The sequence below is a fragment of the Streptomyces sp. NPDC002825 genome (assembly GCF_040295385.1).
Lineage (GTDB): Bacteria > Actinomycetota > Actinomycetes > Streptomycetales > Streptomycetaceae > Streptomyces.
On the sequence record NZ_JBEOVH010000007.1, the window covers coordinates 280,997 to 335,660 of the forward strand.

At 71.4% G+C, this 54,664-nt stretch carries 42 protein-coding genes and 3 tRNA genes; 21 read left to right on the plus strand and 24 right to left on the minus strand.

Annotated features, from left to right (window positions below):
* The first annotated feature begins 46 nt into the window (after positions 1 to 46).
* Positions 47 to 2,758, plus strand: a complete 2,712-nt coding sequence (gene ppdK / locus ABT041_RS12830; RefSeq protein WP_351183286.1) for a pyruvate, phosphate dikinase — start codon at positions 47 to 49, stop codon at positions 2,756 to 2,758.
* A 566-nt stretch (positions 2,759 to 3,324) separates the two neighbouring features.
* Positions 3,325 to 4,359, plus strand: a complete 1,035-nt coding sequence (locus tag ABT041_RS12835; RefSeq protein ID WP_351183175.1) for an ArsR/SmtB family transcription factor — start codon at positions 3,325 to 3,327, stop codon at positions 4,357 to 4,359.
* Between the two features lie 111 nt (positions 4,360 to 4,470).
* Here the strand turns inward: ABT041_RS12835 and ABT041_RS12840 are convergent, their stop codons facing one another.
* Positions 4,471 to 5,628: a PhoX family protein gene (locus ABT041_RS12840; RefSeq protein ID WP_351183177.1), complete on the minus strand. Its 1,158-nt coding sequence runs from the start codon at positions 5,626 to 5,628 to the stop codon at positions 4,471 to 4,473.
* 157 nt (positions 5,629 to 5,785) lie between these two features.
* On the opposite strand from ABT041_RS12840, the gene ABT041_RS12845 reads away from it, so the two are divergent.
* The 3 genes from ABT041_RS12845 to ABT041_RS12855 all read left to right on the plus strand — a co-directional run bounded on the left by ABT041_RS12845 (position 5,786) and on the right by ABT041_RS12855 (position 7,839).
* The gene (locus tag ABT041_RS12845; protein WP_351183179.1) at positions 5,786 to 6,832 is read left to right on the plus strand and encodes a hypothetical protein; all 1,047 of its coding nucleotides are present in this window, start codon (positions 5,786 to 5,788) and stop codon (positions 6,830 to 6,832) included.
* 55 nt (positions 6,833 to 6,887) lie between these two features.
* Positions 6,888 to 7,331, plus strand: coding sequence for a group III truncated hemoglobin (locus tag ABT041_RS12850; RefSeq protein ID WP_351183181.1), 444 nt, complete (start codon positions 6,888 to 6,890; stop codon positions 7,329 to 7,331).
* 88 nt (positions 7,332 to 7,419) lie between these two features.
* Positions 7,420 to 7,839, plus strand: coding sequence for a VOC family protein (locus ABT041_RS12855; RefSeq protein WP_351183183.1), 420 nt, complete (start codon positions 7,420 to 7,422; stop codon positions 7,837 to 7,839).
* A gap of 1 nt (position 7,840) precedes the next feature.
* On the opposite strand, the gene ABT041_RS12860 is transcribed toward ABT041_RS12855, so the two are convergent.
* From ABT041_RS12860 to ABT041_RS12885, 6 genes are all read right to left on the minus strand, one after another.
* A complete protein-coding gene (locus tag ABT041_RS12860; protein WP_351183185.1) occupies positions 7,841 to 8,605 on the minus strand; it encodes an SDR family NAD(P)-dependent oxidoreductase in 765 nt (254 codons plus the stop codon).
* Between the two features lie 5 nt (positions 8,606 to 8,610).
* Complete coding sequence (locus ABT041_RS12865; protein WP_351183187.1) at positions 8,611 to 8,808, minus strand: hypothetical protein; 198 nt, start codon at positions 8,806 to 8,808, stop codon at positions 8,611 to 8,613.
* Positions 8,809 to 8,885: 77 nt separating this feature from the next.
* Positions 8,886 to 9,470 (minus strand): TetR/AcrR family transcriptional regulator, encoded by a 585-nt coding sequence (locus ABT041_RS12870; protein ID WP_351183189.1) that lies wholly within the window; start codon positions 9,468 to 9,470, stop codon positions 8,886 to 8,888.
* Between the two features lie 37 nt (positions 9,471 to 9,507).
* The gene (nirD, locus tag ABT041_RS12875; protein ID WP_351183191.1) at positions 9,508 to 9,840 is read right to left on the minus strand and encodes a nitrite reductase small subunit NirD; all 333 of its coding nucleotides are present in this window, start codon (positions 9,838 to 9,840) and stop codon (positions 9,508 to 9,510) included.
* The gene (gene nirB / locus ABT041_RS12880) at positions 9,837 to 12,368 is read right to left on the minus strand and encodes a nitrite reductase large subunit NirB (RefSeq protein ID WP_351183193.1); all 2,532 of its coding nucleotides are present in this window, start codon (positions 12,366 to 12,368) and stop codon (positions 9,837 to 9,839) included. Before nirB ends, nirD begins: the two co-directional genes overlap by 4 nt.
* Positions 12,365 to 13,846, minus strand: a complete 1,482-nt coding sequence (locus tag ABT041_RS12885; protein WP_351183195.1) for an NAD(P)/FAD-dependent oxidoreductase — start codon at positions 13,844 to 13,846, stop codon at positions 12,365 to 12,367. The genes nirB and ABT041_RS12885 overlap by 4 nt, the downstream gene beginning before the upstream one ends.
* Positions 13,847 to 14,051: 205 nt before the next feature.
* Between ABT041_RS12885 and ABT041_RS12890 the strand changes: the two genes are divergently transcribed.
* The 3 genes from ABT041_RS12890 to ABT041_RS12900 are packed head-to-tail and all read left to right on the plus strand — an operon-like array spanning position 14,052 to position 16,468.
* Entirely contained in the window at positions 14,052 to 15,467 is a 1,416-nt protein-coding gene (locus ABT041_RS12890; RefSeq protein ID WP_351183197.1) for a ferredoxin reductase family protein, read from the plus strand.
* Complete coding sequence (locus ABT041_RS12895; RefSeq protein WP_351183199.1) at positions 15,457 to 15,645, plus strand: hypothetical protein; 189 nt, start codon at positions 15,457 to 15,459, stop codon at positions 15,643 to 15,645. Before ABT041_RS12890 ends, ABT041_RS12895 begins: the two co-directional genes overlap by 11 nt.
* A gap of 37 nt (positions 15,646 to 15,682) precedes the next feature.
* Positions 15,683 to 16,468, plus strand: coding sequence for a sulfite exporter TauE/SafE family protein (locus ABT041_RS12900; protein WP_351183201.1), 786 nt, complete (start codon positions 15,683 to 15,685; stop codon positions 16,466 to 16,468).
* Positions 16,469 to 16,510: 42 nt separating this feature from the next.
* On the opposite strand, the gene ABT041_RS12905 is transcribed toward ABT041_RS12900, so the two are convergent.
* The 5 genes from ABT041_RS12905 to ABT041_RS12925 form a co-directional block, all read right to left on the minus strand.
* The gene (locus tag ABT041_RS12905; RefSeq protein WP_351183203.1) at positions 16,511 to 17,131 is read right to left on the minus strand and encodes a class F sortase; all 621 of its coding nucleotides are present in this window, start codon (positions 17,129 to 17,131) and stop codon (positions 16,511 to 16,513) included.
* 103 nt (positions 17,132 to 17,234) lie between these two features.
* Positions 17,235 to 17,783, minus strand: a complete 549-nt coding sequence (locus ABT041_RS12910) for a GVDTG sorting domain-containing protein (protein ID WP_351183205.1) — start codon at positions 17,781 to 17,783, stop codon at positions 17,235 to 17,237.
* 363 nt (positions 17,784 to 18,146) lie between these two features.
* Positions 18,147 to 18,593: a hypothetical protein gene (locus tag ABT041_RS12915; protein WP_351183207.1), complete on the minus strand. Its 447-nt coding sequence runs from the start codon at positions 18,591 to 18,593 to the stop codon at positions 18,147 to 18,149.
* Positions 18,590 to 20,308, minus strand: a complete 1,719-nt coding sequence (locus ABT041_RS12920) for a right-handed parallel beta-helix repeat-containing protein (protein ID WP_351183209.1) — start codon at positions 20,306 to 20,308, stop codon at positions 18,590 to 18,592. Before ABT041_RS12920 ends, ABT041_RS12915 begins: the two co-directional genes overlap by 4 nt.
* Positions 20,309 to 20,336: 28 nt before the next feature.
* Complete coding sequence (locus tag ABT041_RS12925; protein WP_351183211.1) at positions 20,337 to 21,098, minus strand: aminotransferase class IV; 762 nt, start codon at positions 21,096 to 21,098, stop codon at positions 20,337 to 20,339.
* Positions 21,099 to 21,232: 134 nt separating this feature from the next.
* Between ABT041_RS12925 and cutA the strand changes: the two genes are divergently transcribed.
* Entirely contained in the window at positions 21,233 to 21,952 is a 720-nt protein-coding gene (gene cutA, locus ABT041_RS12930) for a divalent cation tolerance protein CutA (protein ID WP_351183213.1), read from the plus strand.
* Here the strand turns inward: cutA and ABT041_RS12935 are convergent.
* The 3 genes from ABT041_RS12935 to ABT041_RS12945 all read right to left on the minus strand — a co-directional run bounded on the left by ABT041_RS12935 (position 21,939) and on the right by ABT041_RS12945 (position 25,594).
* A complete protein-coding gene (locus ABT041_RS12935) occupies positions 21,939 to 24,044 on the minus strand; it encodes a molybdopterin oxidoreductase family protein (RefSeq protein WP_351183215.1) in 2,106 nt (701 codons plus the stop codon). The two genes, cutA and ABT041_RS12935, sit on opposite strands and share 14 nt — an antisense overlap.
* 101 nt (positions 24,045 to 24,145) lie before the next feature.
* Positions 24,146 to 24,829, minus strand: coding sequence for a SanA/YdcF family protein (locus ABT041_RS12940; RefSeq protein ID WP_351183217.1), 684 nt, complete (start codon positions 24,827 to 24,829; stop codon positions 24,146 to 24,148).
* A gap of 42 nt (positions 24,830 to 24,871) precedes the next feature.
* Entirely contained in the window at positions 24,872 to 25,594 is a 723-nt protein-coding gene (locus ABT041_RS12945; protein ID WP_351183219.1) for an aquaporin, read from the minus strand.
* A gap of 74 nt (positions 25,595 to 25,668) precedes the next feature.
* Between ABT041_RS12945 and ABT041_RS12950 the strand changes: the two genes are divergently transcribed.
* Entirely contained in the window at positions 25,669 to 26,370 is a 702-nt protein-coding gene (locus tag ABT041_RS12950) for a hypothetical protein (protein WP_351183221.1), read from the plus strand.
* A 20-nt stretch (positions 26,371 to 26,390) separates the two neighbouring features.
* Here the strand turns inward: ABT041_RS12950 and ABT041_RS12955 are convergent, their stop codons facing one another.
* Positions 26,391 to 27,224, minus strand: coding sequence for a class II glutamine amidotransferase (locus ABT041_RS12955; protein ID WP_351183223.1), 834 nt, complete (start codon positions 27,222 to 27,224; stop codon positions 26,391 to 26,393).
* A 233-nt stretch (positions 27,225 to 27,457) separates the two neighbouring features.
* Here ABT041_RS12955 and ABT041_RS12960 point away from each other — a divergent pair, with 233 nt between their 5' ends.
* From ABT041_RS12960 to ABT041_RS12980, 5 genes are all read left to right on the plus strand, one after another.
* Entirely contained in the window at positions 27,458 to 28,384 is a 927-nt protein-coding gene (locus ABT041_RS12960) for a sirohydrochlorin chelatase (RefSeq protein WP_351183225.1), read from the plus strand.
* A gap of 35 nt (positions 28,385 to 28,419) precedes the next feature.
* A complete protein-coding gene (locus ABT041_RS12965; protein ID WP_351183227.1) occupies positions 28,420 to 29,712 on the plus strand; it encodes a deoxyguanosinetriphosphate triphosphohydrolase in 1,293 nt (430 codons plus the stop codon).
* 117 nt (positions 29,713 to 29,829) lie between these two features.
* Positions 29,830 to 31,089: an NAD(P)/FAD-dependent oxidoreductase gene (locus tag ABT041_RS12970; RefSeq protein WP_351183229.1), complete on the plus strand. Its 1,260-nt coding sequence runs from the start codon at positions 29,830 to 29,832 to the stop codon at positions 31,087 to 31,089.
* A gap of 66 nt (positions 31,090 to 31,155) precedes the next feature.
* The gene (gene dnaG, locus ABT041_RS12975; protein ID WP_351183231.1) at positions 31,156 to 33,048 is read left to right on the plus strand and encodes a DNA primase; all 1,893 of its coding nucleotides are present in this window, start codon (positions 31,156 to 31,158) and stop codon (positions 33,046 to 33,048) included.
* A gap of 168 nt (positions 33,049 to 33,216) precedes the next feature.
* A complete protein-coding gene (locus ABT041_RS12980) occupies positions 33,217 to 34,167 on the plus strand; it encodes an RNA polymerase sigma factor (protein ID WP_351183288.1) in 951 nt (316 codons plus the stop codon).
* Here ABT041_RS12980 and ABT041_RS12985 read toward each other — a convergent pair.
* The 4 genes from ABT041_RS12985 to ABT041_RS13000 all read right to left on the minus strand — a co-directional run bounded on the left by ABT041_RS12985 (position 34,164) and on the right by ABT041_RS13000 (position 39,687).
* The gene (locus tag ABT041_RS12985; protein WP_351183233.1) at positions 34,164 to 36,089 is read right to left on the minus strand and encodes an ABC transporter ATP-binding protein; all 1,926 of its coding nucleotides are present in this window, start codon (positions 36,087 to 36,089) and stop codon (positions 34,164 to 34,166) included. The two genes, ABT041_RS12980 and ABT041_RS12985, sit on opposite strands and share 4 nt — an antisense overlap.
* Positions 36,089 to 37,822 (minus strand): ABC transporter ATP-binding protein, encoded by a 1,734-nt coding sequence (locus tag ABT041_RS12990; protein ID WP_351183235.1) that lies wholly within the window; start codon positions 37,820 to 37,822, stop codon positions 36,089 to 36,091. Before ABT041_RS12990 ends, ABT041_RS12985 begins: the two co-directional genes overlap by 1 nt.
* 96 nt (positions 37,823 to 37,918) lie before the next feature.
* Entirely contained in the window at positions 37,919 to 39,358 is a 1,440-nt protein-coding gene (locus ABT041_RS12995; RefSeq protein ID WP_351183237.1) for an FGGY family carbohydrate kinase, read from the minus strand.
* A 29-nt stretch (positions 39,359 to 39,387) separates the two neighbouring features.
* Positions 39,388 to 39,687 carry a YtxH domain-containing protein gene (locus ABT041_RS13000; protein WP_351183239.1) on the minus strand — a complete coding sequence of 100 codons (300 nt, stop codon included), beginning with the start codon at positions 39,685 to 39,687 and terminating at the stop codon, positions 39,388 to 39,390.
* 136 nt (positions 39,688 to 39,823) lie between these two features.
* On the opposite strand from ABT041_RS13000, the gene ABT041_RS13005 reads away from it, so the two are divergent.
* The 3 genes from ABT041_RS13005 (at position 39,824) to ABT041_RS13015 (ending at position 40,217) form a co-directional block, all read left to right on the plus strand.
* Positions 39,824 to 39,896, plus strand: a tRNA-Asn gene (locus ABT041_RS13005).
* Positions 39,897 to 39,901: 5 nt separating this feature from the next.
* Positions 39,902 to 39,974: transfer RNA gene (locus ABT041_RS13010), tRNA-Asn, on the plus strand.
* A gap of 166 nt (positions 39,975 to 40,140) precedes the next feature.
* Positions 40,141 to 40,217: transfer RNA gene (locus ABT041_RS13015), tRNA-Ile, on the plus strand.
* Between the two features lie 195 nt (positions 40,218 to 40,412).
* Here the strand turns inward: ABT041_RS13015 and ABT041_RS13020 are convergent.
* Together ABT041_RS13020 and ABT041_RS13025 are read right to left on the minus strand one after the other, a co-directional pair.
* A complete protein-coding gene (locus ABT041_RS13020) occupies positions 40,413 to 41,666 on the minus strand; it encodes an SLC13 family permease (RefSeq protein ID WP_351183241.1) in 1,254 nt (417 codons plus the stop codon).
* Positions 41,667 to 41,773: 107 nt separating this feature from the next.
* Positions 41,774 to 42,883, minus strand: coding sequence for a PrpF domain-containing protein (locus ABT041_RS13025; RefSeq protein WP_351183243.1), 1,110 nt, complete (start codon positions 42,881 to 42,883; stop codon positions 41,774 to 41,776).
* A gap of 172 nt (positions 42,884 to 43,055) precedes the next feature.
* On the opposite strand from ABT041_RS13025, the gene ABT041_RS13030 reads away from it, so the two are divergent.
* Both ABT041_RS13030 and ABT041_RS13035 read left to right on the plus strand, forming a co-directional pair.
* The gene (locus ABT041_RS13030; protein ID WP_351183245.1) at positions 43,056 to 44,009 is read left to right on the plus strand and encodes a LysR family transcriptional regulator; all 954 of its coding nucleotides are present in this window, start codon (positions 43,056 to 43,058) and stop codon (positions 44,007 to 44,009) included.
* A gap of 156 nt (positions 44,010 to 44,165) precedes the next feature.
* Positions 44,166 to 44,630 (plus strand): hypothetical protein, encoded by a 465-nt coding sequence (locus tag ABT041_RS13035; protein WP_351183247.1) that lies wholly within the window; start codon positions 44,166 to 44,168, stop codon positions 44,628 to 44,630.
* A gap of 3 nt (positions 44,631 to 44,633) precedes the next feature.
* On the opposite strand, the gene ABT041_RS13040 is transcribed toward ABT041_RS13035, so the two are convergent.
* Positions 44,634 to 44,942, minus strand: a complete 309-nt coding sequence (locus ABT041_RS13040) for a hypothetical protein (RefSeq protein WP_351183249.1) — start codon at positions 44,940 to 44,942, stop codon at positions 44,634 to 44,636.
* Between the two features lie 196 nt (positions 44,943 to 45,138).
* Positions 45,139 to 45,579 carry a hypothetical protein gene (locus ABT041_RS13045; protein WP_351183250.1) on the minus strand — a complete coding sequence of 147 codons (441 nt, stop codon included), beginning with the start codon at positions 45,577 to 45,579 and terminating at the stop codon, positions 45,139 to 45,141.
* Between the two features lie 331 nt (positions 45,580 to 45,910).
* Here ABT041_RS13045 and ABT041_RS13050 point away from each other — a divergent pair, with 331 nt between their 5' ends.
* Positions 45,911 to 54,583, plus strand: a complete 8,673-nt coding sequence (locus ABT041_RS13050) for a golvesin C-terminal-like domain-containing protein (protein ID WP_351183252.1) — start codon at positions 45,911 to 45,913, stop codon at positions 54,581 to 54,583.
* The last annotated feature ends 81 nt before the right edge of the window (positions 54,584 to 54,664 follow it).

The following is a 54,664-nucleotide window of genomic DNA, read 5'->3' on the forward strand; positions in this document are numbered from 1 at the left end:
CCTCGCCGTCAGGGCAGCCAACCGAGTCATCGAGGAGTCGGGACCCGTGTCGGAAATTAATGATCAGAAGTTCGTCTACGACTTCACCGAGGGCAACAGGGACCTGAAGGACCTGCTCGGTGGCAAGGGCGCGAACCTCGCCGAGATGACCAACCTCGGCCTGCCGGTGCCTCCGGGCTTCACGATCACCACCGAGGCGTGCAAGGTCTACCTCGAGAGCGGCTCGGAGCCGGTCGAGCTCCGCGACGAGGTCACCGCGCACCTCGACGCCCTCGAGCAGCAGATGGGCAAGAAGCTCGGCCAGGCCGACAACCCGCTTCTCGTCTCGGTCCGCTCGGGCGCCAAGTTCTCCATGCCGGGCATGATGGACACCGTCCTCAACATCGGCCTCTCCGACGAGTCGGTGGCCGGCCTCGCCCGCCAGGCCGACAACGAGCGCTTCGCGTGGGACTCGTACCGCCGTCTGATCCAGATGTTCGGCAAGACCGTCCTCGGCGTCGACGGCGAGCTCTTCGAGGAGGCCCTCGACGAGGCCAAGGCCGCGAAGAAGGTCGCCAGCGACACCGACCTGGACGCCGCCGACCTCAAGAAGGTCGTCAAGCACTTCAAGAAGATCGTGAAGGCCCAGACCGGCCGCGACTTCCCGCAGGACCCGCGCGAGCAGATGGACCTCGCCATCGAGGCCGTCTTCAACTCCTGGAACACGGACCGCGCCAAGCTGTACCGCCGCCAGGAGCGCATCCCGGGCGACCTCGGCACCGCCGTCAACGTCTGCTCGATGGTCTTCGGCAACCTCGGCCCCGACTCCGGCACCGGCGTCGCCTTCACCCGCGACCCCGCCTCCGGCCACCAGGGCGTCTACGGCGACTACCTGCAGAACGCGCAGGGCGAGGACGTCGTCGCCGGCATCCGCAACACCGTGCCGCTGGCCGACCTCGAGTCGATCGACAAGAAGTCGTACGACCAGCTCATGCACATCATGGAGACCCTGGAGACCCACTACAAGGATCTCTGCGACATCGAGTTCACCATCGAGCGCGGCCAGCTCTGGATGCTCCAGACCCGCGTCGGCAAGCGCACCGCCGGTGCCGCCTTCCGCATCGCCACGCAGCTCGTGGACCAGGGCCTGATCGACGAGGCCGAGGCGCTCCAGCGCGTCACCGGCGCCCAGCTCGCCCAGCTGATGTTCCCCAAGTTCGACGAGAACGCCAAGGTCGAGCAGATCGGCCGCGGCATCGCCGCCTCCCCGGGCGCCGCCGTCGGCAAGGCCGTCTTCGACTCGTACACGGCCGTCAAGTGGTCCCGCTCCGGCGAGAAGGTCATCCTGATCCGCCGCGAGACCAACCCGGACGACCTGGACGGCATGATCGCCGCCGAGGGCATCCTCACCTCCCGCGGCGGCAAGACCTCGCACGCCGCCGTCGTCGCCCGCGGCATGGGCAAGACCTGTGTCTGCGGCGCCGAGGAGCTCGAGGTCGACACCAAGCGCCGCCGGATGACCACGGCCGACGGCCAGGTCGTCGAGGAGGGCGACGTCGTCTCCATCGACGGCTCCACCGGCAAGGTCTACCTCGGTGAGGTACCCGTCGTACCCTCCCCGGTCGTCGAGTACTTCGAGGGCCGCATGCACGCCGGCGCCGACGACGCCGACGAGCTCGTCGCCGCCGTGCACCGGATCATGGCCTACGCCGACCGCGTCCGCCGCCTGCGCGTCCGCGCCAACGCCGACAACGCCGAGGACGCCTCCCGCGCCCGCCGCTTCGGCGCCCAGGGCATCGGCCTGTGCCGCACCGAGCACATGTTCCTCGGCGAGCGCCGCCAGTACGTCGAGCGCCTCATCCTCGCCGACACGGACGCCGAGCGCGAGGAGTCGCTCAAGGCGCTCCTCCCGCTGCAGAAGCAGGACTTCATCGAGCTCTTCGAGGCCATGGACGGGCTGCCCGTCACGGTCCGGCTGCTCGACCCGCCGCTGCACGAGTTCCTGCCCGACATCACCGAGCTGTCGGTGCGCGTCGCCCTCGCCGAGTCCCGCAAGGAGCCGCACGAGAACGACCTGCGCCTGCTCCAGGCCGTGCACCGGCTGCACGAGCAGAACCCGATGCTGGGTCTGCGCGGCGTCCGCCTCGGCCTGGTCATCCCCGGCCTGTTCACCATGCAGGTCCGGGCGATCGCCGAGGCCGCGGCCCACCGCATCGACGCCAAGGGCGACCCGCGCGCCGAGATCATGATCCCGCTCGTCGGCACCGTCCAGGAGCTGGAGATCGTCCGCGAGGAGGCCGAGCAGGTCATCGCCGAGGTCCAGGCGCAGACCGGCGTCGAGCTGAAGCTCGCGCTCGGCACCATGATCGAGCTGCCGCGCGCCGCCGTGACCGCCGGTCAGATCGCCGAGGCCGCGGAGTTCTTCTCCTTCGGCACCAACGACCTGACGCAGACGGTCTGGGGCTTCTCCCGCGACGACGTGGAGGCCTCGTTCTTCACCGCGTACCTGGAGAAGGGCATCTTCGGCGTCAGCCCCTTCGAGACCATCGACAAGGACGGCGTCGGCGCGCTCGTGCGCAGCGCCGTCCAGGCCGGCCGCGCCACCCGCCCCGACATCAAGCTCGGCGTCTGCGGCGAGCACGGCGGCGACCCGGAGTCGGTGCACTTCTTCCACGAGGTCGGCCTCGACTACGTCTCCTGCTCGCCCTTCCGGATCCCGGTGGCGCGGCTGGAGGCGGGCCGCGCGGCGTCCGGTGCGAAGGGCAGCGACAGCCGCTGAGTCCTGCTGAACCGGGGGTCAGGAGCGGCGGTCGGGCCCTCCTGAACCCCGGTTCAGCAGCGGGACGCAGAGCCCCCGGGGCCGCCGTCGGTCACCTCTTGACCCTCACCGACGGGCGGCGGCTCCGGATTCACAAAGAGACGGGACGGACACCTTTTGTGCGGAGGTGTCCGTCCCGTTGTTTGTTCGTTTGTCTGTCGAGCTGATGTGAGCCAATGTTCAATTGCGGCCGATTGAATTATTGGGCATTGAACTTGTTTGATTCCTCAGCGCAAAGAACGGGGCGGGCGCGACCCCCGGATCCCCACCCGGAGGCCGCGCCCTTTACCGATGTCGGGCAGGTGAGCCGCAACCTCGCCGACCGCCGCCGGACGGGCAAAGCCCCCCACGGTCTTCACCACGTCACCTCGGTCCTGAAGGTTTCCTGCCCGACCCGTACAGCTTTTCGGTTCCCCCCTGATTGCCGCGATGCCTTTCAACTGTGGCTGAAACACCCTGGTAACGTGCAGTGATGCTGTGCATACTCGTCGTCGGGGGTGGTTGCGAGTGCACAGGTGGGGACCTTCATGCTGCGGATTCATTTCACCGGGAACGATTTGGCAGGGGTGCGGACGGCCGCCCGGCCGGACGTTCTGTGGGAAACGATTCTGAGCTTTCACCGTTTAAGGGACCGGCGCGGCCCCGTCGTCTACGGGGAATGGCGCGCGGACGCCCGGACGCGGCTCGGCGGCGAGACCAGGCTGCTCGCCGCGCTCGTGCCCAGCCGTGGCTATTTCCCCGACTTCCTGACGCCCGCCGAGGGCGTCCACGGGCTCGACGAGGGCCTCCAGGCCATCCGCGCCACCGACCACGGCCGGCTCCGCGACGAGCTCTCGCTCCTCGCCGCCGACCGTTCCGGCGGCCGGACCGTGCCCCACTCGCTGCGCGCCCTCGCCGACGGCGGCGCGGAGCCCTTCGACCGGCTCGTGGGGGCCCTGCGCAGCTACCACCGGGCCGCCATCGAGCCGTACTGGCCGCACATCAGGGCCCGCGTCGAGGCCGACCGGGCCCGCCGCGGCCGCGCGCTCCTGGACGGCGGAGCCGAGGAGCTGCTCGCCTCGCTGCCGCCGATGCTGCGCTGGCGCGCGCCCGTCCTGGAGGCGGACTACCCCGTCGACCGGGACGTCCACCTCGACGGGCGGGGGCTGCTGCTCCAGCCCTCGTTCTTCTGCCGGGGGACCCCGGTGGTGCTGCGCGATCCCGCGCTGCCGCCGGTCCTCGTCTACCCCGTCACGCACGGCGAGACGCCGACCGTCCGCGCGCCCGGCGGCTCCTCGCTCGCCAAGCTGGTCGGCCAGACCCGCTCGGCCGTCCTGCACGCCATCGGGGACGGCGGCACGACCAGCGAGCTGGCCCGCAGGGCCGGGGTGTCGCTGGCCTCGGCCAGTCAGCACGCGGGCGTCCTGCGCGAGGCCGGGCTCATCGCGACCCTCCGCCACGGCAACGCCGTCCTGCACACCCTGACGCCGTTGGGCGCCGCCCTCCTCGGCGGCGCCCAACGGCAGGTCGATCTGCGGTGCTACACGGGTAGATACGCGCGGAACGGGACGGCGGGCGCGTGACGATGCCGGCCTGTGCCGACGCGCGGACGGGCCGGCCGGCCCGACCCGTGACCACGCAGAAGGCGGCCGGCCGACTCGTGACGACGCGGAAGGAGGTTGGCCGGCTCGTGGCTACGCGCGGAAGGGGCCCGTCACCTCGTAGGTGATGCCGCCCGAGGAGCTGCCCGTCGTGCCGCGCTGGCTGGAGAAGTACAGCCGCGTGCCGTCGGGGGAGAAGGCCGGTCCGGTGATCTCGGAGCCGGACTGGCCGTTGATCCGCAGGAACTGCGTGACCACGTCGTCCGGGGTGATGATGCAGATCTCCATGTTGCCGCCGTCCTCGGCGACGTACAGGTCACCGGAGGACGAGCCGGTGATGTTGTCCACGCCGGTGAGCGGGGCGCCGCCGCCGACCACCAGCGAGTCGTCGTAGGCCAGTTCGTAGGTCCCGGCGGCCAGGTTGACCTGCCAGACCCGGTTGTCGCCCTTGGTCGTGAACCAGACGGTGTCGTTCGCGTAGTGGCAGCCCTCGCCGCCGTTGAAGTGCTTCGCGCCGGACACCTGGGTGCGGGTGGTGGTCGGGGAGCCGTCCGGGTCCGGCACGTTCTGCCAGGTGAACGACCCCGAGGTGGCGGTGCCGGCCTTGAGGACCTGGAGGGTGCCGGAGGAGAGGTCGCCCCAGGTCGTGGGGACGAACCGGTAGAAGCAGCCGTCCGTCTCGTCCTCGGTCAGGTAGACCACGCGGCGCACCGGGTCGGCGGCCGCCGCCTCGTGCTTGAACCGGCCCATCGCGTCACGGCGGGTGGCGGTGCCGCCCCAGGGGTTCGTCTCGTAGACGTAGCCGAGGGACACCTCCTCGCAGGACAGCCAGGTGTTCCACGGCGTCTTGCCGCCGGCGCAGTTCTGCCGGGTGCCGGACAGGATGCGGTACGCGCCGGTGATCGTGCCGGCCGAGTCGAACCGCACCGCGCTCGCGCCGCCGCTCGGGTTGATCTCCGAGTTCGAGACATAGATCCAGCCCGTGCCGTCGGCGAAGCAGGCGCCGCCGTCGGGGGCGTTGTGCCAGGCGTACGAGGTGCCGGCCACGGTCTGGCCGGACCGGGCGATCACCCGGCTGGTGAACCCGGCCGGCAGCTGGATGCCGTTCGCGTCCGCCGCGCCCAGCGCCCCGTAGGGGCCGGCGCCGGGCTGGGCCGGGGCCGCGACGGCCGCGCTCTGCCACAGGCTGCCGCCGAAGGCGGCGGCCGAGGTGCCGATGACCGCTCCACGCAGGAAACTGCGTCGCTCCACGTCTCACTCCCGAGAAGGATGGTGATCCGCCCCGTCGTCCGGTCGGGGACGGGGTCGCGCGCTTCAGGAACCTAGGAGTACGGAATTGACTGGGCGTCAACGAGCGGTGAAGCGCAGACGGGCGCCCGCTGTCGGTGCGGGGCGCTAGGTTCTCGGCATGGACGTCGACGCACACCTGCTCGATTCGGTCGCGCTGCCCGGAGCACGTGAACTGGTCTACGGCTGCCCCTTCGAGGAGCGGGGGACGGGCCGGCACCGGGCCCTGCTGCTGCACGGGACCGATCTCGAAGTGCACGAACTGGAGGCGCTGTTCGCGGGGGACCGGGCGCCGGCCGCCGTCTTCCCGCTGCCCTGGCCCGGCTGGGGCGGGGGAACCCACTCGGTCCACCCGGACCTGGCCTTCGCCGCCTTCTCCGGACAGCGGTCGGTGCGGGCGGTGCGCGCCGACGGCACGACCCGCTGGGTGTACGAGCACGCCTGCTGGGACCAGGCGGTCGGCCACCCGCACACCGGCGACGAGCGGCAGGTCTGCCCGGGGAGCGAGTCCGGCTCCAGCGGGGTCTCCCACGACGGCCGCTTCGTCTGGGCCCATGTCGTCCTGGAGGCGGGGGACGACCCCGACGACTACCTGGAGGGCTGGGTCGTCCTCGACGCCGAGGACGGCCGCGAGCTGGCCCGGCTCCCACTGCCGGACAGCGTGGCCTCCGGCTCGTGGCACCTCGCCCACCCCGACGGCGTGCACATGGGCCTGTGCGTCGGCATGGGCCAGGACGGCGTCCTCGTGTACTGGGGGCGCTGGGACGGGCAGCGGCTCACCGTCCACGACGGGCTGAACGACGGGCTCGACCGCATCCTGTTCGACGTCCACCCCGAGCACACCGGATTCCTCACGATCGAGCACAACGGCAACGACCTCCAGCTGCACGCCCTCGACGGCACGGTCCTCGCCGAGAACGAGGACGTCCGCTGGGACCACGCCTGCGGCTTCCTCGACGGCGACACCGTCCTCGCCGCCACCCAGGTCCCGTACGACTCCGATCCCGAGGGGCACGGCACCTGGCTCCTCGACGCCCGCACCCTGGAGAGACGCGGACGCGTCCGCTACCCCTCCGGCCCGGCCGACGTCCCGGTCCGTCCCCTCGGCGACGGAACCTGGCTCACGTACGACACCACGACCGACACCGTCCGCCGCTGGACCGCCTGAGGCCGGGGACCTTCGGCACTGGGGCCCGGTCCCGGCGCGGGGGACACTGGGGGGCATGCGTGCCACCCGGGACATCAGCGACCGCCACGACCTCGACGTGCTGCTGCGCCGCTTCTACGGCGCCGCCTTCGCCGACCCGCTGATCGGGCCCTTCTTCACCGAGATCGCCGGGACCGACCTGGAGGTCCACCTGCCGCGCATCGCCGACTTCTGGGAGCGCGCCCTCTTCCGTACGGCCGACTACGGGCGGGACGCCTTCGCCCCGCACGCCGCCCTCCACTCCGCCCGGCCGCTCACCGCCGCGCACTTCGGCCGCTGGGTGCAGCTGTGGCACGCCACCGTCGACGGGCTCCACCAGGGGCCGCGGGCCGAGCGGGCCAAGGCACAGGGCGAGCGGATCGCCCTCGCCATGCTGAAGCGGCTGGGCGACGGGTCGACGGAGGGCACCGGCGGCGGGTTCGTCCCGCTGGCGGCGCTCGAACTGCGTTCCGTGGCCTGAGCGAAAAGAATCCTCGGAGACCGATGAGTTCCGAGGGGCAGGACCGTCTTACCTCTCGACAGCACCGAACGAGAGAGACGAGAGCGCCATGGCCCCGCAGATGATCTTCGTGAACCTGCCCGTCAAGGACGTCGACGCCGGCAAGGCCTTCTTCGAGGAGCTCGGCTTCTCCTCGAACCCGCAGTTCAGCGACGAGACCACCGCCTGTGTGGTCTTCAGCGACACGATCTTCGCGATGCTCCTCGAAGAGCCCAAGTTCCAGTCCTTCATGGCGCCCGGCAAGGAGATCTCCGACGCGACCAAGACCACCGAGGTCCTGGTCACGCTGAGCTGCGAGAGCCGGGAGAAGGTCGACGAGCTGGCCGACCGCGCCCTCGCCGCCGGCGGCGGGCGGGCGAAGGAGCCGATGGAGATGGACTTCATGTACGGCCGCTCCTTCACCGACCTGGACGGCCACCACTGGGAGGTCTTCTGGATGGACCCGGCGGCCGTCCAGGGCCAGGGCTGACTCAGGCCGAGACGCCGCCGTCGATCACCAGGTCCGTGCCGACGGCCGAGCCCGCGTCGTCCGACGCGAGGTACAGCACCGCCGCCGCCACCTCGGCCGCCGAAGAGATACGGCCGAGGGGCGACTGCTCCTTCATCCGGACCTCCCGCTCGGCCTCCGTCTCGCCGGGCCGCAGCGACATCGTGGACTCCGCCGCGCCGGGGCTGACCGCGTTGATCCGGACTCCGTCGCCGATGTGGTCCAGGGCCGCGGCCCGGGTGATCGCCGAGACCGCCGCCTTGGAGACCTGGTAGCCGAAGACCCCGGGGATCCGGACGTGCGGACCCAGGTTGGACGCGATGTTCACGATGGCCCCGCCGCCGTTCGCCCGCATGTGGGCGACCTCGGCCTGGAGGGCGTGCAGCACGCCCGTCACGTTGACGTCGAGCAGCGTCCGCCAGTCCTCCAGGGGGAGGTCGGCGGCGCTGTGGCCGCCGCCCCGGAAGACCCCGGCGTTGTTCACGGCCACGTCCAGGCCGCCGTACAGCTCGACCGCGCGGCGGACCAGCTCCCGGGTGGACTCGGCGCTCGCCACGTCGGCGGTCACCGCGGCGGCCGTGCCCCCGGCGGCCTCGATCAGGGCGACCGTCCCGTCCAGGGGTTCCGCCGTACGGCCGGCGACGACGACCTTCGCGCCCTCGGCGGCGAAGGCGAGCGCGATGGCCCGGCCGAGACCGGAACCGGCGCCGGTGACGAGGACGGTGCGGTCGGTGAAGCGTGCGGACATGAGGGTCAGCCTTTCCGGTGGAGGTGAACGGTCGCGGCGAGGACGGTGAACAGGGCGGCCGCCGCCGGCGGCGACACCGCGTCGCCGCCGGGGGCGAGCAGGGCGGCGAGCGTGGAGATGAGCGTCGTCCGGACGGCCCCGAGGAGCAGGGGGTCGTGGCGGGACACCACGGCCCGGGGCCGCCGCAACCGTGTCGTGCGCATCTTCCCCCCCTACTGAACTTGACCGTACGTTCCAGAATGAGCCCCGGAGAAAGGGCGCCGTCGTGGGCGCCCTTCCCTCAGTCCAACAGCCCCAGTGCCTGCTCCGCCGCGTCCGTGACCCGGCTCGGCTCGCCGGACACCTTGCCGACCACCCGTATCCCCTGGAGCAGCACGAGCAGCATCCGCGACAGGGCCCGCGGATCCCGGTCGGCCGGGAGCTCGCCCCCCGCGCGTGCCCGGGTGAGCGCCCCGTACAGCAGGGTCTCGATCTGCTCCCAGCTCAGCTCGACCCGGCGCGCGACCACCGTGTCGTGCGGGCCCAGCTCCGCGGCCGAGTTGGTGATGAAGCAGCCGTTCAGGCGCTCCCCGTCCGCCGTCGCCTCGGCGGCGAAGCGGCGGACGAGCGCCCGCACGGCCGGCAGGGCCGGGCCCGGCGCGGACAGCTCCTCGACGATCCGCGGGTCGCAGGTCTCCAGGTAGCGGTCCATCGCCTTCAGGTACAGCTCGTGCTTGTTGCCGAAGGTCGCGTAGATGCTGGCGCGGCCGATCCCGAGGCGCTCCACGAGGTCGGACATCGTCGTCGCCTCGTAGCCGCGCGCCCAGAACAGTTCGAGCGCCGCCTGGAGCGCGGCCTCCGGATCGAATTCCTTGGTCCTGGCCACGAGAGGACCGTACGGCTTTCTGGAACGATCGGTCAAGTTACCTGGTGCGCACCGGATACACCGCCACCGCGACCTCCTCGTCGTCCAGGCAGCGCCCCGTCTCCAGGTCGAAACGCTGCTTCAGGAGCGGCGAGGCCACGAACGGCCGCCCGCCCGCCGAGCCGACGAGCCCCCGGGACAGCACCTGCGCGCCCGTGAACGGATCCCGGTTGTCGATCGCGTACGTCCGGCCCGAGCGGTCCCGGAAGACCGCCGCCTGCCGGCCGTCCGGCAGCAGCGCCGCCACACCGCGGCCGGGCGTCAGCCGGGCCTCCTCGCAGACCGCCATCCAGGAGTCGGGGGAGACGGAGAGCTCGAGTGTCGTCGTCATCGGGAGGTGGCCCCTTCCAGGTTTCCGATCGTGAGAATCGTGAGGTCCGGCTTGATCTGGTCGCGCTCCGGCACGAACCGGACCGACGGGTCCGGCGCCCCCGGCGCGTTCACGAAGGAGACGAAGCGCCGCAGCCGCTCCGGGTCGTCCAGGGTCTGGGCCCACTCGTCCCGGTAGTCGGCGACGTGCGCGGCCATCAGTGCCTCCAGCTCGTCGCAGAGCCCGAGCGAGTCGTGCACCACCACGTCCTTGAGGTGGTCGAGCCCGCCCTCCAGGCGCTCCAGCCAGGTCGACGTCCGCTCCAGGCGGTCCGCCGTCCGGATGTAGAACATCAGGAACCGGTCGATGAGCCGCACCAGTTCGGCGTCCGAGAGGTCCTGCGCGAGGAGGTCCGCGTGGCGCGGGGTCGCGCCGCCGTTCCCGCCGACGTACAGGTTCCAGCCGTTCGCCGTCGCGATGATCCCGAAGTCCTTCGACTGGGCCTCCGCGCACTCACGGGCGCACCCCGAGACCGCCGACTTCAGCTTGTGCGGGGCGCGCAGGCCCCGGTAGCGCAGTTCGAGCTGGATCGCCATCTTCACGGAGTCCTGGACGCCGTAGCGGCACCAGGTCTGCCCGACGCAGGACTTCACCGTGCGCAGCGCCTTGCCGTACGCGTGCCCCGACTCGAAGCCCGCGTCGACCAACCGGGTCCAGATCGAGGGCAGTTGGTCCACCCGGGCGCCGAAGAGGTCGATCCGCTGACCGCCGGTGATCTTCGTGTAGAGCCCGAAGTCGCGGGCCACCTCGCCGATCACGATCAGCTTGTCCGGCGTGATCTCGCCGCCGGGGATGCGCGGCACCACCGAATAGGAGCCGTTGCGCTGCAGGTTGGCGAGGAAGTGGTCGTTGGTGTCCTGGAGGGAGGCCTGCTCGCCGTCGAGGATGTAGCCGCCCATGCCGAGTGTCGGGGCGAGGCTCGCGAGGATGGAGCCGACGGTCGGCTTGCAGACCTCGCAGCCCTCGCCGCCCCGCGCCTCCTCACGCCCGTGCGAGTCGAGCAGCGCCGCGAAGGAGGTCAGCCGCAGGGTGCGGGCGATCTCGTACAGCTCGCTGCGGGTGTACGAGAAGCAGCCGCAGAGCCCCTTGTCGGTGGGGGCCGGCAGCAGCTTCTCGATCGTCTTGACGCAACTGCCGCAGCCCGTACCGGCCTTGGTGCACCGCTTCACCTCGGCGAGGCTCGTGCACTGGCCGATCTCGTGCTTGGTCACGTTGTGGCAGGAGCAGATCACCGCGTCGTCCGGCAGCGCGGACGGGCCGAGCGCCACCGGGGCGCCCGCGCCCGCCGGGAGCACCAGCTGCTCGGGCGAGACCGGCGGCACGGAACCCGTGAGCGGGCGCAGCAGCCCGTACTGCTCCGCGTCGCCGACCAGGACACCGCCGAGCAGCACCCCGTCTCCGGAGACCACCAGCTTCTTGTAGACGCCCGAGCGGGAGTCCGAGTACACGACGTCGAGGCAGCCCTCGGCCGTGCCGTGCGCGTCGCCGAACGAGGCCACGTCCACGCCGAGCAGCTTCAGCTTCGTCGACATGTCGGCGCCGGTGAACCCGTCGACCGTCTCCTCGGCGATCGTCGCCGCCGCCGTCTGCGCCATCTCGTAGCCCGGCGCGACCAGGCCGTACACCCGGCCGTCCGAGGCCAGCGCGCACTCGCCGATCGCGAAGACCGCCGGGTCGGAGGTCCGGCACAGCTCGTCCACGGCGATGCCGCCGCGCTCGCCGACGTCCAGGCCGCAGTCGCGGGCCAGCTGGTCCCGGGGGCGCACACCCGCCGAGAACACGACCATGTCCGTGGCCAGTTCGGAACCGTCCGACAGCTTCATGCCCGTCACGGCGCCGTCCGCCGTCACGACCTCCTGCGTGCCCGTCCCCGTGTGGACGGTCAGGCCCATCTTCTCGATCGTGCGGAGCAGGGCCGCGCCGCCGCCCTCGTCGACCTGCACCGGCATCAGGCGCGGCGCGAACTCCACGACGTGCGTGTCCAGACCGAGGCCCTTGAGCGCGCCCGCCGCCTCCAGGCCGAGCAGACCGCCGCCGACGACCGCGCCGGCCTTCGCCGTCTTCGCGTACTCCTCGATCGCGAGGAGGTCCTCGATCGTCCGGTAGACGAAACAGCCCGTGGCGTCCTTGCCGGGGACCGGCGGCACGAAGGGGTACGAGCCGGTGGCCAGGACGAGCGTGTCGTACGCGACGACCCGACCCGAGCGGGCGGTCACCGTCCGGGCCGCGCGGTCGATCGTCTCGGCCGGGTCGTTCGTGTACAGCTCGATGCCGTGCTTCTCCATGAAGCCGTCCTCGACCATCGACAGGTCCTCGGGCGTCTTCCCGGAGAAGTACGAGGTCAGCTGGACGCGGTCGTAGGCCGGGCGCGGCTCCTCGCAGAGGACCACGATCCTGGCCCGCTCGGTGACGCCACGGTCGGCGAGCGCCTCCAGGAACCGCTGGCCGACCATTCCGTGGCCGACCAGGACGATGGTGGGGGTGGTCATGAGGAGCCTCCGTCGTGGGTGAGCAGGTGGAGCAGGGGGGCCTCGTCGGGCAGGGCCTCGTCGCCCTCCCAGGCCCTTGCGAGCGCGCCGACGGCGGCGAGGTCGCCGAGGAGGACTCCGCCGACGAGGCGGTCGCCCCGGACGACGACCTTGCGGTAGGCGCTGCGGGTGGCGTCGGTGAGCTGGACGACGTCGTCGCCGGGCTGGGGGGTCGTCTCGCCGAACGCGGCGAGGTCGAGGGGTTCGGGGCCGGCGAGGGTGAGGCGGGTGAGGGCGCGGGTGCCGGTGTACCGAGCTGTGGGCGTGCGCTCGGCGGGTGTGGCGTCGGCCGTTGTGGGCATACGTTCCGCAGGGGCGGAACGGGTGGGCACAACGGACGGCACCTTTGCGGGTGCCTCCGCCTCCCGCGCCTGGACCCGCACCGGATGCGCGGGGCCGTCGGGGTACGGGTCGGCACGGAACGCGGAGGCGCCGCTGAGGGCGCCGTCCCGTGTGCCCACCCTCCCCCAAGCTCTCGGCTCCGCTCGAGCAGGGGGGACCCCCATCGCCCCAGCGGAACGATTGCCCACAACGGGCGTGGGCGTCGCCCGCTCCGCCAGCAGCACGTCCGCCAGGACATCGGCCTGTTCGAGCGCCGGGCCGGCCAGGCCGTAGACGTGGCCCTCGTGTTCCGCGCAGTCGCCGATCGCGTGGATGTACGGGTCCGACGTCCGCAGCTCGTCGTCGACCACGATGCCCCGCGCGACCGTCAGGCCCGCCTCCCGGGCCAGGGCCACCCGGGGCCGGACCCCGCACGCCAGGACCACGACCTGCGCGTCGAGGACGAAGCCGTCGGCCAGTTCGACCGCCGTCACCGCCCCGTCCCGCTGCCGTAGCCCGCTCACCCGGCACTCCGTGTGCACCTCGACGCCGAGGGACTCGACGTGCTCCCGGAGCAGCGCCGAGGCCTGCGCGTCGAGCTGGTGCTCCATCAGGCGCTCGCCCTGCTGCGCCAGGACGACCTCCGCGCCGAGCGCCGCGAGCGCCCGCGCGGCGGAGACGCCGAGGAGCCCGCCGCCGATGACGACGGCCCGCACCCCGGGCCGTACGACAGCGCGGAGCTCCAGGCAGTCGTCAAGGGTGCGGAAGGGGTGGACGCCGGAGGGCAGCGCCGCTCCCCGCAGGCCCCGCAGCGGCGGAAGCACCGGGTTGGAGCCGGTGGCCAGGACCAGCCGGTCGTACCCGACCAGCGAGCCGTCCGCGCACTCCACCGTCCGCGCCGCCCGGTCGATCCGTACCGCCCGGACCCCGAGCCGTACCGGCTCCCGGGTCCCGGGCAGGGCGATGACCTCGGGGGCGTACCGTCCGGCGAGGACGTCGGCGAGGAGCACCCTGTTGTACGGGGCGTGCGGTTCCTCGCCGAGGAGGGTGACGGGCAGGCGCTGGGCGAGCCGGGCGCCCGCCGTCCCGCCCCCGACCACCACGATCCGTGTACTCATGACGGAAGCGTGCGGGGCCGGTGTTACCCGTCGGCATCCCGACTGTTTCCCGTACGGAACGCTGATCTCCGTCCGCGGCGGGCGGCGCTGTGAGGCCCGCCAGGACCGCTCCGCGGCCCCCGCCGGATTAACGCCCGGTCAGTCTCGGCTCAAGCCCGCCTTAAGGACGCCGTTCCCGTATACGGGCCGCTCTAGGGTGCCGGACGTGACCACCGAGGCCCGCCACCACCCCCTCCACCACCCCCTCTACACCCCTCTGGCCGTCCCGCTGTCCGAGCGGCCCCCGGCCGAGGCGCCGCCCGCGCCCCCGCTGCGGCTCGCCCCCGACCGGCTGCGGAACGCGATCGCCGCCGGCGCCGGGGCCGTCGCCCTGCTGTGGGGCGTGCAGGCCCGGCCCTCCGCCCGCCTCGACGCGTTCTTCGCGACCGGCGCGCACCTCACCGGCCTCCTCGCCGGATACGGCGTCCTCGTCCTGCTCCTCCTCATGGCCCGCGTCCCGGCCGTCGAGCACGGCGTCGGCGCCGACCGGCTCGCCCGCCGGCACGCGCTCGGCGGCCGGTGCGTCCTCGGTCTGATCGGCGCCCACGCCCTCCTCGCCCTCTGCGGTTACGCCGTGCACACCCGTACCGATCTCGTCACCGCCACCGGGGACCTCCTCGCCTACGGGGCGATCGCCGCCGCCACCGCCGGCACCGGCCTCCTCGTCGCCGTCGGCATCACCTCCGCCCGGGCCGTCCGCCGCCGCGTCCGGCACGAGACCTGGCGGGCGGTCCACCTCGGCGCCCTGCTCGCCGCCGCGCTCGGCTTCGTCCACCAGCTCGCCGGACCCGACCTCGCCGGCGGTCTCCTCACCCGCTGGCTCTGGTCGATGGCACACGGCACCGTCGCCGTGCTCCTCGTCTGGTACCGCATCGCCGTCCCCGTCCGCGCCGCCCTCCGCCACGAGCTGCGGGTCGCCGAGGTCCGCGACGAGGGCCCCGGGGTCGTCTCGGTCCTCGTCCGCGGCAGGGGAGTGGCCCTGCTCCGCGCCGAGCCCGGGCAGTTCTTCCGCTGGCGCTTCCTGCGCCGCGGGCTCTGGGCGACCGCCCTGCCGTTCTCGCTCTCCGCGCCCGTCCGCGACGACACCCTGCGGATCACCGTGAAGGCGCTCGGCGACCACACCCGCCGGATCCGCCGGCTGCGCCCCGGCACCCGCGTCCTCGCCTCCGGCCCCTTCGGCGCGCTCACCGCCCACCGCCGCACCCGCCGCAAGGTCCTGCTGCTCGCCGGAGGGGTCGGCATCACCCCGCTGCGCGCCCTCTTCGAGACGCTGCCCGGCGGACCCGGCGACGTGACCCTCCTCTACCGGGCCTCCGACGCGACCGGTCTCGTCCTGCGCGCCGAGCTGGAGACCATCGCCCGCGAACGGCAGGCCGCCCTGCACTTCCTCCTCGGCCCCTCGGACGGGGCCTTCGACCCCCTCGCGCCGCGCGCGCTGCGCCACCTCGTGCCCGAACTCGCCGCCCACGACGTGTACCTGTGCGGACCGCCCGCGATGGCCCGCGCGGCGACCGCCTCCCTGCTCAGGGCCGGGGTGCCGGCCTCCCGCATCCACAGCGAGGACTTCGACCATGCCGCCTAGACACCGGGCCCCGCGCCCCGCGGAGCGCGCCCGCCGGCGGCTCGCCGCCGCGCTCCTCGGCACCGGGGCGCTCGCCGCGACCCTGCTCACCGCCGTCGTCACCCCGGCGGCCCCGCCCGCCCCCGACCGGGAACCGGGCGCCGCAAGCTCAGACGTAGCTCAACGATCAGCGGATTGATGGACGGCGCAACGATCTCCTCCCTAGGCTCACGGCCATGCCCGAGATCTCGCTGACCGCCCTCGTCCTGCTCTGCCTCGCCGCACTCGTGGCCGGCTGGATCGACGCCGTGGTGGGAGGTGGCGGGCTGCTCCTGCTGCCCGCCCTGCTGCTCGGGCTGCCGCACGTCCCGGCCGCGCAGATCCTCGGCACCAACAAGGCCGTCGCCATCGTGGGCACCACCGGGGCCGCCGTCACCTATGTCCGCAAGGCGCCCGTGCAGGTGTGGACGGCGGTACGGATCGGGCTGGCGGCCCTCGCCGGCTCCATGGGCGGCGCGTTCTTCGCGGCCGGGATCAGCAGCGACGTCCTGCGCCCGGTGATCATGGTGGTGCTGCTCGCGGTCGCGGCCTTCGTGATGCTGCGGCCCTCCTTCGGCGCGAAGAACGAGGGGGAGGAGCGGGCGCCGCTGACCCGGGCGCGGATCATGACCGCGATCGTGGTCGTCGGCGGCGGGATCGGCTTCTACGACGGGCTGTTCGGGCCCGGCACCGGCACGTTCCTCGTGCTCGCGCTGACCGCCGTGCTGCACCTCGACCTGGTGACGGCCTCGGCCACCGCGAAGATCGTCAACGTCTGCACCAACGCGGGTGCGCTCGCCATGTTCGCCTACCAGGGCAGCGTGTACTGGCAGCTGGCGGCCGTCATGGCCGTCTTCAACCTGGTCGGCGGGACGGTCGGCGCGCGGATGGCGCTGAGCAAGGGCGCCGAGTTCGTCCGCGGGGTGCTGCTGGTCGTGGTGCTCTCGCTGGTCGCGAAGCTGGCCTTCGACCAGTGGGCGTGAGGCCGCGCCTGGGCCGGGCTTCGTGCGCGTGGGCCCGGGGTCTCACTTCACCCCGATGAGGTGGCCGAAGGCGACCACGTTCCCCTGGTAGCCGTTCTTCTTCGAGAAGCCGCCGCCGCAGGTGATCACCCGGATCTCGGCCCGGTCGGCCTCGGCGTACACCTTGTCGCTGGGGAAGTTCTTGTTGTAGTACACCTCGATCGCGTCGACCGTGAAGACGGCCGTCTTCCCGTCCTCCCGGTCCACCTCGATCCGGTGGCCCTTCTTGAGCGCGCCCAGCGTGTAGAAGACGGCGGGCCCGTCGGCGTTGTCGACATGCCCGGCGACGATCGCGGTGCCCTTGGCGCCGGGCGTGGTGCCGTCCCCGTACCAGCCGGCCATGTTCCGGTTCGAGGCCGGCGGCACGTCGAGCGCGCCGTTCTCCGCGAGGCCGAGCCGCATCATCGGGGTGTCCACGTCGGTCTCGGGGATCCGCAGCCGGACCGGCGGCGAGGGCGGCAGCGGGTCGGCGGCGGCGTCGGTGTGCACGCTCGGCCCGGCGGCGAAGGCCTGCGCGGCCGACGGCACGGGCGGGGTGACGTTCTCCGAGCCGTTCTGCACGAGCCAGAGTCCGGCGCAGACCGCCACGGCTATGCCCCAGCCCTTGGTCCTGTTGCTGCTCACCTGGTTTCCCTCGGTCGCTTCGTGGGTGTTTCCCTGCCGGGTGTGGCCCTGCCCCCGCCGGGCCGTGTGCGGGCGCGCGGCGGGGGCAGGACGGGCGGTGGTCTCAGTGGCCCTGCGCGCCGCTCGCCCGGCGGCGCAGGAGCACGACCCCGCCGACGGCAGCCGCGGCCAGCACCGCCGCGCCTGCCGTGACCTGGGCGGTGTCGGGGCCGACGCTGCCCCCGACACCGGTTTGGACGTGGCCGCTGGGACTCCGGTGCTTGACCCACAGGTCACCCCGGGCGGTCTTGCCGTTGTCGCAGGCCACGCTGATCCCGTAGGAGCCGGCCTTGACGTGCTCCGGCACCCTGAACTGTCCGACCACGACTTCCTTGTGCGTGCTCGGGCTCAGCTGGAACTCGCCCGCGCCGAGCGAGTTCGCGTCCCCGACGCCGTGGCCGTGCTTGCCGCAGGCGAGCGTGTTCACGGTGACGGTCTCGCCCGGGGACGCGGACGAGGGGAAGATCTCCAGCGACTCGTGGTTCCCGCCCGACTCGTGGCTCTCGTTGCTCCACTCCTGGTTGTCGTTCGCGTACGCAGCGGGGGCGCCGAACGCCCCGATCGCGAGGACCGCCAGCGCGGTACCGGTGAACAGGCGGGCAGTGGTGCGCATGGGGGTCCTCCGGGGCGCGCGAGCGGTCATGCCGGCTGGTCCTGCCGGGAGGGACATCCCGGAGCCGGACCTTCTAAGACCGAGATAAGAGCCGCGCCGCGCACCCCGCCTGCTGATGGGGCATCAGGACGGGGCCGTTCGATACGGTGTGTCGGCTGGATTCCGAACGTTTCCGCAGGTCAGGGTCGATATGGGGGGTCATCTGACGGTCCGTGCCGAACGGGTGAGCGCCGGAGTCCGTGGCCGAGGGCTGAGCGCCGGAGCGCAGGCAGGCCGCCGGTGGGTGCCGGCGCCCGCCCCTGGCCGACGGGTGAGTGCCGGCGCGCCCTGGCCGACGGGTCAGCGCCGGAGCACGCCCCCGGGCTATCCGATCCCCGTCAGCCCGCCGATCGCCGCCACCGCCCATTCCTGCGCCCCCGCCGCCGTCCCGGCCGCGACCCCCGTCGCGACCGGCGCGAGGGCGCCCCGCAGGCCGGTGAGCGCGCGGCGCAGCCGGCCCGCCTCGACGGGTTCGGGTCCCGTGATCTCCGCCAGGACCTCCTCGGCCGCCTGCCGGGTGTCCTCGCGGTCCTGCTCGGCGAGGCCGGCCCGGGGGAGCTCCCGGAGGAGTTCGTTCACCCGCTCGGCGAGCGTCTCGTACCCCGGTGCGACCGTGCCGTTGCTCTGCTGGTTCTGCGTGACGGTCTCGTTGTTCCACGCGAACTGGGCGTTCGAGACCTGACCGCCGTGGAAGACGGGGCCCTCGTAGTGGTGCACCTCCTGCGGCTCGTCGGTGTTCTCCGGGTCCTGTGCCTGCTGCGGGTCGCTCATCTGTGGGAACCGTCCCCTTCGGTGTCGGTCTCGGTCTTGTTCTGGACGACGTGGGTGTTGCCCCAGGCCATCTGGACGTCCTGGACCGGGCCGTTGAAGACCGGCCCGTTGAAGATGTTGACGATCCGCGGGGGCGGCCCGGCCGGCTTCTCCGCGTGCCGCAGGATCCTGAGCGAGGTCCGCAGCCCGGCCGTGTCCACCCGGCCGTTGCCCACGAGGGCCGCCCCGCGGGAGCCGTTCACCGCGCAGTCCACCAGCTGTCCGCCGGCCTCCCCGTCGAAGCTCGCTCCCGCGACCGCGCACTCCGTGAACTCGCTCCCGGCGATGTCCACGTGGGCGGACCCCGTGGCGTACACCCCGAGCGCCTCCGAACCGGTCACGGTGAGGTTCCGCGCGAAGAGCAGCCCGCTGTCGAGGGCGGCCGCCCCGCAGCCGCTCACCGCCGTGACGGTGCTGTCGGTGACGCGGATCTGCGACTCCTCGCAGACGCCGAACCCCAGGGCGCCCCGGTCCACCCGCACCTGCGCGAGCGTGACGCGGGACTGGCCGCCCGTGGCCACCGCCGCCAGGGCGACGTCGCGGAAGACCGTGTCGGTGACCTCGGCGGTCGTGCCTCCGTTGCCCCGGACCTCCAGGCCGGCCTGGCAGCGCTCCACCCGCAGGTGCGCGAAGACGGCCCCGGCCTCGTCCAGGACCCGGAGCGCGGCGTTCGGCAGGTCCTCGACCGAGGTGCCGGTGAAGCGGCCCAGGCCGCCCTCGGTCACGGCGATGCCGACGTTGCCTCCCACGACACGGCAGCCGTGCACCTCCGGCGCGCCGCCCTCGGTCGAGAACACCGAGACGTTCCCCGCGTTCAGGACCTCGCAGTCCTCGAAGCGCCCCCTGGCCCCGGACTGGACGTTGATGCCGGTGTCCCGGCAGTCGGTGAGGACGCAGCCGCGCACCAGGGGGTCCGCCCCGCTCGCGGCGGCGATCCCGTGCCGGGCGTCCGTGACGCGCGTGCGGTCGACGGAGCCCCGGGACTGCTCGGTGAACATGATCCCCTCCGCGTGCACGGCGGTGATCGCGCAGTCCGCCACCGTGAGGCGCGCCCGGGCGTCCGCCACGAGCGCCGCCTGACCGGTGCCGGTCAGCTCACAGCCGAGGACCTCGGCCTGGGCGTCGCTGACGCGCACGCCGTGGATCCGGCTGCCCTCGATCCGGCTGCCCCGGACCGAGACGCGGGCCCCGTCGATCACGGCGACCGCGTTGTCCGCGGCATCGGTGAACCGGCACCGCTCGACGAGCCCCGTGCCGCCGGAGAAGAGCGTCCGGCCGTGCGCGACCGCGCTGTCCCGCAGGGTGACGGAGGTGCCCGGCCGGGCGTGCAGCGCGACGCCGCCGTGGGCCCGGATCTCCGTGTGCTCAAGGGTCAGCGTCCCCGTGTGACAGCCGACGACGTCCGCCTCGCGTCCGGCCAGGACGAGCCCGTGGACCTGGACCGGTCCGAAGGCGTCCAGGGCCGCGCCCCGGGCCCGGCCGACCAGGACGGTGCCGGGGCCCTCGGCCGCGACCAGCCGCACCTCGCCGCGGACGGTGAGCGCCTCCTCGTACCGCCCGGGCGCGATCTCGATCAGTGCCGCACGGCCTCGTGCGGCCGCCGCGCGGAGCGCCGACGTGATGTCGGGGTGGGCCCGACGGCCCCCGCGTGGCGAGACGACGTATCTCGCGACCATCTCGTGTATCCCCCCGGTCCCCGTTCGGTCAGAGCCTTTCCCGTTCCACGGACTCGTACGCCGCCCACACCCGCCCCATCAGCTCCTCGTCCACCGCGAACGCCGTCTCGTCGATCGCCGTCACGGGCGCGATCGTCCGGGAGTTCGTCACGAACGCCGCACGGAAGCCCGGGAGGTCGGCCAGGGTCACCGGGCGCCGGACCGAGGGCAGGCGCGGCTCCAGGAGGGCCATGGTGATGCCGGTGAGGCAGGGCGCCGACGGCCAGACCACCGAAGTGCCGTCCCAGAAGGCGATGTTGGTGACCGCGCCCTCGGCGATCTCGCCGTACGGGGAGGTCAGCAGGGCCTCGTCGAAGCCTGCCCGGCGGGCCGCCTCGCCGTGGAAGCGCTGGCCGAAGCCGCCCAGGTGCTTGATGTGCGCGGCCGGCCGCCAGTAGTCGACGACCGTCAGGCGCTGCGGGGCGCCGATGCCGTCGGGGGCCGGGTCGGCGACGGTCACCACGGTACGGACGCCCGGGTACACGTACACCCGGACCGAGGCGTCCCGCCGCCCGGCGTGCGCGAGGGCCCCGGTGACGAGCCCGCGCACCCGCTCGCCGTCCAGCTTCCGGTCGAACAGCTCGCGCGTGGAGCGGTCGAGCCGGTCGAGGTGGAGCGCGAGGCCCTTCACGCCCCCGTCCCGTACCTGCATCGCCGTGAAGTGGCCGTAGCCGCTCATGAGGCTGCCGAGGAGCTCCGGATCGGCCGCCGGGGTCCCGTCGATCTCGATGTGCGCGGGAGGTGTCGTCATGCCCTCACCGTACGGCGCCCGCACGGGACTTGGCCCCGATGGTCGCTCCAGCTGAGGTGCCCCGGTGAACTCCTCGTCACCGAAGGCGCCCACGCCCGGCTGCACGCCGCCCGCTTCGCCCGTACGGTGGAGACGTGATCGTCACCGTCCGCACCACCACCGACGCCCGGGCCAAGGCCGACGCCCTGGCGCGCGGCGCCGTCGAGGCCCGGCTCGTCGCCTGCGCGCAGATCTCGGGGCCCGTCACCTCCGTCTACCACTGGCGCGGCGCGATCGAGACCACCGAGGAGTGGGAGGTGGTGTTCAAGACCACCGAGGCCCGCTACCAGGCCCTGGAGGCGTTCCTCCGCGCCGCCCACGACTACGAGACGCCCGAGATCCTCGCCACCCGGGTGACCCGGGTCGGCGAGGAGTACGCCCGCTGGGTCGAGCGGGAGACCGCGGCCGCCGCGGAGATCGAGGCCCCGGCCCCCGACCGGCGGCCGTTCTTCGTGTACGGGACGCTGCGCCCGGGCGCGTACAACCACGACCGGTTCCTCGCCGGCCGGATCGGCACCGAGGCGGACGCCGTGCTGCACGGGGCGGTCCTGCACGACGGGCCGGGCTATCCGTACGCCGTCCCCGCGGCCGAGGGCCGGGTGGTCGGCACCCTCCTGACGCCCTCGGACGGCGACTACAGCGACCTGTTCGGCCTGCTCGACCGCCTGGAGCTGCCCGTCGGCTACGAGCGGGTGGCGATGGACGTCGTCCGGGTACGGGACGGGGCGCGGGTGTCCGCCTGGGTGTTCCTCGCGGCGCCGGACGCGCCCCTCGGCCCGGTCATCGAGAGCGGCGACTGGTTCACGCGCCCGTAGCCCCCGTCTCGGTGACGGCCTCCAGCCGGACCGCGCACACCTTGAACTCGGGCATCCGGGAGACCGGGTCGAGCGCCGGGTTCACCAGGGTGTTCGCCCGCCCCTCCCCGTACCAGTGGAACGGCATGAAGACGGTGTCCGGCCGGATCGACGCGGTGATACGGGCCGGGGCGACGGCCCGCCCGCGCCGCGAGACCACCGCGATCCGCTCGCCCTCGGCGACCCCGAGCCGCTCGGCGAGCCGGGGGTGGAGCTCCACGAACGGTCCCGGCGCGGCGGCGTTCAGCTCGTCGACCCGCCGGGTCTGCGCCCCCGACTGGTACTGGGACACGACCCGGCCGGTGGTGAGGACCACCGGGTAGTCGGCGTCCGTCTCCTCGGCCGCCGCCCGGTGCACCACCGGCACGAACCGGGCCCGCCCGTCGGCCGTCGCGAACCGTTCGAGGAAGAGCCGGGGCGTCCCCGCGTGGCCGGGCTCGGGGCAGGGCCAGAAGACGCCCTGCTCCTCCTCGATCCGCCGATAGCTGATGCCCGCGTAGTCCGCGGGGCCGCCCGCCGAGGCGCGGCGCAGCTCCTCGAAGACCTCCTCCGCGTCGGTCGGGAAGCCCTTCTCCCGGCCGAGCAGCCCGGCGAGCCCGTGCAGCACCTCCAGATCGCTGCGGACGCCCGCGGGCGGGGTGAGGGCGCGGCGGCGCAGCAGCACCCGCCCCTCCAGGTTGGTCATCGTCCCCGTCTCCTCCGCCCACTGGGTCACGGGCAGGACGACGTCGGCGAGTTCGGCGGTCTCGGAGAGCACCACGTCCGCGACGGCGAGGAAGTCGAGCGAGCGGAGGCGTCCCTCGATGTGCGCGGCGCGCGGCGCGGAGACCACCGGGTTGGAGCCCATGAGCAGCAGTGCCTTCACCTCGCCGCCGAGCGCGTCGAGGAGTTCGTACGCGCTCCGCCCGGGCCCCGGCAGCGACTCCGGTGCGACGCCCCACACGCCGGCGACGTGCGCGCGGGCGGCCGGGTCGTCGAGCTTGCGGTAGCCGGGCAGCTGGTCGGCCTTCTGGCCGTGCTCGCGGCCGCCCTGGCCGTTGCCCTGGCCGGTGAGGCAGCCGTAGCCGCTGAGCGGCCGGCCGGCCCGGCCGGTGGCGAGGCACAGGTTGATCCAGGCGCCGACGGTGTCGGTGCCCTTGGACTGCTGCTCGGGGCCGCGCGCGGTCAGGACCATGGCGCTCTCGGCGTCGCAGAACATCGCGACGGCCGCGCGGAGCTCGGGCACGGACACCCCGGTGATCCGCTCGACCTGCTCGGGCCAGTGGGACATGGCGCCGGCGCGGGCGGCCTCCCAGCCGTCGGTGCGCTCCTCGACGAACGCCTCGTCGACCCGGCCCTCGGCGACCACCAGGTGGAGCATGCCGAGGGCGAGCGCGAGGTCGGTGCCGGGGCGCGGCGCGAGGTGCAGATCGGCCTGCTCGGCGGTGCGGGTGCGGCGAGGGTCGACGACGATCAGCTTCCCGCCGTTCTCCTTCAGCTCCGTGAGGTAGCGCAGGGCGGGCGGCATGGTCTCGGCGAGGTTGGAGCCGACGAGGATGACGCAGCCGGTCTTCGGGATGTCCTCCAGGGGGAAGGGGAGCCCCCGGTCGAGGCCGAAGGCCCGCTGGTGTGCGGCCGCGGCGGAGGACATGCAGAAGCGCCCGTTGTAGTCGATCTGCGAGGTGCCGAGCACGACGCGGGCGAACTTGCCGAGGGTGTACGCCTTCTCGTTGGTGAGGCCGCCGCCGCCGAAGACCCCCACGGCATCGGGACCGTGGTCGGCTCGGGTCCGGCGCAGCCCGTCGGCGACGGCGGCGAGTGCCTCCTCCCAGGACGCGGGCTCGAGCGCCCCCGTGTCAGGGCGTCGGACCAGGGGCTCGGTGAGCCTGACCCGGGAGGAGAGTACGGAGGGGGCGGTGCGGCCCTTGCCGCACAGGGCGCCCCGGTTGACGGGGAAGTCGGTCCGCTCGACCACCTCGGCGGGCAGCTCCGGGGTGCCGGTGGGGCGGAGCGACATGCCGCACTGCAGGGCGCAGTAGGGGCAGTGGGTGGGCACGGTGGCGGCGTCGGACATGCCGCCAGGATGCGTCCGGCGTGTTACGCGGGGCTGCGCGGCGTATTACGGGCGCGGTGCGAGGCGCTCCGCGGGCCGGGCGGGGCCGGGTGAGGGCCGGACTACTTCCGGGCCGAGGCGAGTGCTTCCGTGACGCCCTTCTCCTTCGGGCCGAGGAAGTGGGGGTCGGGGCGGAGGCCGGCGTCGAGGGCGGCCTTGCCGGCCGCGAAGAGCTCGCGGGTGGTGCCGTAGTACCAGGTCTGGTCGTGGGGTTCGGGGACCCCGACGCCGTACGAGTCGACTCCGGCGCGGTCGCACAGCGCGACGGCCCGCTTGACGTGGAAGTCCTGGGTGACGAGGACGGCCCGGTCGACGCCGAAGACCTTCCGGGCGCGGACGCAGGAGTCCCAGGTGTCGAAGCCCGCGTAGTCGCTGACGATCCGGCCGTCCGGCACTCCGCGCGCGGTGAGGTACGCGCGCATGGCGCTGGGTTCGTCGTATGCGGTCCGGCTGTTGTCGCCGGTGACGAGGAGGACCCGGACCTTGCCCGTGCGGTACAGCTCGGCGGCGGTGTCGAGCCGGTGCGCGAGGTACGGGGTGGGGCGCCCCTTCCACAGGCCGGCGCCGAAGACGACGGCGACGTCCCGGGCGGGCACGTCGGCGGTGGTACGGAGCTTCCCGGCGGCGGCGGTCTGCATCCAGGTGGCCGGGGCGAGGGCGAGGACGGCGCCCAGCATCACGGCCTGGACGGTACGGCGGCGGGCCCGGGTGGTGCGGGGGATCAACCGGGTGAGCCGTGCCGGCATGCGGGACCTCCGGGGAAGGGGATCGGTGACGTTGTCGTCCTGTCACCCGGTCCGACGCGCGTCGGAGGCGTTCGGTTCGCCGGAGCCCCGGTCTGTTCCGTACAACACACCCGCGAGGCCCATGCCGATGAGCATGCCGAGCAGCTGCGCGGCGGCGAAGGCGGGTACGGAGGCGGGGGCGATGCCGGTGAAGGAGTCGGAGAAGGCCCGGCCGAGGGTGGCGGCCGGATTGGCGAAGGAGCCGGAGGAGGTGAACCAGATGGCCGCTCCGATGTACCCGGCGACGGCGACCGGGGCGAGGGCCGGGCGGCCGATGCGACCGAGACCCCGCACGACGAGGACGAGACCCGCGGTGGCGACGGCCTCCCCGAGGAGCAGATGCAGTGCCGAGCGCGGCTCGGTGGCCCAGGAGCCGGGCGCCCGCCCGAACATGGCCTCGGCGAGCAGGGCGCCGGAGACGGACCCGGCGAGCTGCGCGCCGATGTAGGCGAGGGCCTCCCGTCCCCTGGTCTCGTGCCGCCGGGACCACCACTCGGAGAGGGTGACGACGGGGTTGAAGTGGGCGCCGGAGAGCGGGCCGATGAGGGCGATGAGCAGGCCGAGGCCGAGGGCGGTGGCGGCGGCGTTGGCGAGCAGCCGGACACCGATGTCCTGGCTGAGGGAGTCGGCACGGATGCCGGAGCCGATGACGACGGCGACGAGGGAGGCGGTGCCGATGAACTCGGCGGCGACGCGCCGGGGGAGCGCGGGCGGGGACATTCTCATAGTGGAAAAGATATTCCGTGATTCGGAACGAAAAAAGGGGGGAGGGGAGGAGCGGGCCCCCGTACGATCCGCACATGATCATCGACGACGTCCTCGGGGACGCGGTCCGCGACAACGCCGACTGGTGCCAGGCCATGTGCCGCGCCCACGGACTCACCGGCACCTTCGGCCCCCGCGCCTGGACCAGCTCCGTCCGCACCCCGCTCTACTACCCGGACGCCGTGACGCTGACGGAGGACGCCACCGTCGAGGACGTCCTGACCGGAATCGACCGCACCGCCCCGGGCGCCTCCGTCAAGGACAGCCACGCCCGCCTCGACCTGACGTCCGAGGGCTTCCGCCTTCTCTTCGAAGCGAGCTGGATCCACCGTCCGGCCGGCCTCCCGGCCCCCGCCGCCACCGGCGACTGGCGCCCGGCCCGCACCCCGGAGGAACTCGCGGCCTGGGCCCATGCCTGGAGCGACGGCGACGCGGACGAGGCGGCGCTCTTCCGCCCGGAACTCCTCGCCGACCCGGCGACGACCGTGATCGCGGGCCACGGCCCGGACGGCCGGATCCTCGGGGGAGCGGTCCTCACCGCGAGCACCCGCGTGACGGGGGTGTCGAACCTCTTCGCCGCGGACGGCACGGACCCGGCGCACGTATGGGCCGGCACCCTGGGCCTGATCCCCGCCGACCGCCCGGTCGTCGGCTACGAATCGGGCGACGCCCTGCCGCCCGCCCTCGCCACGGGCTTCGAGGAACTCGCGCCCCTGCGCGTCTGGCTGGACGGCTAGGGCGTACTCCTTCCCCGTCGTCACACCGCCGCGGGGGCGAAACGGTGCAGCTCGTCGGTGCCGGGCTGGACCACGCCGTAGCTGCTCTCCGGCACCTCGTTCCAGGCACCGGGCAGGTCGCCGAGGGGCTCGGAGACGACGAGGCGGGTCTCGTCGGAGATGTCCCGCAGGAAGGCGACGTCGGGATGCAGCCTGCGCAGGGCGTCCACCCGGCTGCTGTAGAACAGCGAGCGGGAGGCGTGCGCGCTGGAGTAGCGGAAGGCCCAGAGGCGCTCGCCGTCGGTGAGGGCGAGCGTCATCTGGAGCGGGAACTCCACCCCGTGCTCATGGCCGACCCGTTCCACCACGCCCGCCATCCGCGCCACGGCGCCGGGCGGGTCCCGGTCCAGGCCGTAGGTGAGCGCCAGGTAGAACATCACCTCGGAGTCCGTCGTGCCCTCGATGTCGGCGTAGAGCGCGGGATCGACGAGCAGCGTGAGGTCACGGCGCATGAGGGGGAACCCGGCGATGGCGCCGTTGTGCATGAACATCCAGCGGCCGTGCCGGAACGGGTGGCAGTTCGACTGCTGCACGGCCGTCCCGGTCGACGCCCGGATGTGGGCGAAGAACAGCCGGGACCGGACGTGATCCGCCAACTCCCGCAGATTGCGGTTGTTCCAGGCGGGGCCGACGTCCCTCAGCAGCGCCGGAGTGTCGTCGTGCTCCGAGTACCAGCCGACACCGAACCCGTCGCCGTTAGTGGTCTCCACGCCGAGCTTGGAGTGCAGGCTCTGGTCGATCAGGGAGTGGGCCGGCCTGTACAGGATGCTGTCGAGCAGCACCGGCGTGCCCGAATAGGCGAGCCATCGGCACATGCACGATCACCTGACTCCCTGCCGGATTCTGCGGGCGCGTCGCGCACGCCGTCCGGCCCTCCCATTCTCGGCGCCCTCCGCACCGGGTGCCACATCGGCGCAGGCGGGACGACCGGCCCCCGGCGGTCAGGCGGACGGCCTGACCGGAGGGGCCCGGGGCGCGTGAGGAGGGCGCCGAGGACACGTCACGCGACGGAAACGGCGAAGCAACGCGCCCCCGCCAGGATCGGCGCATGACGGAGCCGGACAGCACGCTCGCCAGCACCGCAGGACTGCTCGTGAGGATCGCCGGACAGCTCGGGGCCCAACTGGCCCAGGTGCGTCCGTACGACCGTCGGCAGCGGAAGCACGACGAGGAGGTATGCCCACCGATGAACGTTCCCGCCCTCGCCCCGCGGATCCGCGCCACGCCCGCACCGGCCACGCCCGCTCCGCCCGCCCCCGCCCCCACCCTCCTCGCCGTGGGACACGGCAGCCGGGACCCCCGCGCCCAGGTCACCCTCGCCCGTCTCCTCGACCGCGTCCGCGACCTCCGCCCCGGCCTCGACGTCCGGCTCGCCCACATAGAGCTGAACGCCCCGCTCCTCGACGAGGCCCTCGCCGGCCTGGCCGCCGAAGGCCGGGGCGCCGTCCTCGTCCCCCTCCTCCTCGCCCCCGGCCACCACGTCAGCCACGACCTGCCCGCGGCGGTGGCGGCGAGCGCCGCGACCGCCCGCGTCGCCGAACCCCTCGGCGCCCACCCCCTCCTCGTCGAGGCCCTCGCCGACCGCCTCGCCGAGGCCGGCTGGACCGGCGACCGGAACAACGGCGTCGTCCTCGCCTCCGCCGGCTCCCGCGATCCCCGGTCCCGCGCCGAGATCCGCCGGATCGCCGCCCTGCTCGGCGAGCGCCTCGGCGGCGTACCGGTCGTCCCCGCGTACGCCTCCGCCGCCACCCCCACCGTCCCCGACGCCGTCCGGGCCCTCGAAGCGCGGGGCCGCCGCGTCGCCGTCGCCTCCTGCTTCACCGCCCCGGGCCTCTTCGCGAGCCGCGCCGCCGCCGACGCCCCCAGGCTCGCCGCCCAACCGCTCGGTGCCCACCCGGCCCTCGCCCGCCTGGTCCTGCACCGCTACGACCAGGTTCGTACCACCCTTCCCGTAAGAGAACTCGCCGCCATCTGAGCTCTTCTGTCGGTCCCTCCGGTTACCTTCGAGACATGGAAGGCATCACGGACACCCCCGGGTACGACTCCGCCGCGACCGAGCGCTGGGCCGCCGAGCCCGACAAACGTCCGGGGCGCACCGCCTTCCAGCGGGACCGCGCCCGCGTGCTGCACTCGGCCGCGCTCCGCCGGCTCGCCGGCAAGACGCAGGTCGTCACCCCGGGCACCAGGAGCCACGCCTGGGACGCCAGCCCCCGGACCCGGCTCACGCACTCCCTGGAGTGCGCGCAGGTCGGCCGTGAGCTCGGCGCCGCCCTCGGCTGCGACCCCGACCTCGTCGAGGCGGCCTGTCTCTCCCACGACATGGGCCACCCGCCCTTCGGGCACAACGGCGAGCAGGCGCTCAACGACGTTGCCAAGGACTGCGGCGGCTTCGAGGGGAACGCGCAGTCGCTCCGCCTCCTCACCCGCATCGAGCCCAAGCGCTTCGTCAAGGACGAGGAGGGGGAGCTCGTCAGCGTCGGGCTCAACCTCACCCGCGCCGCCCTCGACGCGGCCACCAAGTACCCGTGGGCGCGCGGCGGTCACCCCGAGGACCCCGGCTCGCCCAAGTTCGGCGTGTACGAGGACGACCTGCCGGTCTTCGAGTGGATCAGGCGGGGCGCCCCCGCCCACCGCAAGTGCTTCGAGGCCCAGGTCATGGACTGGTCCGACGACGTGGCGTACTCGGTCCACGACTTCGAGGACGGGCTGCACGCCGGGCACATCGACCCCAACATGCTGTACGCCGAGCCGGAGCGCGCCGACGTCTTCGCGGTCGCCATCGGCCGCTACGTACCCGAGGACACCGACCCGCAGGAGCTCGCCGAGGCCCTGGACCGGCTCGTCGACCAGGAGTGGTGGCCGCACGGCTACGACGGCTCGGCCGTCGCGCAGGCCCGGCTCAAGGACGCCACCAGCCAGCTCATCGGCCGCTTCTGTCTGGCCGCCGAGGGCGCGACCCGGCAGGCATGGGGTTCGGGGCGGCTCACGCGGTACGCCGCCGAACTCGTCGTCCCCCGCGAGACCCGTAACGAATGCGCCGTTCTCAAGGCCGTCGCCGACCGGTACGTGATGCAGCGCGCCGAGCAGGAGGCCCTCCGCGCCGACCAGCGGATCGTCGTCGCCGAGCTCGCCGAGGCCCTCGTCGCCCGCGCCCCCGACGGCCTCGAACCGCAGTTCCGCGCCGCGTTCGACACCGCCCCCGACGACCGGGCCCGCAAGCGCGTCATCGTCGACCAGATCGCCAACCTCACCGACGCCTCCGCCCGCGCCCTCCACGCCCGCCTCCGCACCCGGCCGATGTAGGGCCTCTTCCGTCACCTCCCTCCGTACGGGACCCTCGCAGGCACGGCCCGGAGAGGTACGACGGGACGAACGCCCGGGGGCGTAGGTTGGAACCGGTCGCAACGAGGAGGAAACGACGTGGTCGACGCAGATCAGACCTTTGTCATCGTCGGCGGGGGGCTGGCAGGGGCCAAAGCGGCGGAGACCCTGCGCGCCGAAGGGTTCAACGGCCGGGTGATCCTCATCGGCGACGAACGCGACCACCCCTACGAGCGTCCGCCGCTCTCCAAGGGCTACCTCACCGGCGCCAAGGAGCGCGACAGCGCCTTCGTCCACGAGGCCGCCTGGTACGCGGCGAACGACGTCGAGCTCCACCTCGGCCAGTCCGTCACCGCCGTCGACCGCGAGGCCCGCACCGTCCGCCTCGGCGACGGCACCGTCATCCGCTTCGACAAGCTGCTCCTCGCCACCGGCGCCGAGCCGCGCCGCCTCGACGTCCCCGGCACCGAGCTCGCCGGCGTCCACCACCTGCGCCGGCTCGCCCACGCCGACCGGCTCCGCCAGGTCCTCGCCGGCCTCGGCCGGGACAACGGCCACCTGGTGATCGCCGGCGGCGGCTGGATCGGCCTGGAGGTCGCCGCCGCCGCCCGCGGCTACGGCGCCGAGGTCACCGTCATCGAGCTCGACCCCACCCCGCTGTACCGGGTCCTCGGCCCCGAGCTCGGCCAGCTCTTCGCCGATCTGCACACCGACCACGGCGTCCGCTTCCACTTCGGCGCCCGGCTCACCGAGATCGTCGGCCAGGACGGCATGGTCCTCGCCGTCCGCACCGACGACGGCGAGGAGCACCCGGCGCACGCCGTCCTCGCCGCGATCGGCGCCGCGCCCCGTACCGTCCTCGCCGAGAACTCCGGGCTCGCCCTCGTCGACCGGGCCGACGGCGGCGGCATCGCCGTCGACGAGTCCCTGCGCACCTCCGACCCCGACATCTACGCCGCCGGCGACGTGGCCGCCTTCCATCACCCGCTGCTGCACACCCGCCTCCGCGTCGAGCACTGGGCCAACGCCCTCAACGGCGGACCGGCCGCCGCCCGCGCCATGCTCGGGCAGCGCGTCTCGTACGACCGGGTGCCGTACTTCTTCACCGACCAGTACGACCTCGGCATGGAGTACTCCGGCTGGGCGCCGCCCGGCTCGTACGACCAGGTCGTGGTCCGCGGCGACACCGGCAAGCGCGAGTTCATCGCCTTCTGGCTCAAGGAGGGCCGGGTCCTCGCCGGCATGAACGTGAATGTGTGGGACGTCACAGACCCCATCCAGGACCTCATCCGTGCCCGTACGGCCGTGGACCCGGAGGCCCTCGCGGACCCCTCCGTACCCCTGGAGAGCCTGATCTGATCGCCCGCGCTCACCCGGCCCCACATCCTCCGGGGGGCGACCCCCGGACCCCCGTACACTTCATGCGTGGCAGGCAGGATCAACGATGACGACGTGAAGGCGGTACGGGACGCGGTCCCGATCGACGCCGTCGTGTCCGAGTACCTCCAGCTGCGCAACGCGGGCGGCGGAAACCTCAAGGGCCTCTGCCCCTTCCACGACGAGAAGTCGCCCTCCTTCCAGGTCAGCCCCAGCAAGGGACTCTTCCACTGCTTCGGCTGCCAGGAAGGCGGCGACACCATCGCCTTCGTGATGAAGATCGACCACCTCTCCTTCTCGGAGACGGTCGAGCGCCTCGCCGCGAAGGCGGGCATCACCCTGCGGTACGAGGAAGGCGGCTACAACCCCGGCCACCAGCGCGGCGAGCGCATCCGCCTGATCGAGGCGCACAAGATCGCCGCCGAGTACTACGCCGGGCAACTCGGCTCCGCCGAGGCCGAGATCGGCCGGAAGTTCCTCGCCGAGCGCGGCTTCGACCAGGCCGCCGCCGAGCACTTCGGCGTCGGCTACTCCCCGGCCGGCTGGGACCACCTCACCCGCTTCCTGCGCGGCAAGGGCTTCTCCGACAAGGAACTGATCCTCTCCGGCCTCTCCCAGGACGGCCGCCGCGGCCCCATCGACCGCTTCCGCGGCCGCCTCATGTGGCCGATCAAGGACGTCGGCGGCGAGATCGTCGGCTTCGGCGCGCGCAAGCTCCGCGACGACGACAACGGCCCCAAGTACCTCAACACCCCCGAGACGCCGATCTACAAGAAGTCCCAGGTGCTCTACGGCATCGACCTGGCCAAGAAGGACATCGCCAAGGTCAGCCGCGCCGTCGTCGTCGAGGGCTACACCGACGTCATGGCCTGCCACCTCGCCGGCGTCACCACCGCCATCGCCACCTGCGGCACCGCCTTCGGCGGCGACCACATCAAGATCCTCCGCCGGCTCCTCATGGACAACGGCTCGGCCCGCGTCATCTTCACCTTCGACGGCGACGCCGCCGGCCAGAAGGCCGCGCTGCGCGCCTTCGAGGACGACCAGAAGTTCGCAGCCGAGACGTACATCGCGATCGCCCCCGACGGCATGGACCCCTGCGAACTCCGCCTCGCCAAGGGCGACGAGGCCGTCGCCGAGCTCGTCCAGCCCCGCACCCCGCTCTTCGAGTTCGCCCTCCGCCAGATCGTCACGCGCTACGACCTGGAGACCCCGGCCGGTCGCGCGGCCGCGCTCGACGAGGCCGCGCCGATCGTCGCGAAGATCAAGAACGTCGCCTCGCAGCACGAGGTCGCCGTCCAGCTCGCCGGCATGCTCGGCATCCTCGACACCCAGTTCGTGGTCCGGCGCGTCGCCCAGATCGCCCGCTGGCAGCGGCAGGGCGGCGAGCGGGGCCCCGGCCGGCAGCAGCAGCCCCAGCGGACGTACGACACCCCCGCCCCGGCCGCCGCCCCCTCCGGCCCCGCGCTCAATCTGCGCAGCCCCGCCCACCGCACCGAGCGGGAGCTCCTCAAGCTCGCCCTCCAGCGTCCCGAGCTGGTCTCCCCGGCCTTCGACGCGTACGGGGTCGACGAGTTCACCGCCCCGCCGTACGCGGCGGTCCGGCAGTGCGTCATGGACGCGGGCGGCGCCACCGGCGCCCCCTCCGACTACCTGGACGCCGTCCGCGAGGCCGCCCCCAACGACTCGGTCCGGGCCCTCGTCACCGAACTCGCCGTCGAGACGATCTTCGCCAAGACCGTCGACGAGGCCTACGCCGGCGACCAGCTCGTCACCGTACGGCTCCGCGCCGTCGACCGCCGCATCCGCGACGTCCAGGGCACCCTGGCCCGGCTCGGCCCGAACGGCGACCCCGAGCAGCTCGCCGCCGTGCAGAACGAGCTGTGGGTGCTCACCCAGTACGGGCAGTCCCTCCGGAACAACGGCGCCGCCGCGCTCTGACCGTCGGTCACGGAACGGACTCAAAAAGTCACCGCACGCCCCTCGTGGCGGCGATGTGTCGTACCCCACACTGGGTGACGGTGCCGTTCCGCCCCACCCTGGAGGTCGCCCGCCGTGCAGACCGAGATCCAGACCACCGAACCGGACGAGCAGACCGAACTCCCCGAGATACCGGTCCAGCGGCGCCGGACCGACCTCGGCGGCAACGGCCCCTCGGCCGACCTCTTCCGCCAGTACCTCCGCGAGATCGGCCGCATCCCGCTGCTCAGCGCGGAGGAGGAGGTCGAACTCGCCCGCCGCGTCGAGGCCGGGCTCTTCGCCGAGGAGAAACTCGCCAACACCCCCGACCTGGACAGCCGGTTGGCCGGCGATCTCGACCGGCTCGTCGTCCTCGGCCGGATCGCCAAGCGCAGGCTCATCGAGGCCAACCTCCGCCTCGTCGTCTCCGTCGCCAAACGGTACGTCGGCCGCGGCCTCACCATGCTCGACCTCGTCCAGGAGGGAAACCTTGGCCTCATCAGGGCCGTCGAGAAGTTCGACTACGCGCGCGGCTACAAGTTCTCCACGTACGCCACCTGGTGGATCCGCCAGGCGATGTCCCGGGCCCTCGCCGACCAGGCCCGGACCATCCGCGTCCCCGTGCACGTCGTCGAACTCATCAACCGGGTCATCCGCGTCCAGCGCCGGATGCTCCAGGAACGCGGCTACGAACCCACCGCCGAAGAGGTCGCCGCCCAGCTGGACCTGGCCCCCGAGCGGGTCGGCGAGGTCCTCCGCCTCGCCCAGGAGCCCGTCTCCCTGCACGCGCCCGTCGGCGAGGAGGAGGACGTCGCCCTCGGCGACCTCATCGAGGACGGCGACGCCGCCTCACCCGTCGAGTCCGCCGCCTTCCTGCTGCTCCGCCGCCACCTGGAGGACGTCCTGTCCACCCTCGGCGAGCGCGAACGGAAGGTCGTCCAGCTCCGCTACGGCCTCGACGACGGAAGGCCCCGCACCCTGGAGGAGATAGGACGCATCTTCGGCGTGACGCGCGAACGCATCCGCCAGATCGAGTCCAAGACCCTCAACAAGCTGCGGGACCACGCCTACGCCGACCAGCTGCGCGGCTACCTCGACTAGTCGACCTCGGCGACCGCCTGCGCGAACTGCGCCGCGTACAGCCGGGCGTAGGCCCCGCCGGACGACAACAGCTCCTCGTGCGTGCCCTGTTCGACGATCGAGCCGTTCTCCATCACCAGGATCACGTCCGCGTCCCGGATCGTGGAGAGCCGGTGCGCGATGACGAAGCTCGTCCGGCCGTGGGCCAGGCGCGCCATCGCCTTCTGGATGAGGACCTCGGTACGGGTGTCGACCGAGCTGGTCGCCTCGTCCAGGACGAGGATCACCGGGTCGGACAGGAAGGCCCGCGCGATGGTGATCAGCTGCTTCTCGCCCGCGCTGACGCCCGCCCCGTCGTCCTCGATGACCGTGTCGTATCCCTCCGGCAGGGTCCGGATGAAGCGGTCGGCGTGCGCGGCGCGCGCCGCCTCCTCGACCTCGGCGCGGGTCACCGTGCGCGTGGCGCCGTACGCGATGTTGTCCGCGATCGTGCCGCCGAAGAGCCAGGTGTCCTGCAGGACCATGCCGATGCCCTTGCGCAGCTCCTCGCGGGACATCTTCGCGACGTCGACCCCGTCCAGGGTGATCCGGCCGCCCGTCACCTCGTAGAACCGCATCAGCAGGTTCACCAGGGTCGTCTTGCCGGCGCCGGTCGGGCCGACGATCGCGACCGTCTGGCCCGGGTCCACCGTGAGGGACAGGTCCTCGATGAGCGGCTTGTCCTCCTCGTAACGGAAGGAGACGCCCTCCAGGGCCACCTTGCCCTTGAGGTCGAGCGGCTTCTCGCCGGTCGGCGAGTCCGGCTCCTGCTCCTCCGCGTCGAGCAGCTCGAAGATCCGCTCCGCCGAGGCGACACCGGACTGCACCAGGTTCGCCATCGACGCGACCTGCGTCAGCGGCATCGAGAACTGGCGCGAGTACTGGATGAAGGCCTGCACGTCACCGATGGACAGGCTGCCGGTCGCCACCCGCAGACCGCCGACGACGGCCACCAGGACGTAGTTGATGTTCGAGACGAAGAACATCACCGGCTGCATCACACCGCTGTTGAACTGCGCCTTGAACCCGGCCTCGTACAGCGCCTCGTTCTGCTCGCGGAAGTCCTGCGCGGACTCCTCCTGCCGGCCGAAGACCTTCACCAGGCCGTGCCCGGTGTACATCTCCTCCACGTGCGCGTTGAGCGCCCCCGTCGACTTCCACTGCTGCACGAAGTGCGGCTGCGAGCGCTTGCCGATCTTCGCCGCGACGAACACCGACACCGGCACCGTCACGAGCGCCACCAGGGCGAGCAGCGGCGAGATCCAGAACATCATCGCGAGCACGCCGACGATCGTGAGCAGCGAGTTGATCAGCTGGCCCATCGACTGCTGGAGGGTCTGCGAGATGTTGTCGATGTCGTTGGTCGCCCGCGACAGCACCTCGCCGCGCTTCGCCTTGTCGAAGTACGACAGGGGGAGCCGCGCCAGCTTCGTCTGGACGTCCTCCCGCATCCGGTAGACGGTCCGGTTGATCACCTTGATCGACATGCGGGTGGAGACCAGCATCAGCAGGCCCGCGCCGACGTAGATCGCGAGGACCCACAGCAGGACCTCGCCGACCGCGCCGAAGTCGATGCCCTGGCCGGGGGTGAAGTCGACCCCGGACAGCATGTCGGCCATGCCGCCGTCGCCGCTCTCCCGGAGCTTCTCCAGGGCCTGCGCCTTGGTGGCGCCCTCGGGCATGTTCCGACCGACGACGCCCGCGAAGATCAGGTCCGTCGCCTTGCCGAGGATCTTCGGCCCGACCACGGAGGCCGCCACCGACAGCACGCCGGCGGCCAGCATCACCCAGAGCGCGCCGCGCTCGGGCGCCAGCTGCCTGAGCAGCCGCTTGCCCGAGCCCTTGAAGTCCATGGACCGCTCACCGGACTGGCCCATCATCATGCGTCCGCCAGGACCGGCCATCAGGCTGCCTCCGCCTCGGTCAGCTGGGAGAGCACGATCTCCCGGTACGTCTCGTTCTCCGCCATCAGCTCCCGGTGCCGTCCGGTGCCCACCACACGGCCCTCGTCGAGGACCACGATCCGGTCGGCCTCGCGGATGGTCGACACGCGCTGGGCGACGATCACCACGGTCGAGTCCGCCGTCTCCTCGGCGAGCGCGGCCCGGAGCAGAGCGTCCGTCTCGTAGTCGAGCGCGGAGAAGGAGTCGTCGAAGAGGTAGATCTCCGGCCGCTGCACGAGCGTCCGCGCGATGGCGAGCCGCTGCCGCTGCCCGCCGGACACATTGGTGCCGCCCTGCGCGATCGGGGCGTTCAGACCGCCCTCCAGCTTGGACACGAAGTCCTTGGCCTGGGCGACCTCCAGGGCGTGCCAGAGCTCCGCGTCGGTCGCGTCCGGCTTCCCGTACCGCAGGTTCGTCGCCACCGTCCCGGAGAACAGGTACGGCTTCTGCGGGACGAGCCCCACGGTCCTCGCCATCAGCTTCGGGTCGAGCTGGCGCACGTCCACGCCGTCGACCAGCACCTCTCCGCCGGTGGCGTCGAAGAGCCGGGGCACGAGACCGAGCAGCGTCGACTTGCCGCTGCCCGTCGAACCGATGATCGCGGTCGTCTCACCGGGCCGGGCCACGAGCGCCACGTCCTTGAGGACCGACTCCTCCGCGCCCGGGTACCGGAAGTCCGCGTTCCTGACCTCCAGGTGCCCGCGCCGCAGCAGCTTGGTCACGGGCTCGGCCGGCGGCACGACGCTCGTCTCGGTCCCGAGGACCTCCTCGATGCGCTCGGCGCAGACCTCGGCGCGCGGCACCATCATGAACATGAAGGTGGCCATCATGACGGCCATCACGATCTGCATCAGATAGGCGAGGAAGGCGGTCAGCGCGCCGATCTCCATCCCGCCGCTGTCGATGCGGTGCGCGCCGAACCAGACCACGGCCACGCTGGACACGTTCACCACGGTCATCACGGTCGGGAACATCAGCGCCATCAGCCGGCCGGTCGCCAGCGACACGTCGGTCAGCTCGCCGTTGGCGCCGCGGAAGCGCTCCTCCTCGTACCCGTCCCTCACGAAGGCGCGGATGACCCGGTTGCCGGTGATCTGCTCGCGCAGCACCCGGTTCACGGTGTCGAGCCGCTCCTGCATGGTCCGGAAGAGCGGCCGCATCTTCCGCACGATCAGCGAGACGGCGACGCCGAGGACCGGCACCACCGCGAGCAGCACGCCCGACAGGGGGACGTCCTGGCCGAGGGCCATCACGATGCCGCCGACACACATGATGGGGGCGGAGACCATCAGGGTGAACGCCATCAGGACCAGCATCTGCACCTGCTGGACGTCATTGGTCGTACGGGTGATCAGCGAGGGCGCGCCGAAGTGGCCGAGCTCCCGCGCGGAGAAGGACTGCACCCGGTCGAAGACCGCGCCGCGCACGTCACGGCCGAGCGCGGAGGCGGTGCGCGCGCCGTAGTACACGGCCCCGATGTTGCAGACGACCTGGACGACGGAGACGCCGACCATCAGGGCGCCGAAGCGCAGGATGTAGCCGGTGTCCCCGTTGACGACACCGTTGTCGATGATGTCGGCGTTCAGGGTGGGCAGGTAGAGGCTCGCGCAGGTCTGCAGGAACTGCAGCAGCACGAGCAGGGCGATGGGTTTTCGATAGGGCCGCAGGTGGGTTCGGAGAAGTCTTATGAGCACGGCTCCTACTATCGCCCGCACCCCCGGAGCGTTACGACTCGGTTTGCGGGCGCGGGCGTAGCCCTGGGCCAGACTTTACGAATTCGGGTGCGACCCTCAGGCGCCGAACGCCCCCGGGTGGATCTGGTCCCGCGTCGCCACGTACTGCTGCCGCACGGCCTGACCGACCGACAGCTCCTCGCCGGGCTCCAGGATCTGCGCGACCGCGCCCTGCCAGGCCGGGGGAGCGGACGGCGAGAGCGTGCCCCGGGCGACCCCGAGCGCCCAGGCGGCCTGCCGGGCCGCGCCGAGCGCCGCGTAGTCGGCCGGCTGGGGGACGACGACCTGGGCGCCGAAGACCGCCGGCGCGAGGGCCTGCACCGCCGGCAGGGCGGCGGCCGCGCCCAGCAGGAAGACCCGCCGTACCTCCACGCCCCGCCCGCGCAGCACGTCCATGGCGTCCGTGAGCCCGCACAGCATGCCCTCGAACGCCGCCCGCGCCAGGTGCTCGGGCTTCATCGATTCGCGCCGCAGCCCGCTGAGCGTGCCGGCGGTGTGCGGCAGGTTCGGGGTCCGCTCGCCCTCCAGATAGGGCAGCAGGACGAGCCCGGAGGCGCCGGGCGTCGACTTCAGCGCGAGGGCCGACAGCTCCTCGAGCGACTCCACGCCGAGCATCTCGGCGGTGCCGCGCAGCGCCCGTACGGCATTGGAGGTGGAGACGACCGGCAGGTACATCCCGGTGGCGTCGGCGAAGGAGGTGATCATGCCGCTCGGGTCGGCGAGGGCCTGGTGGTGGACGGCCATCACGGAGCCGGAGGCGCCGAGCGAGACCACCGCGTCGCCGGGGCCGAGCCCGAGGCCGAGCGCGGCGGCCATCGTCTCGCCGGTGCCGGCGGAGACGAGGAGGCCCTCGGGGGTGATGCCGGCGGCTTCGGAGGGCCCGAGGACCTCGGGCAGCACGGCCTGGTGGCCGAGGGCCAGCTCGACCAGATCGGGCCGGTACGTACCGGACGCGACGGACCAGTAGCCGGTGCCGGAGGCGGCGCCGCGGTCGGTGGTGCGACGGGCGGGCCGGCCGAGCAGCTGCCACACGAGCCAGTCGTGGGGCTGCAGAACCATGGCGACGCGCTGCGCGTTCTCGGGCTCCGTACGGGCCAGCCAGCGCAGCTTGGCGACGGCCTGTCCGGCGCCGGGCACGCTGCCGACGGCCTCGGCCCAGGCCTGCCGGCCGCCCAGGGACTCGACGAGGTCGGCGGCGGCGACCTGCGCCCGCTTGTCGTTGCGGACGAGCGCGGGCCGCACCAGGCCGCCCTGCGCGTCGAGCGGCACGAGTCCGTGCTGCTGTGCGGAGACGCCGATGGCCTCCACGCCTTCCAGGAGCCCGCCGGTGGCGGCCTCCCCGAGCGAGAGCAGCCAGGTCTGCGGATCGACGTCGACGGCCTTGGGTTCGCCGGGATGGGCGGCGTACCCCTGCCGCAGTACGGCACCCGTGTCCGTGTCACAGACGACGATGCGTGTGAACTCCGCAGAGCTGTCCAGTCCGGCGACTATCCCCATGGAACATGATTCTGCCGCACTCGACGGGTTCAGGTGTTGCTGGTGCCCCACTCCTCTTCCTCGACCTTGCCGTTGCCGCGGCTGCGCTCGCGCACGGCGTGGACCCGGTCGGTCACGGAGTGCGGCAGCCTGTCGCCGACGGCGTGCAGGGCCTTGCCCGCGGCCTGGCGCCCGGTCTGGGCGGCCGACTCGGTGGCGTTCCGCACGGCGGGGTTCTGGGCGAAGTCCTTCGCGGACTTCTTCATCTGTTCGTACCGCTCGCGACCGGCCCGCGTGCCGATCACGTAACCGAGGGCGAGTCCCACGACGAACGTCAGCTTGTACCGCACGGCTGCGATCCTTCCCTGGAGGCCCTGGGGATACCGATTGGCGGAGCACCCCCCTGCTTGCGCTAATGTATGTCTCGCAGCGAGCGGCCGCCGCCCGGGAAGGCCCGAGGTGGATCCGATCGGTGCAACGCAGCAATCCCCTGTAGCTCAATTGGCAGAGCAGCCGGCTGTTAACCGGCAGGTTACTGGTTCGAGTCCAGTCGGGGGAGCGCGATCCCCTGTAGCTCAATTGGCAGAGCATTCGGCTGTTAACCGGAGGGTTGCTGGTTCGAGTCCAGCCGGGGGAGCAAGACGGAAGAGGACCCTTCGGGGTCCTTTTTCGTGTCTACGGGAACCATGTGGGGCGCGGTGCGGTCTTCATGGTCGAGCAGAGCCGATCATCCGGAGCAGGAGATCGTATGAGCGGCTATGCTGCGGCAGACGGCGCGCACACATGTACGCGCCTCACCGTACGGGGCGGTAGCTCAGCCGGTTAGAGCAGCGGACTCATAATCCGTCGGCCGTGGGTTCGAGTCCCACCCGCCCCACCACCGCATCGTGGAGGCAGGAAGGTTTCGCCTTCCGCTGACCGCATCCACGGTGCACCCGGGATGACGTACGGCGTGGGAACGACACGCCGAGGTCACCCGGATGCTGCACAGCGTGCGTACGGCTGCGGCCCCTGGACCGGATGGATCGGATCCAGGGGCCGCAGCCGTTTTTCGTGTCCGCCGTCGGTCCTCGCGCTAGGACCAGGGCAGGACCAGGGCGCCCCAGGCGACGGCGGGGCCGAGGGCGACGATTCCGCCCGTGTAGCCGATCACCTGGCGGTAGAAGCGGCGGGAGTCCACCCCACGGGCGTTGCTGAGGACGAGCGCTCCGTTGGTCGAGAAGGGGGAGGTGTCGACGATCGTCGTGGAGACGGCGAGCGCGGCGATCAGCCCGGCGCCGCTGAGGTGGCTGGAGAGCAGCAGCGGTACGGCGATGGGGATGATCGCCGTGAGGATCGCGGTGGAGGAGGCGAAGGCGGAGGTGATGGCCACGGTGAAGCACAGCAGCAGGGCGACGACGAGCGGGGCGCCCAGCTTGGCGGCGTGCTCGGAGATCTTCTCGATGACACCGGCCTTCTCCAGCATCGTGATGTACGTCATCATGCCCGCGACCAGGAGCAGGGTGGACCAGCTGACGCCGTCGACGGCCTTCTCCTGGCGCTTCATGTCCACCAGGGCCAGCAGCGCGCCGGCGGCCAGCGCGAGGAAGCCGATCTCCAGGTGGAAGCCGAGCGCGCCGACGACGAGGGCCACCAGAGAGGCGAGGGTGAGCCACTGCCTCCAGTCGAGCCTGCCGGAGACGGCGAGGTCCTCGTCGGCCGCTGCCTCAGCGGCGCCCTCGACCAGCGGGGCGGGACGCTTGGCGAGCAGGACGTAGGTGAGGATCGAGAGCACCAGGTTGATCAGGAAGCTGGCGCTGAACAGCGCCACCGCGGAGACCTGCACGTCGGTCTTGTCGACGAGGCCGAGGACCAGCGCACCGGAGACGGCCAGCGGGGAGAACGCGCCCGCGTGCCCGCCGCTGATCACCATCATGCCGACGACCAGCGGGTTGAGCTTGTAGCGGTAGGCGAAGTTCATGCCGATCGGCGCGAGGATCGCGACCGCGGCCGGGGTGAACGTGCCGAACGCCGTCAGCAGGGCGGCCACCAGGAACAGCACCCAGGGGATGAGCTGGACCTTGCCGCGTACCAGCCTCACCCCGGCCGCGACGAGCCAGTCGATGGTGCCGTTTCGGCGGGCGACGGAGAACAGATAGGTGACTCCGACGATGGTGACGAAGACCTTGGCCGGGAACCCGTCGAAGATCTCGGCCTCGGTGAGCCCGAGCGAAGCGGTGCCGACGGCGAAGGTGGCGACGAAGGCGAGGATGCCCAGGTTGATCGGCAGCACGGTACCGAGCACGAACATCACCAGCAGGGCGCCTATGGAGATCACTTCAGCAGACATCTTTGTCCTTGGTGCGGTGGGGACGGGGTGGCGCGCCCCGGGGGCGCGAGGGTATCCCGGTGCGGACGGCGGGGAACCGGCGTGACCGAGGTGATGTTCGTCGCGGCTCAGGCGGCTTGCGGGCTGCCTGCTTCCGGTACGTAGATGCGGGCGTCGGCGAGCAGACGGGCCGCGCGCTGCACGGTGACCCGGTGCGGCAGGCCGTTCCTCACGTCGGTGCAGCGGACCGCGACGACGCCGGCGGGCGTGCCGAGGCGCAACCACTCGTCGGCCGGGCCGCCCGTGGCCCGGGAGACCACGGATCCCTCGACGAGTCCGGCCGCCGCGACGGCGACGGCAGAGGTCAGACCGATCGCGGGGTGCGGGGCGTTCATGCTGAGCATGCGCACCGACACGTCGTAGTCCTCGGCACCGATCGGTTCACCGAGGGTGGTGGTGTACGGCACCGGCGGGCCGACCAGGCCCACCTTGGGCACCGCGTCACCCGGTTCCTCGCCCGGCTTGAGCAGCCCCATCAGGGGTGCGGCGGCATGCCGGACCGTGCGCAGCCAGGGGACGTCCGCGCTCATCCGCTCCAGTGACTCGGCACCGGTACGCCCGGCGCCGGCGGCGTCGACGAGGACGACCGGAGCTCCTGCGGTCACCATGCTCACGCGTACCGGCTCGGCGGAGCCGACCCGCAGGTCCTGGACGGCCCGGCCGGTGGGGAGCAGCGAGCCGGCCGGGTCGCGGAACGTGAGGCCGACCGCGACCCCGCCGGCACGGGTGCCGGGCACCGTCTGGCTGCCGAAGTGGTGCACCACGCCGCCGGCGGTGTCGACGATCCCTTCGAGGACCGCGCCGGTGTTGGTGTTGCGCATCACCACGCGCGTCAGGTCGCCGGTGACCGGAACCATTCCTTTGGTCACCGCGTACAGGGCGACGCCGGTGGCGCAGTTGCCGCAGTTGCTCGTCCACTCCACCGAGCCCGTCCCGATGCCGACTTGAGCGAACAGGTAGTCGATGTCGACGCCGGGCTCGGGCGAGGCGCTGACCACGGCCGCTTTCGAGGTGGTGGGAGTCGCCCCGCCCACCCCGTCCAGCTCCACGGGGTCGGTGGCGCCGTATGCGGCGACCAGCAGCCGTTCGAGGTCGCCACGGTCGGCAGGGACTTCGACCTGGTTGAACAGCCAGCACTTGCTTGTGCCGCCACGCACCAGGGTCGCGGGAATGTGCACGTCTGAGGCTCTTCCTGGATCACGAAGGGGAGGGGAAAGGGCCGGGGCAGCGGTTACGGGCGTGTTGCGAGCCGGTGAACCGCTCGGCGATTGCGGAGACCTTCGCAGAGCCATGACTTCGGAACAATCGCGGTTTGCTTCACCTGGGTTTAGCTCAGCTAAAGTCGACGGCATGCTCAACGTGCGCCGTCTGCTGCTGCTCACCGAGGCCACCGAACGCGGTTCACTCACTGCCGCGGCGGAAGCCCTCGGCATGACCACCTCCGCCGCCTCCCAGCAGATGTCCCTGCTGGAGCAGGAGGCCGGGCAGCCCCTCATCGAGAGGCTGCCCCGCGGTATCCGGCCCACCCCGGCGGGTGCCGCGCTGGCCGAACGCGGTCAGGCCATCCGCCGGGAACTCCGTGCCGCCCAGGCCGACCTGGACTCCTTCACCGCCCTCGACCAGGGCACCCTGCGGCTCGGTTCCTTCCCCACGGCGAGCGCGTCCCTGCTTCCGCTGGCGCTCACGCGCTTCCGACGCCGCCACGCCGGCATCCGTATCGAGGTACGCGCCGGTGTCCTCGCGGAGCTCCGGGAGATGCTGCACACCGGCGAGGTGGAGCAGGGGCTGCTCTGGGACTACGAGTGGAACCGCCTCGACGATCCGGCGCTCGCCGTCACCCACCTCCTTGACGACCCCACGGTGCTGGTCGTCCCCGCCGACTCGGCCCTGCGCGCACGTCCCGCCGTGCGCCTCGGCGATCTCGCCGACCAGGAGTGGATCATCCGCGCCGACAACCATCCCGTCGCCGACGTCCTGCGCCGCAGCTGCCGCCAGGCGGGATTCGAGCCGCGCATCGCCTACTCGTCGCACGACTACCAGGAGGCGCAGGCCATGGTCGCCGCCGGTCTCGGCATCGCGCTCGCACCCCGGCTGGCCCTGACCAGCCGACGCAGCGACGTGCGGCTCCTGCCGTTCGCCTCCGACGTCCCGGCTCCCACCCGCCGCATCCTCCTCGCACGCGCAGCGGCACGCCCCGCCACCCCGCCGGCCCAGGCGATGGCCCGCGTCCTGCGCACGGTGGCGCAGCGATTCACCGCCCCGGACCTGCACCGGGCCCAGCTCGGGGCGGTCCGGCGGGGCTGACGGTGCGGTGTCCGAGGTGTTTCACGAGGCCTGCGCGAGGTGTTGACACCCCCGAGGTCGGCGGCGGCGCGGTGACGGTCTTCGACCGGACCCTGACCGTCAGCGGCAACTCGGCCTCGGTGAGCGTGCCGTGGACGGGCCCGGCGCCGGTGGCCGGTGACGAGCCGACGGGGCAGCTTCGGTGGCCGGCACCAGTCGCTGCCGAGCTTCGTGCGCGCCGGCGTTCAGCCCGGGGACCGTGTGTACCCCGTACGGGTCTTCCGCAGGCGGATGTGGGTGCTCGGGTCCATGGAGGTCGCCCGCCTGCTGGAGTACGAGACCGTCGGCGAGCACCTGGAGACGGAGGACCACCTCCGTCTGGTCCACTGGAAGCCGCTCAAGGCGGGCTGCGTCAGCGAGGTCCTGGTCGGGCCGCCCGGGACGCCCCTGGACTTCGGCACGGCCGTCCCCGGCGACGTCCTCTCCACGCTCACGTACCGGTCACGGCGGAGCGAACGCCGGATCAAGCACGTCGTCGACGGTGAGCCGAGGTACGCCGCGAGCGTGCACGGGATCTACCGTCTCGCCCCGGCGAGCGCCGACGCCCTGGAAGCACTCGTCGTGGGCCGGCCCCGGCGGTAGGCGTCAGCCCGAGGCCATGGCCAGGCCCATCAGCACCGCGAGCATCAGCGGCAGCACGGCCACCGCGAGGGCCGTGCCGGCCGCCAGGAGGCGCGGGATCCGCAGGGACATGCGGTGCGGCAGGACCCATGAGAGCGCCAGCAGGACCGCGGCCATGACGAGCATGGTCTCGAAGCCGCTGGTATAGCCCTCGGTCCAGAAGAGGGCGAACTCCCCGACCAGAAGGGGGAGTCCCGGCAGGGTGGCGACGAGGGGCGCCTTCCACCACGTCGGGTGGAAGGCCGGGCGCGGGCTGCTGTCGTCCGTACTCATGCCCCCACCCCATCACCGCCGTCGACCGCGGACATCCGAGGACGTACTCAACCCACATTGATGCCCCTACTCACGTACTCGGCGCGGGCGGGCCGAGTACGTGCAAGAAAGCCAGGAAACGAATTCCGGGGGACGCAAGCCGAAGGGGCCCATCCTCGGGTCGATCGACGCCGGAAATCGGGCTGTGCGCCGAGAATCAGCCCTGCTGTGCCTGGGCCTCTCCCGTGCACGTGGCGCGTCCGAATGCGCCCGTCGCCGTGGCGCGCTGGATGTGCTTCTTGCGGATCGTGAGCGCGCACGACGCCTGCCCGCCCTTGGCGTCCAGGACGATGGCGACGGCCGGCGCCTTGCCGACGGGTGCCTCGACCGACTTGGTCCAGGGAAGCCTGACGTCCTTCTCGACCACCGTCGCACCGCCCTCGCCGCCGGCCAGGTACGAGATCTCGGCCGTCCCCGTGCCCGTGACCTCGTATGTCACCTCGCCCGTCGGCACCGCGCCCGACTTCGACTGCTCCTCGGTGTCGAGGACGCCGTAGCCGACGAGCCCGAGGCAGGCGAGCAGGGCGACGCCCGCGATCAGCAGCCCCCGCCGGCGCGCCGGGCCGCCCGTGCTCTCGGGCTCGTGCTCCTCCCGCACTGCGCTTTCCGCAAGTTCATTGGACGACATGAGAGAGCCGGCTTTCGATCGGTTGGCAGATGAACCGGGTGGTTATACACCACGCCCTGTGTCACGTGCGAGCGAGCGGAAGAATCGGGCGAACCACTCCCCGTTCGGCAGCTTAATGTCCCTTTATGTCGCGGGGGTTGACCGGGCCTCGCAGCAGTGGTTAGAAAGCCCGCTGCAATGCCCGTGACCTCGTGGTTCTCAACTTCCGTGCGTTCACTCCACATTGCGCCAAGCCGGGCGGAAACCTCCGCACCGGCTCGTTCGGCGTACCCATTTCGCGTGGAGTGATGCGGGTGCGCCGATGCCGAAAGGTATTGAGGTGAAAGTTCCCTACAGGAGATACCTCTCCTGTCTTGTCGTGTCGGCGATAGCAGGAACGCTATTGCCGCAGGTCGCCTACGGAGCCCCGCAGTCTCCGGCGGCGAGCGACGACAAGGGCGCCTTCGACACGATCGCCGGCTGGTTCTCGGACGACGAGAACGAGGACGCGGCGCGCGCGTCCGAGGCGTCGGCGACCGCCGGGTCTCCGGTGCGGCGGGAGAAGCTGCCGAAGGGCAAGGCGGCTCCGAAGCCGAAGCGTGTCGCGGAGCTGACCGGGAAGCGGACGGCGAACGCCCGTTACTGGCAGCTGTCCGACGGCCGCGTGCAGGCCGAGGTCTCGGCGGTGCCGACCGGCTACCGGGCGGGGAAGTCCTGGAAGGACATCGACCCGACGGTCGTCCCGTCCGCGGCCAACGGCTTCGCGTTCGCCAACACGACGAACGCGGCGAGCAGTTGGTTCGGTTCGGACGCGGAGCGCCTGCTGCGTTTCCAGGCCGAGGGGCACACGGTGACCCTCGGCCTCAAGGGTGCGGGGAAGCTCGTGCCGGTGGCCAAGGGCGACACGGTCTCGTACAAGGACGCGGTGTCCGGTGCGGATCTGTCGTACGTGGTGGGTCCGGGGCGGGTGAAGGAGAACATCGTTCTGGGCGCGAAGCCGTCCGGTCCGGTGTCCTTCACGTTCACCCTGGACGCGGGTGGTCTGACGCCGAAGGCGAACAAGGACGGCTCGATCTCCTTCTTCGGTGAGGGCGCGGACCCGGTCCTGGTCATCCCGGCGGCGTTCATGACGGATGCGAAGAAGGACGCGAAGGCTGCGTACGGTTCGGCCTACAGCCCGGCCGTGCAGCAGACGCTGAAGAAGGCCGGCAAGGGCTGGGAGCTGTCGGTCACGCCGGACGCGAAGTGGCTGTCCGCGCCCGAGCGGCAGTACCCGGTCACGATCGACCCGACGATCTCGATCGCTCCGACGCCGACGACGGCGCAGGACGTGATGATCTCGTCGGACGGTGCGGCGACGAACTACGACGACAACTGGCGTCTGTCGGTCGGCAACACCTCCACGGGTATCTCGCGTGCGCTGATCCGGTTCCCGGTCTCCAGCATCCCGGCCGGCACCAAGCTGGATTCGGCCGATCTGCGGCTGTACTTCGACCAGACGCACACCACGGGTGACACCGAGGTGCAGCTGGAGGCGCACCGGGCGACGCAGGCGTGGACGGAGTCCGGGGCGACCTGGAACAACGCCAACGCGATCACCGGTGAGCTGTCCGGCACCGCCGTCGTCGTGGACAACGGGGAGGCGGGTCGTACGGCTGCGGTGGGTCCGTGGCCGGCGTCGGGGAACACGGCGTACACGCAGTACGCGGTGAACCAGACGTACATGTACAACAAGGATTCGGTCGCGGGTGACACGTACACCTGGCAGCCGAGTCTTCCCGAGGACGGTACGTACCAGGTCGAGACGCACTACGTCCCGGCGTCCGACCGTGCCACCAACGCTCCGTTCACCGTCACCTACGACGGCGGCACCAAGGCCTACACGGTCAACCAGCAGGCCGGTACCGCCGGCGTGTGGAAGACCCTGGGCAGCCACCCGTTCAAGGCCGGCACCCTCGGCAAGATCGTCCTCGGTGACGGTCCGGCGTCGACGGCCACGTCCGTCATCGCCGACGCCGTACGGTTCACCAAGGGCGGTGTGGTCACCAAGCAGGCCGGTGAGCTGAACACCTGGCACTCCTTCCCCGTCACCAAGACCGTGCAGTCCTGGATCGACGGCACGAACGTCAACAACGGTTTCGTGATCAAGGCCGGTGACGAGACCGCGAACGGCCCCAAGGGCGGTCCGCGGTACGAGGGTTCGGAGTTCGGGTACGGCGGCGAGACCGCCAACTACCCGCGCCTGGTCCTCACGTTCGGCCGTCAGGGCGTCGACCTTTCCGCCCCGACCACGATCCACGACACCGGCGCCGAGCTGAACTGGTCCGCGTACCAGGACAAGGACCCGGTCGCCACCGGCGACGACATCGTCGAGTACCAGGTCCACCGCTCGGTCAACCAGACCTTCACCCCCTCGGCCGCCACCCTCGTGGCCCCCGTTGCGCCGGGCACGACGTCGTTCACGGACACCTCCGCGACGCCGACGAAGGCCGACGACCCCGACCCCTACGGCCGCGCGTACTACTACATGGTCGCGGTCAAGACGAAGGACGGGCAGGTCGTCGCCGCCCCCACCCAGCTCGTCCGCCTGCCCAAGGCCGGCCGCACGACCAAGGTGCTCAACGCGACGCAGGACACCACCCTGTCCTCGACGCAGACCACCACGCCGCACGACACCATCGACGACTCCGGCCCGAAGAACTGGCTGTCGGTCGGAAACAACTCCGCCACCTACGGCGACACCCGCGCCCTGCTGAAGTTCCCGGCCCTCGGCATCCCCACCACCGCCCGGGTCCTGGACGCCAACGTGCGCCTGTGGTCCACGCAGACCGCCCAGGACACCACCGGCGCGCTCTATGAGCTGCGGCCGCTGACGCGTGACTTCGACGAAGCCACCGCCACCTGGGTCAAGGCCGACAGCGCCACCAACTGGACCACCCAGGGCGGCGACTTCGGCGCGGTGACGGCCGACACCGGCGCGATGACCAACGACCCGTCCCGCCACGACTGGAACGTCACCTCGCTGGCGCAGTCCTGGGTGACCACCCCGGCCTCCCAGAAGGGCGTCGTCCTGAAGATGGCCGACGAGGCCGCCTCCCAGGAGCGCACCCTGTTCCTGTCGTCCGAGGGCACCGAGCCGCGGCTCGCGCCCAGGATCGTGGTCACGTACATCGACTCGACCACGGACTCGACGTACTACGCGCCGCAGACCCCGGCCCGTATGACGCCGAACAGCGACTACACGGTCGACTTCACCCTGACCAACACCACCGCCTCGACGTGGACGTCGGCCGACAACGTGCTGACGTACAAGTGGGCCCTGCCCGACGGCACGGACGTCACCACCGGCGGCAACCAGGTCCAGACGGCGCTGCCGTCCAACGTCGCCCCGGGCGGCTCGGTCGGTCTGCAGGCGCAGATCAAGACGCCGATCAACTCGGACAACGGCAACAAGCGCACCGACTACGTCCTGACCTGGGACGTCTACAACAAGACCACCGGCACCTGGACCTCCGGCACCTCCGGCATCCCGGGCCTGACCCAGAACGTCGCCGTGGAGGACCCCACCTCCAACAGCCTCGGCCTGGAGAAGTTCTACGGCTACACCGGCAAGAACACCGGCGCCGGCGCCAGCATGATGAACAACATGGCCTCCGGCAACGTGGTCTGGTCGTACAACGCGATCAACAACCCCGGCCGTGGTCTGAACACGTTCTTCCGGATGGCCTACAACAGCCTGGACACCTCCGACACCGTCTCCGGTTACGGCTGGTCCTTCCAGGCCTCGGGCCCGGTCCGCCTGGGCTCGCCGCTGGACTTCCACCCGAACCCGAACCCGACGGAGATCCGTCTCCCGGACGGTGACGGCACCACCCACGTCTTCCGCTGGGACTCGGCCACGAGCTCCTGGAAGGCGCCGGCCGGTGTGCACTACAGGCTGGCCGCCAAGCCCGGCCTGGACTGCACCCCGCTGAAGGACCCGGTACCGGACGCCTGGACGGCGACCCGTCCGGACGGTTCCCGCTTCCTGTTCGGCTGCGACGGCTACCTGACCTCCACGGTGGACAAGAACGGCAACACCATGCTGTTCACCTACGAGGAGCGGAAGTCCAACAACAAGCCCACCAAGTTCCTGAAGTACATCACCGACCCCGCGTCGCGGCAGACGCTGACGGTGGACTACTTCAAGAAGGGCGACAACTCCTACGAGTACGTCTCGGACACGGGCGCCATCGTCACGGGCTCGAACCTGACCAACTCCAAGATCTACGACCACGTCAAGTCGGTCACCGACGTCTCCGGCCGCAAGATCAACTTCTGGTACACCGACAAGGGCCTGCTCGGCCAGTTCACCGACGGCGCGGGCTCCTCGCAGCCCAAGGTGTTCAAGTTCACCTACGACGCCACGCAGGGCAACAAGAACGTCAAGATGGTGGCGGCCACCGACCCCCGGGGCAACGCCACCAAGCTGGCCTACTACGCCCCGCAGACCGGTGACGACCCGAAGTACCACTGGTGGACCAAGACCATCACGGACCGCCTGAACAACAACACGACGTTCGCCTACAAGGCGGACACGGTGAACCCGAGCTTCACCGACACCAAGGTCACGGACTCCGAGTCGCACTCCACGGACTACGTCCTGGACGACTTCGGCCGCCAGGTGAAGGCCACCAACGCCAAGTCCCTGTCCATGGACATGTCCTGGGACGCGGACAACAACGTCATCCTCCAGAAGGAGGCGAACGGCGCCCAGACCACCTGGACGTACGACCCGAAGACCGGCAACCCGCTGACGAAGAAGGACGCGGAGGCCAACAAGAACGGCACCGCGGGGACGGTCTACACGTACCTGACCCGTGCGGACGGCTTCTCGGCCGATCTCGCCACCAAGACGTCCCCCGAGGGCCGCAAGTGGCAGTTCGGCTATGACGCCTTCGGCAACCTCAAGACGGTCACCGACCCCATGGGCGCCGCCACCACCTCGGTGCCGGACGACTACACCACCAAGTACGAGTACGACGCCTACGGTCAGCTGACCAAGGCGACCGACGCCAACGGCAACTCGACGGTCAACTCCGACTTCGACGTCATGGGCTACCCCAAGACGATCACCGACGCGGAGAACCACGCCACCTCGTTCGTCTACGACGGGCGCGGCCAGGTCACCTCGGTCACCGACACGCTGGGCACCACCACCACCCAGACCTACGACGTCTACAAGCGTCCGCTGGTCAACAAGGTGCCCAAGGACACGGCGCAGGGGGTGTTCATCACCACCCCGGCCCCGGTGTACGACGCCAACGACAACATCACCACCAGCACCGCCCCGGACGGCGTGGTGACCACCGCGGTCTACGACGCCGCGGACCAGGTGACCGAGTCGACCGGCCCGGACAACAACCTGAGCGGTCGCACGACGCGCTACACCTACGACAAGGTCGGCAACCTCAAGACCACGACCGAGCCCAAGGGCGTGGCGACGACCTCCGTCCCGGACGACTACGTCACCACCAACACCTACGACGAGAGCTACCAGCTCATATCGGTGGTGAACGCCCAGGGTGACAAGGTCTCCTACGAGTACGACAACGTCGGCAACCCGGTCACGGTCATCGACCCGAAGAAGAACGCGACCGCCGACACCACCGACTACACCAGCAAGAGCTCCTTCGACCTCAACCACCGCGTCACCAAGGTCACCGACGCGCTGGGCAAGTTCACCACGAGCGAGTACGACAAGGACTCGCTCCTTGTCAGGAGCACCGACAAGGAGGGCAACACCAGCGAGGTCGTCTATGACCAGCGCGGCAAGACGATCGAGCAGCGGGTCCCGTACTCGAGTGGCGTCGTGCGCACCACGAAGTACGAGTACGACCAGATGGGCAACCCCACCAAGGTGATCAGCCCGCGCGGCACCGCCACCGGCGCCGTGGACGACTTCACCAGCCGCACCGAGTACGACAAGCTCAACCGTCCGGTCAAGCAGTACCAGCCGTACGACCCGGCGGACGCGCGCTACAACGACCCCAACGTCTACACCCAGACGACCTACGACGTGGTCGGCCGCGTCTCGCGGGTCTCCGCGCCGCCGTCGGCGGGCCAGACGGTCCGCAACGACACCGACTACACCTACTTCGACAACGGCTGGGCCAAGACGTCCACCGACCCGTGGGACATCGTCACCTCCTACGGCTACAACACGACGGGCCAGCAGGTCTCGCGCACCCTCACCTCCGCCGGCGGTTCCAGCTCGCGGACGCAGGGCTGGGCGTACTACCCCGACGGCAGCATCCAGTCCCGTTCCGACGACGGCATCCCGGTCGGCGCCCACGTGGTGGTGGCGGACAACTCCGACACCCAGACCACGTCGGCGACCGGTACCTGGGCCACGGCCTCGGCCACCGGCCAGCAGGGCTACGACCACCGCACCCACGCGGCGGGCACGTCGACGGACACGTTCACCTGGACGCTGAACGTCCCGCAGGACGGCAGCTACACCGCCTACGCGAAGTACCCGACGACCTCGGGCGCCTCCACGGCGGCGAAGTACACCGTCACCCACGACGCCGGCACCACCGACAAGACGGTCAACCAGACCACCGGTGGCGGCACCTGGGTCTCGCTGGGCTCGTACACGTTCAAGCAGGGGATCGCGTCCAAGATCACCCTTGCGACCGACGCCTCCGGCAAGGTCGTCGCCGACGCGGTGAAGATCGTCCGTACGGTCACCGAGACGGACAACGAGAAGAAGAACTTCACCTACTCGTACGACCTCAACGGCAACCTCACGTCGATCACCGACACCTCCTCGGGTGCCAAGATCGACACGTACTCGATGACCTACACCGCTCTCAACCAGGTCCAGAAGGTCAGCGAGTCGCTGGCCGGCGTCGAGAAGAAGGCCACGTCGTTCACCTACGACGCCAACGGCCAGAAGTCGACGACGAGCCACCCGGACCAGTACGCGCAGTACTTCTACGACGCGCGTGAGCAGGTCAAGACGGTGAAGGTCGGCAAGTCCGTCTCGGACGCCTCGCCGAAGGTCACCGACTACACCTACACCGACCGCGGCCTCCGGCTGAAGGAGACCAAGGCCAACGGCAACACGGTCGACTACACCTACTACCTGAACGCGGCGCTGAAGACCCAGACCGAGAAGAAGCCCAACGCCACCCTGGTCTCCTCGCACACCTACGCCTACGACGCCAACGGCAACCAGGCGCAGGACGTCGCGTCCAAGATGAACGCCGACGACCACGGCGCGTACCTGAACTCCACCACGGACTACACGTACGACCCGGTCAACCGGCTCGCCCAGTCCGTGAAGACGGGTAACGGCGCGGGCACCGAGACCTACGTCCACGACAACAACGCCAACGTCGTCACCCAGACGATCAAGAACGTCACGACCAACTACACCTACGACCGCAACCGGCTCCTGAGCTCCAGCATCGGTGCGGCCACCAACAACTACAACTACGACCCGTACGGCCGACTGGACACGGTCGTCGCCGGCGGCAAGGTGGCCGAGGACCGCGACTACGACGGCTTCGACCACGTGGTCAAGAACGCCAAGCTGCAGACCGACGGGGTCACGACGAAGACGACCACCTACGTCTTCGACCCGCTGGACCGCACGGCGTCCAAGACGGAGGGCGGCAAGACCACCGACTTCAACTACCTCGGCACCTCCAGCGAGGTCCTGAACGAGGCGGTCGCCGGCGAGGTCACCAAGTCCTACCAGTACAGCCCGTGGGGCGAGCGCCTCACGCAGCTGAAGAAGAACACCGACGGCTCCGAGGAGCTCGGCGTCTACGGCTACAACGGCCACACCGACGTCGAGACCCTCACCGACACCACCGGTGACACCAAGTCCACCTACGGCTACACCGCCTACGGCACCAACAACGACGCCGAGTTCACCGGCATCGACAAGCCCGACACGGCGCAGCCCGACAAGGAGGCGTACAACCCCTACCGCTTCAACGGCAAGCGCTGGGACGCCGCCAGCGGCACGTACGACATGGGCTTCCGTGACTACAGCCCCGGCCTGAACCGCTTCACCAGCCGGGACATGTACAACGGCGCCCTCGCCGACATGCAGCTGGGATCGGATCCCTTCACCGGGAACCGCTACGCCTTCACCGGCGGCAACCCGATCAGCGGCGTCGAGATCGACGGTCACTGGGCCGACTGGTGCGAGGGGAACAACTTCTGCCCCTGGGACGACAACTTCGCCTCTGCCTGGGTCAACACCGTCGAGACCGTCGCCGATACGATGGCCAGCCCCGTGCTCGCCGCGGAGCCGCTCATCCGGGACGCGTGCCCGTCCTGCTTCGGAACTCCCGGTAATCCCAACGGAATGGATATGGGATTCGAATGGGTCGCGGGCAACGGTCCCAAGAAGCGGGAATTCGGCGGTAACGACGCCTTCACGCAGTCGCTCATGGACCACTACCACGTCCAGCGCGTGCGGGAGATCGCGGCCGACAACATCAACGGTGGGAACTACAACCTGGGTGCGCCCGTCAAGCAGTACTACGACGAGGACAAGAAGATGATGGTGAACAACGGTCTGAATCACTCGTTGAACACCAAGACCGTCTTCATGGACTTCACGTCGAACATGTCCGCGGCGTTCCTCGGTTCCTACAACATGGACTACACGGTCAAGTCCGTCGACAAGGAGGCGGGAACGGCGACCATCCAGTTCCATGTGCAGAACGACAGCACCATGAACTCCGGAACGCACATCGCCCCGGAGCTCGGCGGGTACAGCGACTGGTGGAGCGAGCACATCGGCCAGCCCCTCAATGATCACTACAAGTCGGGGGTGCGTTTCGGCGTGATCTCGCAGGACATCACGTGGGAGGAGACGGTCGACCTCAACGACCCGAAGTCTCCGTCGGGGTCGTCGGGCTCGTCGGGGTCGTCGGACTCGGGCGGCCTGCTGGACACCCTCACGGATTTCGTGAGCGGCCTCTTCTCGTAGCAGGCTGACACGCTCCCGCCGGTCGACCGGTCGGGACGTGCCTCGAAAAACGGCGGGGCCGACCCCCAGGGATCCCTGGGG

Bases quoted from the DNA above. Each gene is read 5' to 3' on its own strand.
- ABT041_RS12935 (WP_351183215.1), bottom strand. From the start codon at position 24,044: ATGTCCGACGCCGCCACCGTGCCCACCCACTGCCCCTACTGCGCCCTG.
- ABT041_RS12940 (WP_351183217.1), bottom strand. From the start codon at position 24,829: ATGCCGGCACGGCTCACCCGGTTGATCCCCCGCACCACCCGGGCCCGC.
- nirB (WP_351183193.1), bottom strand. From the start codon at position 12,368: ATGACCACCCCCACCATCGTCCTGGTCGGCCACGGAATGGTCGGCCAG.
- ABT041_RS13020 (WP_351183241.1), bottom strand. From the start codon at position 41,666: ATGTCTGCTGAAGTGATCTCCATAGGCGCCCTGCTGGTGATGTTCGTG.
- ABT041_RS12960 (WP_351183225.1), top strand. From the start codon at position 27,458: ATGACGGAGCCGGACAGCACGCTCGCCAGCACCGCAGGACTGCTCGTG.
- ABT041_RS12925 (WP_351183211.1), bottom strand. From the start codon at position 21,098: ATGACGACACCTCCCGCGCACATCGAGATCGACGGGACCCCGGCGGCC.
- ABT041_RS12860 (WP_351183185.1), bottom strand. From the start codon at position 8,605: ATGTCCGCACGCTTCACCGACCGCACCGTCCTCGTCACCGGCGCCGGT.
- ABT041_RS12910 (WP_351183205.1), bottom strand. From the start codon at position 17,783: ATGCGCACCACTGCCCGCCTGTTCACCGGTACCGCGCTGGCGGTCCTC.
- ABT041_RS13050 (WP_351183252.1), top strand. From the start codon at position 45,911: ATGCCGAAAGGTATTGAGGTGAAAGTTCCCTACAGGAGATACCTCTCC.
- ABT041_RS13040 (WP_351183249.1), bottom strand. From the start codon at position 44,942: ATGAGTACGGACGACAGCAGCCCGCGCCCGGCCTTCCACCCGACGTGG.
- ABT041_RS12945 (WP_351183219.1), bottom strand. From the start codon at position 25,594: ATGAGAATGTCCCCGCCCGCGCTCCCCCGGCGCGTCGCCGCCGAGTTC.
- ABT041_RS12845 (WP_351183179.1), top strand. From the start codon at position 5,786: ATGGACGTCGACGCACACCTGCTCGATTCGGTCGCGCTGCCCGGAGCA.
- ABT041_RS12920 (WP_351183209.1), bottom strand. From the start codon at position 20,308: ATGGTCGCGAGATACGTCGTCTCGCCACGCGGGGGCCGTCGGGCCCAC.
- ABT041_RS12965 (WP_351183227.1), top strand. From the start codon at position 28,420: ATGGAAGGCATCACGGACACCCCCGGGTACGACTCCGCCGCGACCGAG.
- ABT041_RS12915 (WP_351183207.1), bottom strand. From the start codon at position 18,593: ATGAGCGACCCGCAGCAGGCACAGGACCCGGAGAACACCGACGAGCCG.
- ABT041_RS12995 (WP_351183237.1), bottom strand. From the start codon at position 39,358: ATGGGGATAGTCGCCGGACTGGACAGCTCTGCGGAGTTCACACGCATC.
- ABT041_RS13030 (WP_351183245.1), top strand. From the start codon at position 43,056: ATGCTCAACGTGCGCCGTCTGCTGCTGCTCACCGAGGCCACCGAACGC.
- ABT041_RS12885 (WP_351183195.1), bottom strand. From the start codon at position 13,846: ATGAGTACACGGATCGTGGTGGTCGGGGGCGGGACGGCGGGCGCCCGG.
- nirD (WP_351183191.1), bottom strand. From the start codon at position 9,840: ATGACGACGACACTCGAGCTCTCCGTCTCCCCCGACTCCTGGATGGCG.
- ABT041_RS12895 (WP_351183199.1), top strand. From the start codon at position 15,457: ATGCCGCCTAGACACCGGGCCCCGCGCCCCGCGGAGCGCGCCCGCCGG.
- ABT041_RS12865 (WP_351183187.1), bottom strand. From the start codon at position 8,808: ATGCGCACGACACGGTTGCGGCGGCCCCGGGCCGTGGTGTCCCGCCAC.
- ABT041_RS12835 (WP_351183175.1), top strand. From the start codon at position 3,325: ATGCTGCGGATTCATTTCACCGGGAACGATTTGGCAGGGGTGCGGACG.
- ABT041_RS12850 (WP_351183181.1), top strand. From the start codon at position 6,888: ATGCGTGCCACCCGGGACATCAGCGACCGCCACGACCTCGACGTGCTG.
- ABT041_RS12985 (WP_351183233.1), bottom strand. From the start codon at position 36,089: ATGGCCGGTCCTGGCGGACGCATGATGATGGGCCAGTCCGGTGAGCGG.
- ABT041_RS12955 (WP_351183223.1), bottom strand. From the start codon at position 27,224: ATGTGCCGATGGCTCGCCTATTCGGGCACGCCGGTGCTGCTCGACAGC.
- ABT041_RS12855 (WP_351183183.1), top strand. From the start codon at position 7,420: ATGGCCCCGCAGATGATCTTCGTGAACCTGCCCGTCAAGGACGTCGAC.
- ABT041_RS12950 (WP_351183221.1), top strand. From the start codon at position 25,669: ATGATCATCGACGACGTCCTCGGGGACGCGGTCCGCGACAACGCCGAC.
- ABT041_RS12900 (WP_351183201.1), top strand. From the start codon at position 15,683: ATGCCCGAGATCTCGCTGACCGCCCTCGTCCTGCTCTGCCTCGCCGCA.